Genomic DNA, 57671 nt, shown 5'->3' on the forward strand with positions numbered 1-57671 from the left:
TGAAGGTTACAAAATTATTATTAATAATTTAAAACAAGTAACACGAAGTTACATTAATACAAAAGAGGGTTTATAAAATGATAAAATGATATTTAGTTGATGTAGAAATATTATGCTATATAAAAATTGTTTTCTTTGGTTTAACATTTTTATGATTATTTATAAATTACCTTTTATTATTTTTAAAAAGGATAAATATATCTCAATTAAGTGATTAGTTCCTAATATTATTTTAACATTAATATTAACTGATCTTTTAATCTTTTGATTTATTAGTTTATATATACCTGAAACAATAATTTGTTTTGATATTACTAACCAAAAAGAGATTTTATTCTTTGTTAAAATAACAATTGTTTTCTTAGCATCATCAGTTGTTTATTTAATTTATTTAATGATTTGTTCAAGATTTTTTGGATATTGAATAAAAGATGAAAAGAAAATCCATTTTGCAAAAACAAAAGCAAATAAAGTAAAAAATGAAAGCAAATACTAAAAAAGACCAAATCTAATTGGTCTTTTTTATTGGTTATAAAACGATTAAACTATTTGCTTTTTATATTAGTAACATAAACTAATGTTTCAATTCAGTTTTATAGATTAATTGATAATACTGAAGTAATAATAAATAATGATTTTGAAATTTTACTTTTAGTTACAATTAATCTTGAAACAAATATCATGTTTAATAAGTTAATAATTGCTAGATACGCACAAACAATTAATCCAATCTTAACAAACATCATGTATTTATCTATGTTAAATTATTTAGCTAAGTTATTAACAAAGTTTAAACTTAATGAATCAGGTAAAGTAATTGTTTAATTATTTAAAGCTTGATTAATCATAGTTATTACATCTTCTTTTTTTTAATAGTTCATTAGATAATTCTTTAACTTTATCTAAAGTTAAAATACTTCCATTTGGTAATTTAACATCACCAGAATTAATTGATTAAATAATCTTATTATAAATCTCATCTGCTGACATTGCTTTTAATAGTGTTTGTTTTTGTGCTTGCTCAATTAAATCCTGTAATTTTGTTGTAACTGTACCTTCTAAACTTTCTGCTATTTTTGGAATAATAAATTTTCTACACCAATTATAGCTACTACTAATAAAATTATTAATATTAAGAACAATAGAATTAATGATGATGATCCAACTACATTTAAAATTTATCCTGTTTTACGTTTCTTAGTATTTCTACTAAACTGATTTTCTTCTGAAGTGATTACTGATTGTATTTTTGTCATAGTCTACTACTTTCTATTTTTGAATATTACTGATTATTAAAATAATATAAATATATTGTATACTTAAAAGAATAAATATACCTTTATAGTTGGAATTAAAATGAAAATAAATCTACTAATATTAGTTAAAATAATTTATAAAATTAATCAAAAAGCCATTTCACTAACGAAATGACTAATTTTTATTTTATTTTATTTTATTTAAATGCAGCATAATAAATACCTTCAGTATTACTTCCTTGACTTGTTACATCAATAAGCGCTTTTGATAATTTATTAGATCTTCTAACTTCAACCTTATCAATAGTACCAATATCAGTCACTATATTTTTAAATGCAGCAATAATAGTTTGATTTTTAGTATCTGCGATAATACCTAAATCATAAGTTTTCATATTGTAAGAAATAAAATAAATTATTAACTCATTTGTTATAGTATCAGTAATTTGAATTTGTGTTTTATCTTTTGGACTTAATTGATTTTTATTTGAATTAACATTTATAGTTTTGTCTTCTAATTTTATGTCAGCATTTTCTGCTTTAAAAGCAGCAATAATTTCTTTTTCTGTATAATAATCAAATTGATTTTCTAATGTATATGTTTTATAACTAAATGAAGCATAATAAGTGCTTTTACCATCAACTAAGATATTTGCTTATCCTTTTTCGTTTGAGTCACTATAACTATCAATTTTGACTGTTAAAGTTTTTCTTTACTTTTTTCAGGATACTTTTGCTTAAATTTAGTTAAAACTGAAGTTTCATTTATTTGTTCTAAATTACCTAATTAATAATTAGTAACACTAAATAAAACAAAATAACTTATACCACTAATTTCAATATGTGCTTCTAAAGGTGAAAGTGGGTCTTCATAATCATCTATATACGTAATTTGTATGTTTCCCTTAGCAGACAGATTTTGATATTTTGCTTGAACTTGTATGAAATATTTTTTTTATTTGCATCTTCGTCTTTTATATCTTTAATTTCTTTAATAACTCCTAAATCATAAGTTTTACCTAATTGTTCTGTTTATATTGTCCCTCATATTTAGTAGTATTTTTTGAATAAATACTAAACGTCCTTTCTGAATTAAAGTTTGTTAAAATAATATCTTTATCTTTAAAAATTTCAACTGCTTTTCGAAGTTTTGCTTGTAATTCAATATTATTGTCAACAACTTCAAATTCTATTTCTTTTAACGAATTACAATCTTGATCAAAATATGACTGAGTAACTTTACCTGATTCTATTGTTTCTTTAAAGAAAGCATCTCATTCGGTTTTTTTGGTATCAGTCATTTCGTTCTAAAAATATTTCATGCTTGTATGTCACTAATTGATGTATCATCATAAATTTCAGTTCCTATTTTATCTGCACCTCATGTTAATAATAAAAGTGGATAAAGTGCTTTAACTTTGACATCGCTTTCTTCTTCATCAGAGCTTTTTACTAAAATTTCTAAACTCTAGAAAAATCATTAATATTTACTTTGTCTGTGGTTCCACCACCTGATTCACCGTTTCCTCCAGATTTTCCGTTTCCGTTTCTACTTCCTCCAGATTTTCCGTTTCCACCATCTGTGTCTTTATTATTGCTACATGCAATCACAGTTGATGTTGCATTTCAGTTAGTCCGATTGTTGCCAATATTGTTAAAAGTTTCTTCATTGTAATCTCCTTTTATTTAAAACATTCAACTTCTATTTTTTATGCTGATTAAATTTTTAAACTTTAAAAAAGATATATTTTAGTAAAACATAAGATTGTTAATATTTTAATTTTACATAAAAATCAAACTAAAAGGGTTATTATAATATATAAAGTATAAAATATTTTAATACTAAATTAGTAATATAACAATATTTAAAAAGGATACTAATTAAAATTGGCAACCTTTAATTAATCTTTGTTATGCTTTTATAAAGCACTTCCATATAAGTATAAATTAGTTTAAACCCAATTTTCTCATACATTAGTGTACCATCTTCTGTTCCAAATAATAACACTTCAGACTTATTCATTTGTTTAGCATATGAGATTAAATAAACATAAACATTTTAGCAAGCCCTTTACCTCTTGCTTCTACTAATACTGAAATATCATCAATAATCAAATGTTCAGCATCAAAATAGATGTTACCAGTACCAACATATTGATCATGTTCATCTTTAATTAAGATCATATGGTTAACTTGACTTGCTAAGTTATATTCATGAATTGGATGATATTTATCCAAATCAATTGTTTCTAAATTAAAGGTGTTTTTAATAATGTCAGTAAAAATATCAACTTCAGTTTGAGTTTCAACTACTATTAATTAATGGATTATTTAAACTATCATTAATTGCTCATGTATCAGTGTTTAATAACATTACTTGATAAACATGCAAAAGTTTAAAATCATTATTTATTAATATTTGATGATTTTGATTTCCTAACTTGTTTGAAAAATTAATTCAAGCAATGTTATAATGATTGTTTGTAATGTTATTTACTTGTTTAATATTTAATTTTAATAAATCATTTGAAACAACAATAAACGCATCAGCTTTAACTTTATCAATGATACAAACATAATCAGTGATTTAATTAAAATTAGCTTTAATATATTGATCAAATGGACTAGCATAATATTTTGTAAAGTTATTAATTAAATTACTTCCATATAAATTATGCATTTTAATTACTCCTTAATTACACAGTGATTATAGCATAAGAGAGTAAATCAAAAACAACGTGCTTGTCTTATAATTTTAATAAATCAGTGTATCTAATATACAAAAAGACCTTATCTTTTAAATTATTTTAAGTTTTTTAAAATTGTAATACTAAAAATCAATGAACAACTTTTTATAAAAACTAAAGTTAAAATATAGTTAATATATTTTCAAGCAAATAAACATTATTGTCAAATTCTAGATCTTCAAAAATGCAATGATAATCATTAAATAATGCAAAAAATAATTAAATTAAAATCTACAAATTTATTTTATAAAATCTTTAAAAACTTTTTCTAACTCTAAAACTAATGGATTGTTTACATTATGATTCAGTTTTTCCCTCTATCTTTTCATGCATGATTTTTTTGAATTATGTCGCCTGTTCCTGTATTTGTTGTATTAAAAATTGCTTTTTCAAATTCTTCATGACATTTAATAAGTTCATAGTTTTCTAGCTTTGAAAAATCTAAATAAAATTCTAAACATTTTCTTTTTAAACAATAAACAGTTTTATTTTCTTCTTTTTTGTGTACTGTTCTTCATTTTTATCACCATTCAAAATTTTTAAAACTGGTATATTCGAATTTAAAAGAATTTGATTTTTAATCAAAACATTTTTAAAGTTTTCTGCTCCATTCAACGGAATAAAGAAAACTTTTTTCTTCTTATATTCATCAATATCTGCGCAGTAATTATTTAATATATTTTTAAGCACACTCATATCTTCATTCGATTCTACAAAAATATAATAATCAGGTTTAGATTATGTTATAAAACTGAACAAATCTAATAGCAAACAATTTATTACAAAGTTTTGATTTTTATTATCTTCATTTTCTTCAGTAAATATAAACTCAGTTTCTTCAAATTTTGTCTTTGCTAAAATATTCATTACAATAGGTGAATGAGTAGAAAGTATAATTTGATTGTAATTATTTGATAAGATTTTTGTAAGTATTAACTCAATTTTATTTAAAGATAAATTATTTACAACTTCATCAATTAATAAAGTTGTATTTTGCATTTTAGAATTCATGCACAATAAAGAATATATTAAATTTTTCTTTATACCTGACCCTATTAATTCAATATTTTCATCATCATTTAATTTTGGTTTAATTATTTTATATGATTTTATTAAGTGAGAAGAAGAACTTAAATTAAAATTTTTACGAATAGTTTCTTTATCTTCAAATGCAAAGATATCTTCTTTCATAAAATTATTAGAAATTTCAAAAATACTTTCTTGAAAAGCTTTGTTTAATAAATTATATGCTTCTTTTAATTTGTTGTCATATCTATTCTGTTGTAAAAATAATTATTTACAACATTATTAATAGTGCTTGTATAATCTATATTTTCTGATTCAATAAAAATTAAATTGTTTGCCACAAAACTTGTTTTAATTTCATTATATTCTTTTTCATTATCATAATTTGGTAAGGTTTCATTAATATTAAATTCTAAAACAAATTCTTTTTTATTATCAAACAAAAATTTAAACTTAGTTAAATTTGTTTTATTTTTTGAAAAATAACTAAATAAATCATTTAAAGCTTGTAAAATTGTTATTTTTTCAGAATTATTTTTTCCCATCAACGAATTTATTTTTTTAAAGTGAAATGTTGCTTCTTCTATTTTTTATAATTGTATATTGTTATTTTAGATATCATTTAAATAACCTCTTTTCATATTTATAAATTTTTTAATTTTGTTTTAAATAAAAAATAAAACAATGTTTAATTTAAAACATTGTTTTAAATATTTTATTGTTAACAATTGAAACAGTTGCTGATCCATCATATATTGTTGAATTAGCTACTGGAGTAATTGTTGCTGTATTTCCACTAATACTAATTTTAACATCTTCTGCATTAATACCTTTTTCTGTTAACAATCCTTGAACTGCTGATTTAATTGCTGTTTCATCTGCATCACTTGCAACATTTACAGAAGCGTTAGCACCAACTTTTGTTGCTAAATTAACTTTATCAACTTGTGGATTTGAAACTGTAAATATAACATCGATTGAACCTTGATTGTAAACTTTGCTATTAGCATTAACTGTTACTTTTGCACCAGTTGTTATAATATTTATTTATATTAATGTCTGAAACATTTAAGTTTGAGTTAACTGAGTCAGTTTTTAAAACTGCTAAAACTTGTTTTTTAGAAGGAGTTTTACTTGTTTCTTTTAGATCAATATTTCCTAAATCCTTTGTAGCTAAATCATTTGCTAACTCAACTCTAGTTTCTACACTAAAAGTTACAGGAACTGCACCGCCTTTATAAACAGTACTTTCAGATTTAACAGAAATTGTCGCACCTGTTGTTGTAATTTCTCCAGTTACTTCAATTTCATCTTTATTTAAACCTGAGTTTAAATCAACTGCTCTTTCAATAATTTGCTCAGCTGTTGGTTTTGCATCAAATGTTCCTAAAGCTTTATTTGTTAAAACTGTGTTGATAATTCTTTTTTTGTATCTACTGGTTTATACATATAAATTAACTGTAATTTGAACAATTGTATCTTTTGTAACTAATGTTGATCCATCTTTTCCAGTAACTGTAACTGTTAAAGTTTTGTTAGTTTCATTTACTTTATTTGGAATTGTTATAGTTCCAATTGTATAATCAGTATCTTTTACAACACTATTAAACAGATTTGGAATTACACCTTCAATATATTCTTTTGTATTGTTAGTTTCTGAATCAATAGTTACAGTTTTCGCATTAGCGTCTTTTAAGAAAACTGATAATTCTTTTCTTGTATCAGATGCTTTAATTGCACCAGTAATATCAAAAGTAGTTGAATCTAATTTGTATCCTTCTTTTTCAACTGCTGTAACTGTTACATCAGTTTGTAAACCAGCTTTTAATGATGCTGATAATGAAGAAATATTTTTTAATACACTACCATCAGTTGCACTACTTAATTTTGATTCTAATTCTGTATTAACAGCGACTAAATCAGCTTTATCTTTAATATCACCAACTGCGTCTTTAACTGATTCAATTGTAATTGGAGTATCAGCAACTTTTACAGTACTTTTACAGTAAAAGTAACAATAACACCTTGTCCATTTGTATCTTTATATATTGAATTTTCACCAGCTTTAATTGTAGCTGATGTTGAATCATTTGATAAAGTTCCTTCAACACTTAAATCTGTTGTATTTAAACCTAAATTTTTATCAACTAATGCTTTTAAAATGTCTTGTGCTGACAATGCTGCATCATGAGCTACTTCAATGTCTCCTAATGCAGTTATTTGAATAGCAGTTGATAATTCATTTCTTGTATCAGCTTTTTTAATTGTAAAGCTTCCTGATATTGTTGCTTCACCATTTAATGCAAATCCTGTTTTAGCTGTTAATACAACTGAATAACTTCCTTTTGTTTCATTGCTTTGATCAACACTTACATTAACATTTCCTGTTACTTTATCTTTTCAAGCAGCATCAGTTAAAACACCTTCAATAGCTGTTTTAGCAGCATCTGAATTTTCATATACTTGCCCACTTGCGCTTATTACATTATCAATAGCTGTTTTAACATCAGCTGTTTTAACTTTTTCATCAGCTTTTTTAATTGTAAAGCTTCCTGATATTGTTGCTTCACCATTTAATGCAAATCCTGTTTTAGCTGTTAATACAACTGAATAACTTCCTTTTGTTTCATTGCTTTGATCAACACTTACATTAACATTTCCTGTTACTTTATCTTTTCAAGCAGCATCAGTTAAAACACCTTCAATAGCTGTTTTAGCAGCATCTGAATTTTCATATACTTGCCCACTTGCGCTTATTACATTATCAATAGCTGTTTTAACATCAGCTGTTTTAACTTTTTCATCAGCTTTTTTAATTGTAAAGCTTCCTGATATTGTTGCTTCACCATTTAATGCAAATCCTGTTTTAGCTGTTAATACAACTGAATAACTTCCTTTTGTTTCATTGCTTTGATCAACACTTACATTAACATTTCCTGTTACTTTATCTTTTCAAGCAGCATCAGTTAAAACACCTTCAATAGCTGTTTTAGCAGCATCTGAATTTTCATATACTTGCCCACTTGCGCTTACTACATTATCAATAGCTGTTTTAACATCAGCTGTTTTAACTTTTTCATCAGCTTTTTTAATTGTAAAGCTTCCTGATATTGTTGCTTCACCATTTAATGCAAATCCTGTTTTAGCTGTTAATACAACTGAATAGCTTCCTTTTGCTTCATTGCTTTGATCAACACTTACATTAACATTTCCTGTTACTTTATCTTTTCAAGCAGCATCAGTTAAAACACCTTCAATAGCTGTTTTAGCAGCATCTGAATTTTCATATACTTGCCCACTTGCGCTTACTACATTATCAATAGCTGTTTTAACATCAGCTGTTTTAACTTTTTCATCAGCTTTTTTAATTGTAAAAGTAACTTGAATTGGATTAGTTAAAGCATTATAAACAGTTGAATTTTCTTTAACTCCAATTTTTGCACCTGTATCAGTAATATCTGTAATTACTAATTCAGCTTCAGCAACATTTGAATTTTTTGTTTTAATTTCAGCTAAAATTGTTGCTTCTGATTTATCTTTTAATTCACCCAAAGCATTAACAGTTAAATCTGTTGATAAATCTTTTAATGTTGGCGCAACAGTTACTTTAACACCAATTACAGTTTTACCATCTCAATCACCTAAAGTGTATCCAGCAGCTGCTACAACACTAACTTCTAAGTTTTTATCTTCTGAGCTTCTTCGAGCTTGTTTTTCAACTGCTGTAATTGATTTAATTCCAGTAATTGATTTTGTTTGAACTTTATCAATAGCTGCTTGTAAAGATGCAAACTCTTGATCTTTAACTTCTTTTTCTAATTCTGCTACAACAGTATCTCTAACTACTGCAACATCTGCTTTACCAATTGATAAAGTAACACTTGTTTTACCATCAAATCCATCTAAAACATAACCTGATTTAGCCACTACAGTTACATCAAATGCTTGATCAGCAAAACTTCTAACTGAGTCAGCTGATTTAACTGTTGCATCTTTAACTTCAAAACCTTCGCTTGAAACTGCTTTAATTGCTTTAATTGCATCTTCATTTGATGCATATGTGTTTTTTCTTAAATTTGCTAATTCATCATCAATAACTGATTTAGATAATTTTACATCATCTACACCTGTTTCAGTATTAAATTTAATCCCTTCAACTTTACCTGAATAAACTGTTGAATCAGTTTTTGGTTCAACAATCACAGTATAGTTTTTAACTTCAGCTGCTTTTAATGCAGTAATAGTTAATTTAATTTCATCTGTGTTTAAAGTAGTGTTTTTTGCTTTTAAAGCTGCTTTAACAGTTGCTTCTTTAGCATCAGTTAATTTACCTAAGTCTTTTACGTTTATAACCTTACTTAAGTCAGTTTTTTTATCATCTACATCATTACTACATGACACAGCTAAAATAACCCCATTTGTAGCTAATGTCACTGCAGCAAGAAATCCCAATAATTTTTTCATATATTTGCCCCTTTTAAATTAATCAACCCCATTAAAAAAATCTTAATAAAAAAGGTCTTGCATTTTTATGCAAAAAACCTATTTTATCCTTATAGTCTCAAGATCGGTCTTAAGGCGGATCAGTAACCCATTATGTTACCATGTATAAGTTTTTTCATATTAAAGTTGTTAAGTTTATTGTATATAAAAGTGGACAAAAAATGTTAACTATCTTGTGAATTTACAAAAAAAAAAAAAAATGTCACATTTTTGGTTCTATTTCACCCAAAAATATGACACTTTTTTTCTAAACCGAACACACAATTCTTTTACGTTCTTTAATACGATAAATTAAGTTATTATTATAAACTAATCATAAATGATGTAATGAGAATCAAATAAAAAAAGCAATAATTAAATACAATACATATAAAATAACTGAATTACCAATAAACAGATATTGAAAGTCAACAAATGGATAAGGATATAACCCAATCTTTTTTCCACTAGCTAAATATAACTCTCCTCTAACATATACATAAGCTAAATAACTAGCTGCATATATAAATACTAAATAGATATCTCACTTTTTATAAAAGTTATATGAGTATTGTTCATTACCCATACTAAATTGATAAATAATAAATAACATAATAGGGCAGATCATATGAGTAACTATTGTACAAATGATTTGATTAGTAGAGTAATTAACAATACTGTCTTCTCCTGTTTTAATATAATAAACAACACCCATTCAAAAGATTAAAAACACTAGCATGTTTCAATTCATAATAACCATTCTAAAACGATCAGTTATAATCCCATGTTTTTCTTTTTTATCAAAGTTAATAATATAAACAATTAATCATACAATCGTCATTAAATTAACTTGCACAGAAAAGAAACTAACTAAGATATCATAATTAGTAAATGCATTATCACTATATCAATGCTCAACAAAACTTGATAAATAAAATCCTCAACTTAAAAAGCCAATAAATAATAAACAAGCAACTAAATGATAGTATCAAATTCAGTTTTTATAAAATGGTTTATATTTTTTCATAATTAGATTTTAACATAAATACAAAAAAAGACTCAATGTGTCTTTAATTATAGTTTTTAAATATCTTAACTAATTAGTTAAAGTATTTGTTTGATAGGTTGAATGGAATGCAGTAACTTGAGTTTCGCTTCCTTCACCACTACCACTATTTGAGTTATCGTCAAACTTAGTAATTGTTAAAGTTACTGAACCTTCAGTTTTAGCTGGTTCACTTGTCATTGTAACAACTGCTGTTTTAACTTCAGCAACAATTGTTGGATCAGTTTCTTCAGTTTCACCTTTTAAAACAATATCAAATTTACTAGTATCAGCTCCATCATTTTTTTCATTAACCTAAGTTGTTATTAAAGTTCTAATTGCTTCTAAAGAGTTTTTTGTTGCAATTAATTGAACTTTTAAATCATGTTCAGCAAATTTTGATGATAATTGAACTTTTTCATTAGCAGCTTTAATTGTAAATGTTACGTCATAAATTGTTGTTCCATCAGTTAAAGTAGAGATGTAGTTGTTTTTGCAGAAACAACTGTTGTATCTGAAACAGTATGTTCTAGATTTAATTTATTAAACGCAGCAATAATTGTTGCATCTTGATGATTATCTAATTCACATAAAGCTTTAACAATATTAACTTCATTTGCACCAATTTTAACAGTTAATTCAATTGCTTGAGTATATCCTGTTAAAGAAGTTCCAGCAGTTTTTGGTGCAATAACAACTTCAAAAGTTGTATCATTTGTTGCATCACCACCAGCAGTTTTATCATTAACTGTAGCTGTTACTTCTAATGTGCCAACTAATTCAGTAACTTTTATTTGTAAGGCTGCTTTATCAGCAAAAGTTTGACCAGCTAAGGCATTAATTGCTGAAACCAATGTAGTAACATCAATAGGTGCTGCGGCTTCTTTTTTATTCATTTACATTGATCCAATTAAGTATTCTGAAGTTAATTTAGCTTGAATATTAATATCTCAGTATTTTTCTTCTAATTCAGCTCTAACTGAATCTGTTGCAGGTTTTGATGAAAGAGTAACTGTAATGTTTCATCATTAGCAGTAACTACTGATAAACCTTTTTGTTTTTGAATTAATTATAAAACTTCTGCTTGAATTGAAGCTTCTGTTGATCTATTTTTTGGTTTATATAAAGCGAATGAAGTATTTGCTCCACCTTTATTTCAATCTTGTAAGTTTTTCTTTGTAATTTTTGCAATTGTTAATTTTACTTCACCTTCAATTAATTTTGAAGTTGGTTTTGCTTTAACAACGATTGAACCTTCTGCTTTTGAAGTTGAAGTGTTTTAGTAATGTCTAAGTCAGCTGCAGTAATTTGAACACTTGCTGTTGCTTTTACTGATGCTTCTGGATCTGTTTGACCTTCACCAGCAATAGCTTTGTTAATGATAGCATTGATTTCTTCATTAGTTGTATCATTTGTAACTGTTTGATTAGCTGCTAATAATTTTGTTAAATCTAATTTTGGTAATGTTGGAATTGCTAAGTCAGCTGTTCCAGTTACTAATTTTGATTCTTCTGCTACTGGAAGTGTAGTTTTACTTCCTCAACCAGTTTCACCTTCAAATAAACTTGCAGCTGTATAACCTTTAGCTGTAACAGTTAAAGTACCTACTTCACTAATTTGATGCTTTTGATTATGTAATTGTTAAATCAGTTCGTGCAATTTTTGTTCCTTCAGTTAATACCTTAGAATATTTAGTATTAATGTGATTTAAGATTTGTTCTTCATATCAAGGAATTTTTGTTAATTCTGTATATGTAGTTGTTGGTGTTTGTAAAGTTAAGTCGCTTAAAGCTTCTTTTTAAATTAATTTTTGCTAAAGCATCAGTTTTAATTTCAACACTTCCTGATACTTTTTTATTACTGTCTTTTGCTGTAACAGTAATTGAATTTTGATCTCCAACTTTACCTTCTTTTCTTGTAATTGTTACATCATCTTTAGTAATTATTTTTTAGAATCTGGTTTGCTGTTTTTCAAGCTTGATTAATTGCTGCTGCAATTTCTTCATCAGTTGATTTGTCAGTTAATCCTGTAACTTTGTCTTTTAAACTTTCTAAACTAATTACTGATAAGTCAACAATAATGTTTCCCTTACCTGTAACAATTTTAGCTGAAGTTGTTGCTTAAACTTCACAGTGTAAATTCCTTTAGTTGATTTTATTGTAGATTCACCGTTTCTTGTTCCAGGTTTTTCAGTTAATGAAGATAAATCAAATCAACTTCATTTGCTTCTAAATGTTTTAATCCTTTAATTTGTCTTAAAGCATCAATAACATCTTGATCACTTGGTTTTTTATAAAGTAAACATCTTTTAATGCTGTTGATAAATCAACTGGTTGTGTTTCTCCAATGTTTTATACGATTTCCCCTGAAATCAATGTTGCTTCGTCAGTTGCATGAAACATACACTTCTCTTAGCGTCTGCAGTTGCAACTGTTGTAACAACTGCTATTTATTTTTTATCAAGTTTTTCTAATCCCTTAACTTTTTGTAATTTGCTAATAATCTCCTGCTAATCAGTGTCATTTGTAGCAGTGTATCCATTAAGTGCTTTACTTAAGTCTACAGCTGCTCCAGTTTCATCTTTTGGTCCACAGGCTACTACTAGGCTCGCGCTACTAGCTGCTATACCAGTTGCAGCTAAAATACCTAATAATTTTTTCATTATTTTGTGTTCTCCTAGAATATTCTATTTTTTAATAGTAAATAAGAACTATTTTACTACCATTTTATATAAAGAAAAATATTCCTATAAGGGTCTTTTATGTAAAATTTATTAAATTTTTTAAGCTTTATTTTGTATAATTATCCTATTTTTAAACTAAATTAAAGCAAAAATAAAAGAGATTTAGTTATCTCTTTTAGTTTTTATTCAATTAATCATCTCAATAATATTTTAGTAATGTATTTTCAAAGTACTTATCATCATTTTTATTAACTTTAATTACAGCTTGATATAGATTAGTTGTTTCTAATTTAATTCCTGACACATAAATTCTATTAGTTAATTCAGGATATTTTAAATAAATACTTGCTAATACTCCTTCTTTTGAATTCTCTTTAACTGTAATCATTGTAGGACTTGGAATTAAAGTTCTAATGTTGACTGGAAGCTGAGGTATTTCTTCTTCTTTAAACTGTGTGACATACAAATCAACACTACCTTTATAGTCTATACAAGCTTCTGTTACACTTAATTTTCATTCATTGTCTTGTAGAAGTTCTAAAATCAGATCTTCAATCTTTAAGACAGGATAATTATTAATTATTTTATTTAAGATATTTTCTTTAATTATTTCTTCATTTTCTCGTAATAATATAATGAGGGTTAATAATTAATTTTTTAACTCTTGTTTTATATTTACATTTCAATAATACTTTACTAACGTATTCCCAAAGTATTTGTCATCATTTTTATTAACTTTAAGCAAAGCTTGAAATAGATGTGTTTCTAGTTTATCTACTTTCACAATTCCTACATCATCAATTTTTGAGACATATAATCTTGATTGTAAGTATGGGAATTGATCATATACACTATTTAATATTCCAATTTCTAAATTCTCATTAACTGAATCATTGTAGGACTTGGAATTAAAGTTCTTAAATTAATTAATGTTTCTTGAAAATACTTTATTTCTAAAATTACACTACCTGAATATTGTTGGTTCTGTTAATGCTGGTCTTATTTCCCATTTATTATAAGCTATTAATTCAAGTTCTAATTTGGCATCAACTAATTTAGGGTATAAACTTAAAACTTTAGCTAAAATAACATTTTCTGCGGCTTGTTCATTTTTAGCTAAAATAATTTCTGGGTTTAAAATAATTTCACTTAAATCTTTTTTCCTATTTGGGTTTTCTTCTACAATAACATAAAATATTTATGCCTTTATAATATAAATCGCTTTAATCTACATATAACTCTCAACCAGGTGAAAATCTCACCAATCTTAATTTACTTTTATTTAACTCTGGGTATAAAGTACGAATCAAATTTAAAAGATTTTCTTCATTTAAATCCATTCAATTAGGAACAGTGATGAAGTCTTCTTTAAATACTTCATTAAGTTATTTTTTAACTTTGATTTCTGTTCGATTTTTACTACAACATATCATACTAGCACAACTACCAACAACTATTGTTGCGCTAGCCATCAAATATAATAAATGATTCATATGTATTTCCTTTGCGAGGTATATTTCCTCATTAATATTTTAGAAAAATAAAAAATGGTTTTGTATCATTTTAGTTGGATATTTTTAAATTATTTTGATTCACTTAAAACTTCGCCATTTATGATAACTTCAATATCTTTAATTTCTAAAGTGCCTTTTGTATAATCTGCTCACATTGCATCAGTTTTTCCTTTACTTGGAATTGGTGTTGCTGATATAGTAAATATGCTTTTATTATCTTTTACTATAGCTTCAATTTGATTTGTAATTTTAAATTCAACATCCATTAATTGCAATTTTAAAGCTGAGATAATTGCATCTTCATCTTTAAAGGTTTTATCTTTTAAACCTTCTATTACATTAATTGCGTGTTCTTTAACAACTATTGTTGTTTATTAACAACATTAATTTCAACTACAACTAGTCTCGTGTATTTTTTATTTAAACGTTTAACTTGATATGTGTAGTATGGATTTGTTTGTTCAGGATGATCAGTCAAACTTGTATACACTAATTTAACTTCCATTTCCTTTTACCATACGTTTGATCAAGTAGCAATTGAATACCTTCTTGTGTTTTATCTTCAGCATGCTCTACCATTTTAGTAAATTCAAAAACATATCTATTTACATCAGTTTTTCCTTTGGAAGCTTTATTATTTCCACAACAGTTGAACTTGTTGCAGCTAGTGAAACTGCTCCTAACATACTTAATAACTTTTTCATATAACTCCTTAATTATCCAAACAAACTTATTTAGTTTATTTAATAAAAATAAGTATAGTTTAAATTACTTATTGTCTCAACCAATTATAGTGTTAGTAAAAAGCACACATGTAGTGTGCTTAATTAGTTTAGAAAAATTTATTAATGGAATTAAAGTGTACAACTACCATAATAAAGGATTCCTGCTTCTGAAATGATAAATGTTCAATGAGTTTCATCGATTTGTTCTATGATTAAATTAACTTTACTAAGTTCAAGATATTGTTCTTTAATCATTCATTCTACTTCTATTTCATGTAAGTTTATGTCATTAACTTTAATTATCGTTTCAGTAATTATTTCACTAATATGTTTAATTAATTGAATATTTATAATAATTTCTCCATCATATAACAAATTAGATTTATCAACTGTGATCACTCATTGGTCATCTTTATAATCACATTCAAGTGATATATTTATTAATGTTTGATTATTAGTTTTAAAAGCTGTTAAAATGTTTGTTTTATTTACATCAACTATTTTAAACGTAATATTAGGATCAAATGTGTTTGAATTTGTTTTTTGTGAAATGTCCAACTTAATTTGATTTATATAAATTTCTTCATTTAAACTTACTAGTCAAAAACCTTGGTTATTGATTATTGTTAAATATTCTCATTTTAATTCTAAATTTTGATTGATCATTATTAATTCATTTTTAATAATTTGTTCATTTATATCTACACTACTTGAAAAATTTAAATTAGTTTAAAGATTAAAAGTAGTTAAATCAACTGGTTTACTTGTTTTAGGGGATTAGTTTCATTTTTCTCGTTTTACTTGTCTATTTCTGTTGTGGTGTAACTGTACAAGATATTACTGTGCTTAATGCAATAATATATAAACTTGCACTAGCTAATAATGTAATTAATTTTTTCATTCTTTATTCCTTTCATAAGTTTCAACATATTATTAAGAAATAAAAAATAAAAGTATTACTACTTTTACTAAAAAATATTAAATTATTTATTTGTTACTAGCTCATATTTGTCTTGATAATATTTAACCTGTTCTTTTAGTTCAACAATCTCAGCTTTTAGCACTGCAATCTCAGCTTTTAGCACTGCAATCTCAGCTTTTAGTACTGCATTCTCAGCTCTTAATTCATTTATAACATTGATTGCAAATTCTTTAAATTCATCAAATTCTGCTTTAAGTTTAAAATACTCTGCTTTTCAATTAATTCGATTTTCTTTTGGTTTAACATTTTTAACTCTTGTTGTAGTGACTTTCAAAGGATCTGTTAGTTGTTTTGTAATCATTTTAATTTCTTGACTCATTTGTAACTTCTTCTTATCATTTAACAACTTTATTGTATCACTTATATTTTTAGGATTCATTGCAAATACATTTCTAATTTCTTTATGATCTAAATCAACTTCAATTAGTAAACTTAAATTAATCAAAGCATCACCTTAATATGTAATTAAAATTTTATTAAAAAAATGAAAGCAAAATGCTTTCATCATTATCATTTTCAATCTGCTAGTTTATCAGTATCACAAACTGCAATATATGGTAAGTTTCTTAATTTTTCTTGATAATCTAATCCATATCCAATTAGGAAATTTTTTGGAATAGTAAAACAAGTTCAATCTGGTTTAACAGCTACCTTGCGTTCTGTTGGTTTATCTAACATTGTTAAAATTTTAACTGACTTAGCACATTTATTTAATAAATATTTTTGTACAAATTCTAAAGTATAACCAGATTCAACAATATCTTCAACAATTATAATATTACGATCTTTAACAGACATATTAATATCTAAATTAATTTTTGGTTCTCCATTACTTTTTGTTCCACCTAAATATGAACTAACAACCATGAAATCCATATCAATCAAGAAATCAAAGTTCATGCAGAATGTTTGATAAAATGGAACGCATCCTTTTAATAAACCTATTACTAAAATTGAATTGTCATTTTGATAGTTTTCTTCATAATAGGCTTTAATTTCTTTAGCCACTTCAATAGTTCTTTCTTTAATTTGTTCTTCAGTAAATAAAACTTCTTTTACTAATGGGTGTAATTTCATTTGTACTCCTTTTGTTTAATTTGTAATATAAAAATAATACCTATAATTGAATGCTTAATCAATAGGTGAATTATATTATTTATTAATTTTTTCTAAATATGTTTCTAAAATCAGCTGTGCAGCTAAAGTATCCTTATTCTCTTTTTGTTTTTGGCGTGTCAACCCTGCTTCTATCATAATTGATTTAGCCATTTTAGTTGTTCTTCTTTCATCAATACGAATAATTTGATCTGCTTTTATTTGTGGGTTATATATTAAAAAGCCTTCAATAAAATAATCAACCATTTCAGCGCGTTCACCAATACTACCATCCATGTTTTTTGGATAACCAAAAACAAAAGTATCAAAAGTTCTATCTTTAATAAATTCTGTTAAGCTTTCAACTCCAGCTTCAAAGTTTCATTCTTCAAACTTTAAATTAACTTCTTTTTTTGCAACTGTTCCTGTTGAAGAAGCTAGTCCAATTGTTTTACTTCCAAGATCTAATCCTAAAATATTACTCATGACTACCTCCTAGTTTTTTGTTTACTAGTTTTAAAAAAACAATTTTCAAATAGTAAATATCAACTAACTGCAATAATTGTTGCAAATGTAATATCTGTTAAGAAATGTTTTCCTAAAATCATTCTTGAAGTTCCAACTAAAATTGCAAATATGAAAGAAATTAAAATTATTCCGTAATAATATAATGAATCTTTCTTAAATAATAATGCTAGCCCCAAAATAGTAATCGCACTAGTTGTATGTCCTGATGGGAAAGATTTGTTTTTACCAAACCCATATGTATAAGTAATATTTCATCATTCCCTAAAATCTATTTCACTTTCTGAATTTAAAATGTTTGTAGTAATTGGTCTTGGTCTTGAAAAAATGTTTTTTAAAAGTTCTGTTGTTAATATGATTGCAATAATATAACAAATTACTAATCCCACTTTTCAAGCAAAGTTCTTTTGATCAGTAAAGTTTGCATTTAATTTATAAAAAATTGATGTAGCTATAAAGATTAATCAAAATACAATAGTGTTAAAAATATCAACGCTTAGTTCATGAATATGTAGATTTTGATTTTTTCTCATTAAAGGTGTAAACAAGTAAAATAAAGTTGCTGCATAAATTACTGTAAAATAAACTACTTTAAAAATAAAAGTTTGTACTGAATATTCTTTGTATTTATTTTCTAATCATATGATAATCCCAACAATACAAAAATTGACTGGAATTAAAAATGTTAACTGCCCAAATTTATCAAACGCATAACCAAAACATGATTCTTTTTGATAAATTTCTTTTGCAATTTGTGCATCTAAAAAAGTACCTACCATGAAAATAGTAAATAATGCTATACCAATGCTTATAAATAAATATAAATATGATTTCTTTCAATTTTCTCTATCAATTCGTAGTTTCATACATTTAATTATACTTAAATTATTTTTTTTAAGATATCTAGTGTTAAAATATATTTCCAAAGAGGTAGTTTATAATAAATTATGAAAACTTATTAGATTTCCTAAAAAAAGTGTATGACGAGAGTTTGTTACAGAAAAAGTTACTGCTGGAGCTGTTGCTTGCGTAATTGTAACAAAAGATAACAATATTTATACAGGAGTTTCTGTTGTTATGGATTGTGCACTTGGAACTTGTGCTGAAAGATCTGCTGCTTATCAAATGATCAAAAATAACGAAACAGAAATTCAAACAATTTTAACAATCGGAAGAAGTAGTTATATCTACCCACCTTGTGATGCATGTTTAGGATTAATTAAATTAATTAATCCAAATAACATAAATACTAAATTTTAAATGTCAAAAAATCAAACCTTATCATTAAAAGAATTAATGATTAAAAACTGACAAGATAAAGAAAGTATTAAAAAGTATTAAAATTAATACATTTTAAAAAATGGAAGTACTCTACTCCCATTTTTCTATATTTAAATAGCTATTTATAATTATATTTTGTACTGAAATCAGCAAAATTAATTTTTCCTATTTTTCCATTTTTATATTTAGGTTGAACACCAACATAAATATTTTCATTAGATGATTCATCTAATTCTCTTAGATAATACCTGTTTTGTGAAGTTTGACCAACTCTATATCAGTTATTTTTATCTGTTGAATAATATACTTGATAATAATCAACTGCTTCTTGGTTTTTATCATTTCAATTAAATCTTATATTTATATTATTTTTTGAAGATTTTCTTTTTACAATATATTCATTTTTAATATTAACAATTTCATCTTGAATATCTTCATACGGTTCAGTATTGTTTTTGTCAATCTTAAATCCACCTACATTAAAAATAAACGGTGTCTCAGATCCATTTTCTCCAGGATTAATTTCTATTCCTAATTTTGCTATTCTTTTGTCCTTTGAAATGCCATTTAACTTTGATAAATCAGAAGATATTTTATATCAACCATCTTGATTTTCTTCTACTGTTGATTCTAAAACTATTGGTTGAGCATCATCATTTTCAGAAGTTAACTCAGAAGTTATTACAGTTATTTTGGTATTTTCGGCAATTTTTTTTATCATTTCATTAGATGAAGCTTTATTTGTATCTTCATCTGTTGACTTAACATAAAAACTAACTGTATAATCATTATTTTGTAAATTAGAACCCATTATATTTCAATAGTAAGGATTATTTTCTCAGTTTCCTGGTTTTACTGTTCCTTCTTTATCAAAATCATATCCCATACCTATTGCTAGTGAATTTCCTTTTTGATATGCATCATAATAATCATAGTATCCTGTTAATTGACCCTGATTAGTAATTTTACTTACATTTTTAATTCCATCTGATGTTACAACTTTAGTTGTATTAGGATTTTCTTTACTTGACCAAAAATCCCATTGATAAGTTGGCGAAACATCAGCTAACCTTGAATTTGTTCATGGATATATTTTATCATTTATTCTTAGCCCATTAAAATCTCTATTAACAAATTGAATACCAGAACCAGTAGAAAAATAAGTTTCTAAAGTTGGATCATTTTCAATTTCCTTAACTTCAGTAGAATCTAACTGACTATAGTCATTTGAAATAACGCTGTCTGCAACAACTGTTTTTTCTCAGTAAACATTTCCTATTCCATAACTGTTAATTTTTTTACCTTCATTTTCTTTTCCTATATCGCCCATTGAAAATTCATATGAAATAGTGTTATTTTTTTTATCAAATTTTTCATATTTAAGTCTAGGATCATTTTGATAAATTCCTGCAATTGACTGTTTACCTTGTGAAATTAATTTATCATACCCATCAGCATTGTTTTCTAAGTAACTATTTGATCCAAAGAATTGATATCCTGAATATAAATTTGAAACTTCTTGTTGCATTAAGTAAACTTTATAATCATCATTTTTTTTATTTGAAGTACTTAAATAGTAATTTTTGAAATCCTTTGCATATTCATTTGCTCCACCTGAACCAAAAATTGAAAATGAGTTATTAGCTTTTCCAAAACCATTAATATTTCCATTTTCGTCTTTTGTTTTTTCAAATATCAAATTTCTTACATCATAGTTACCAACACCTGGAATATTTGTACTTTCATTTAGAAGTGAATAAATTGTTTTTCTTTTAGATTCATCTCCATTTCAAATATTATTTAAGTATGTCTCAAAATTTGAAACATCATTAGTAATAGTAAAATCGAGTTGCATTTCACTAGCATATCTTGCAGCATCAATTGTTTTTTTTGAGTATGGTTTATTGTTTACAGGATCATAATCAAGCGTTCCATCATTGGTGTAATATACAATATGCAATCTTTTTCCCAATTCAGACTCTAAATCAATTGCTCTCTTATTGAAATCATGCATTATTTCATTAATTTCAGAATTCTTAATGACGTAGCCATCACCTTGAGATCCATTAGCTTCATTGTTGATCATTCAACCATCAAAATTATACTTTAAACATTGCTCAATTAAAATATCAACTATTTTAAAATCTCCTTTGGAATTTTTTTCTAAAAGATTTTTTAAAGATTCACGCGTTAAATCTTCTCACCCTGACATGTACCATAGACCTAGTACAGGTATACCATTTTTATGCATGTAATCAGTGTAATCTGCAAATGAAGCTGTAATTCATCCTTTATTTGTAATTGCAGGCCATGTGTACATTTCATGAATATATGAAAGATTAGATAGATTTCCACCAAAAGGGTTTTTAGTTCCAACCATAGAGCTAGAAGCATTTGAGGGATCATGAAACATATTAAAAAATGTATCTTTTTGTTGAGATTTAACACTATTTTTGGCTACATAATTTCTTCCTCTTAAATCATAAGAAGCTTGATTATAATAAAGATCTAAATCTGATCCATCGTTTCAATTCAGAATTGAATTTATATACGAATGTTTTCTAGCTTTTGAACTTAAGCCAAAGTCTAATCATTTATTTCCATTAGGTCTATAAGATTTAATAACTGGTGCTCCTGTTGTTGCTTGTTTTTTAACAAAATTAGCACCTTTATAAGATGTTGAATAAATATCATAATTAAAAATATTATCAACAGGCCCCTGGATTCCAGAAATTTGATTAAGTTGTGAATTTTCAAGTTTCATACCATTTTTTACAAAATCATCATACTTTCAGTTATATCCATCACCATCTTGGGTCTGGCCTTTTGATCAATCAAAATCTTCAAATGTTTCCAAATAATCTCTTGTCGAAGAATCTCCAATATTACATGAAACAACATTGAAAACAGTACTTGCAACTATTGTGATTGTTGCTGCTAAAGTTAGTATTTTTTTCATTATCATATACCTTTCTTATTAAAAATTTGAATTAGCATGAAAAAAGCTATAGTTCAAACTGTAGAAAAAAATAGAGTAGTTGGCAAAATCATTCAAATTTTATTTGTTAAGAATGTGTAAGGAACTTCAAGGTTAGGGCTAACTATTGTTTCTAATATATTATAATTTGCAAATGTAGTATTGGTAAATAAGGAAATGAATAATCATTGAAATGATTTTGCAGGTATTAAGTAACCAAAAATATTATAAATCATTTGCGCACGTTTATTTGTAACTAAATTTATATCTAAAGCAACATCTGCTAGACCAAAAAATAATATTATTAAAACAAAGTTTATTGCTTGTATTAAAACAATTGATTTTATTTTTAATGATGTAATATAAGAAATGTTAAAAATTAAAAACAAATATAATGTGAAAAATAATATTAACAATATAATAGCAGATAGAAAAGTTAAATATTCATAAAAATTTCCTTTAATTATATAAAAACCTGCCATGTTTCAAAATGTTACTGTAAAATTTTTAATTTCTAAAAAGTAATCAATTATAAATAGTGAAAATATTGAAAAAATAAGTGAAATTAAAGTTAATAAAGAAATTGAAATAAAAATTGAAAAGTAAAAATTAGTTTTGCTTATTGAAAAAAATTTAGATTGTTTTATTAATATACTTTCTTTTCAGTTAACTAATGTTGAAGAAAAAGCAAATAGTGAAAAAGTAAAAGGTATAATCAAAAGATTATATATTTGTCCAGATTTTTCTGAAAAATCGTCTTGTCCAAAAGAAGTTTTTATTAAATATATTGCTAAAACGATAAAAATAGGCAATATAATTGAAAATAAATAATTTCTAAATGATTTAAAAGTTGAATATAATGTGTAAACTAATACATTTTGAAATGGAATTTTATCTTTCATATTTTTTCCTTTCTTACTTTCATTTAAAAAATTTAACTGATAAATAACACATTACAATTATAAATAATACTGAAATGGCTAAAAGAATTCACAAATTTGAAATAAACAGTGTTGTCTCAGAATGAGACTCATCAAAAATTATTTGTTGTATTCCACCTTTAAAATCAATAAATGTGTATGACGAAACAATTAGCAAACTTCAAACTACGTATTTTGAAATAAATAAATAGCCTAAATAATTAAAAATACCTCATCTTGCAGAAATAAATGAAGGAATAACTGTGTCTGACATTGTTAAAAATAGTAAAAATAAAATTAAAGGCACTGACATTCTAATATTCTTACTTTTAAATAAATCTGATATTGTTGAGGATAAAAGAAATGCAGAACTGACACAAATAAATGATACTCCAAAAAACCAAATTCACATTCATCAGTTTAAATCTAAAATGTAATAAAATTTAACTCTTATGAACAGTAGAGATATTAAGTATGTCGCAAATATAACAATAATTTCAGAAACAAATGTAAAAAAAGCAGCACATAACATAAATGAAAAAACAATAGATCATTTCTTTATACCCAAAAATTTAATTCGTTTTAAAAGCGAAGTATCTTTTCATTCAATTAAAAATATTACAAAATAGGTTGCTGATACAAAAGAAGGAATAATGAAAATAGCTAGCATTTGAGGTGGTAATAATTCATAAGAACTATAAAAAGTTGAATATCCTATAAAACAAATTATTGTTATTATTAGTGAACCTAAAATAATAAAAACTCATGCTCTTTCATTTTTAATTGATGAAATAAAACTAGCTCTAAAGATTTTTGAAAAATTATTGGTGCTAGTTTTAAAACTTTGATTATAATTTACCTTATCCATTTATTTTTCCTTCAAAATAAAGTGTTAAAAAGTTTCTAATTGAACCATATTGCTTTTTTAGTTGATCTACTGTTTTATCAATAAACAGAGTTCCACTATTTAATACTACTACTCTTTTACAAATTTGTTCTATTTCTTCAGGGATATGAGATATAACTATTAAAGTTATTTTTTCTGTTTTTCTCATTTTATCAAAAAAATTAATTAATTTGATTTGCATTTTTAAATCTAAACCAGTAATCAATTCATCTAATATTAGCACATTTGGTTTATTTATAACTGACAGCATCGAGTTGAATCTTTGTTGCTCTCCTCCTGAGCAATCAGATATTCTTTTTTTAATAATTGTTTCAACTTCAAATATATTTATTAGATCCAAAATATAATTATCTTTTTTTCATTTTTTACCAACAAAAAGATTTAGTAAATCAATTCCTCTAGTATTGAATGGTCAACTACCATTTTGAAATTGCATACCAATTTTTTCCTGTACCGAATTGTCCTTTTTATTTTCAGAATTATAAAAATTAATTTCTCCTTCTGAATATTCACTAACTCCAGAGATTATTTCAACTAATGTTGTCTTACCTGCTCCATTTGCTCCTAATATACCAATAGATTCTCCATCTTTAATATTCAAATTAATTCTGTCAAGAACAACATTATTTCCATATTTTTTGGTAAGATTTTTAATTTCTATCATACTAGCTCATTTCCTCCATCGTAAACATTAACAGATTTCATGTTTTTTCAACAAAACCACGCATTGTTTTGTTTAAATCTATTCAAGGGTTGAACGATAATCTTTCTCTATTTTCTTTATTATTATTTGTTTCTTTTAAATGTTTATCTATAATTGGCTCATCTGTACTTTTGTTATATTCAAGTTCATTATTTTGATCATAACTAACATAAACTATTCTCTGATTGTTGTTTTCAACAGTAAACATAAAAATTCTTAAATCATAGTATGAATTATATTTATATGCGTAATATAATAAGGAACCAGGTGTTGCTCCTGAATATTTAAATGGGTCATTTGCGCCTGTTAAAGGACTTCCTTTTTGTTGATAATTTGGTGATTTTGAATCTATGAAATCTATATAACTTAAAGCTATTTCGCAATAAATCTTAATTAAATTGTTAGCTATATAGCAATTTAAATCCAAATCGTTTGAATTGTATTGGTTTCAATCTCACACTTTGTATTGAAGCATTTCATCAGAATCATATGCTCTTATTTGAATTTCTAACTTATTTCTTAAATATCCAGGATCATAAATATCAAGTATTTCGTCACCTTTTTTTGCTTTAAAGTATACTGGTATATCTGAATTTGATTGATTTGAAACATTTTCACTAGTTATAAGTTCTGTAGTTCTAAAGAATATATTATCTGTTCCTTCTTTGTTACTTAATTTAACATAGTCCTTTTGTCCGTCATTATATAAATCACTTTTATCTGTATATAATATTTCAAGCCTTGGATCAGAATTGCTTACATAAATGGTATATCCAGCATTCTCTAAAGCTGTAAAATTTGCTATTTCATATCTACCAATTTCATGTAATTCTGAAGCTGTTGGTTTATTGTGACCCATAACTTGTAAACCTAAATAAATAGCATCAGTTAAACTTGTTTTATTTCTGATTGGTTTTTTATCAAAATTAGCATTCAATGCATTCGTATCTTTTTTTAAAATTGATTTTACTAATCTTTCCATTTTTAATTTATATTGTCAATCATATGCTGCAGAAAATGAACTTGAGTCACTTAATAATTTTTCCCAACTTTTTCTAAATAAAGGTGATAATGGAATATCATTAAAATTTAAAAGATTTTCTAATTGATTACCAGAAAATTTTCCTTCTTTTTTAAAAGAATTTTCTATTAAAGAATATGCTGAGTATACTGGTAGTGAACTTACAATTAAAAAAGCAGCAATAGTAGGCAATATAATTTTATTTTTAAGCATTTCCACATCTCCCATTTATAATACAGTGTATATTTTCAATTATAAATTACTATATCAAAAAAAGCTTATAAATGTTACAAGATATACAAAAAACCAAAAAATGAGACAAAAACTTACTTTAAAGTATTTTATATAAGATAAAAAAAATAAGAACTAAAATAATTATTATTATCATATTATTTTTGAATTAATTATTGCATTTTATTTTGCATAAATATTATTTAAGTTAATAAAAAAACCAAGCATTGCTTGGTTAGAATAATTATTTTTTAAATTAATTATTTATTAATTTTTAAGTTGTAGAATGTTGCATATCCATCGTAGATTGCATCTTCACCTAATTGGTCTTCAATTTGTAATAATCTGTTGTATTTTGCAATTCTATCTGAACGTGACATTGATCCTGTTTTGATTTGTCCTGAATTAAATGCTACAGCTAAGTCAGCGATTGTTGCGTCTTCTGTTTCTCCTGAACGGTGTGAAACAACTGCAGTTCAACCAGCTTTTTGAGTCATAGTAATAGCTTCAACAGTTTCTGATAATGTTCCAATTTGATTTAATTTAATTAAAGTTGAGTTTGCAGCGTCTTTGCTGATTCCTTCTTTAATAAATCTTGGGTTTGTTGTAAATAAGTCATCTCCAACGATTTGAACTCTATTTCCAATTTTACTTGTTAATTTAACGAATCCATCTCAGTCTTTTTCACTTAATCCATCTTCAATTGAAATAATTGGGTAGTTGTTTACTAAATTTTCTAAGTAAGCAATCATTTCATCTGTTGTAAATGATCAATCTTGACCAGTAACTTTTTCAATTTTTTTGAAGTGGTATTTTTTATCTTCAAAGTATAATTCTGATGAAGCACAGTCCATTGCGATCATGATTCCATCTTTACCTAATTTGTAACCAGCTTTTGTAATTGCTTCAACTAATAAGTCTAATGCAATTTCAGCAGGTGTTTTAGATTTAAATGAAGCTAAATCTTGTTTTGCGTATGCTCATGAGAAGTGAGGAGCAAATCCACCTTCATCTCCAACAGCAGTAATATCACCTTTAGCGTTTAATAATGATTTTAATGCTTGAAATGTTTCTGATGATCATCTTAATGCTTCTTTGAAAGTTGGTGCTCCAACTGGCATAATCATAAATTCTTGGAAGTCGATTGCTGAGTCAGCATGTTCTCCACCATTAATAACATTTAACATTGGAACAGGTAAACGTTTTGCTTGAACTCCACCAATGTATCTATATAAAGGAACTTCTAATTCACTTGCTGCTGCGTGAGCTGCTGCTAATGAAACGGATAACATTCCGTTTGCTCCTAATTTTTTCTTAAATTCAGTTCCATCTAATTTGATCATAACTCTGTCAATTCCTAATTGGTCTTGTACATCATGTCCAATTAAAACTGGTGCAATTTTATCATTTACATTTGCAACTGCTTTTAAAACACCTTTACCATTGTAACGTGCTTTGTCTCCATCTCTTAATTCTAAAGCTTCGTTTTCTCCAGTCGATGCTCCTGATGGTGCTTTGGCAATTCCATATCCACCAAATTCAGTTCATAATTCAACTTCAACAGTTGGAGTTCCACGTGAGTCTAATACTTCACGTGCAATAATTTTCTCAATTCTTGACATATAATTTCCTCTCTTTATTTAAAATTGTGTATTTATCTCCTTAATTATATTCTTTTTTTAAAAAAAATTAAATAAAAATTATCCCTTAAAATATGATATTATTTAAAAGTTATATAAAAGGAGAACAAAATGTCAAATCAAAAAATTATTAACATTGCGGTTATTGCCCACGTTGATGCTGGTAAATCAACATTAGTTGATGCACTTTTAAAGCAAGGTGGAGCTTTTAGAGATAACCAAGAAGTTGTAGAACAAATTATGGATTCAAACGATCAAGAAAGAGAACGTGGGATTACTATTTATTCAAAAAACTGTGCTATTGAGTACAAAGGAACAAAAATTAACATCGTCGATACTCCAGGTCACGCTGACTTTTCAAGTGAAGTTGAACGTATTATGAAAACTGTTGATACTGTTATTTTATTAGTGGATTCAAGTGAAGGACCAATGCCTCAAACACGTTTTGTTTTATCTAAAGCATTAGAGTTAGGATTGAACCCAATCTTAATGATTAATAAAATAGATAAAAAAGATCAAAGAGCAGAAGAAGTTGTTGAAGAAGTATTAGAGTTATTTATGGAATTAGACGCTACTGATGAACAATTAAACTTCACTACATTATATGGAATTGCTCGTGAAGGGATTGCTCAATTAAGTTTAGATGAAAAAGGAATTGATCTTTCACCAATGTTTGAAACTATTATTGAACAAATTGGAACATACCCAATTGAATTAGCTGACAAACCATTAAAAATGCAAGTTAGCTCATTAGCTTATGATTCATTTATTGGAAGATTAGGAATTGGGAGAATCTTTGAAGGCAAAATTACTGAAGGACAAACTGTTAGTGTTGTTAAAAATAATAGTGAAGTTAAACAAGCTAAAATTTCTAAATTAACAGTTTATCAAGGTTTAAATAAAGTTAATGTTAAAGAAGCATATGCTGGAGACATTATTACTTTTGCTGGAATCGATCATATTTCAATTGGAGATACTATTAATGAATTAAATAATATTAATCCAATGGAACCAATTACAATTGAAGAACCTACAATGAGTATGAACTTTTTGGTTAACACTTCTCCTTTCGCTGGAAAAGTTGGTAAGTTTGTTACTTCAAGAAATATTAAAGAACGTTTAGAAAAAGAATTAGAAGTAAACGTTGGTTTAAAAGTTAAACCATTAGACAACCCAACTATTGAAGGGTTCAAAGTTTTAGGGCGTGGAGAACTTCATTTATCTGTTTTAATTGAACAAATGAGAAGAGAAGGTTTTGAATTAGCTATTTCTAAACCAGAAGTTATTTTCAAAAAAGGTGAAAATGGAACTTTATTAGAACCAATGGAAAAAGTTATATTAAACATTCCAACAGAATATTCAGGAACTGTTATTAATAAGTTAAACCAACGTAAAGGTTTAATGACAGATATGGATTCAGATGGTGTTAGAGATAAAATCGTTTATAACATTCCTTTAAGAGCATTAATTGGATTCAGAAGTGAATTTACAAATGATACTCATGGTGAAGGAATCATGGTTAGAAGCTCAAACGGATTTGAAGCATACAAAGGTGAAATTGAATCACGTAAAAATGGAGTACTTATTTCAATGGCAGCTGGTAAAACATTGCCTTATGCTTTAAATAACTTAGAAGAACGTGGAATTCTATTTGTTGGACCTCAAGTCGAAGTTTATGATGGAATGATCGTTGGACAACACTCAAGAGACAATGATTTAGAAGTTAATCCAACAACTGGTAAAAAATTAACTAACACTCGTGCGAGTGGTAGTGACGACTCAGTTAAATTAACTCCACCAAAATTAATGACTTTAGAAGAAGCATTAGAATACATTGAATGAGATGAGTTAGTTGAAGTTACACCAGAAGATATTCGTTTAAGAAAAAGATGATTATCAAATACTGAAAGACGTCAACACAGAAACGATAATAAAAAAGTTTTTGAATAAAATAAAATGAACTTATATTGAGTTCATTTTATTTTGCTTTCTTACATTGTTATTAATTAAAATAATTATATATTCTAAAATAATGAAATATAAATCCATGTTAATCAATTTTTGGAGGATTAATGATCTTAGAGCATAAACCATTATACTTTTCATTTTTATTTTCAACTTTAATAGAAAACTTTGAATCGTTGATGAAACCAATATTTAAATTTGTTTCATCATCAGTTAATAATTTTAATAATTTTCCAAAATTACTGATATCTTTTTCACTTTAATTTTCATATTGTATACCATATTTTTCATCGTTTCGTTCATATCAATAATGCTTACCCTTTTGTTTTAAATTATTTAATTCATTATTTTCAGCTGATTTTAATCATGTTTTTAATTCATTTTGATTATTTGGTGTAACTGATTCATTGATTATTTCATTTTCAGCTGACCATATAAAAAATATAGCTTCAATAAGTGGATATTGCATACTCTCTTTTGTATTTAAACTTGAGTCATTATATTCATATATTTATAAGATCTTTTATTAAATTCTGTACTCTTTCATTATTTTGCTAACTAATGAATTGTCATTTTGTCCACATGAAATAACAGTTGTTGTTCCTGTGGCTACCAACCCAAGCGCTCCTAATATTGCTATTAATTTTTTCACAATATTATCTCCTTTTCTTATAAAATAGACATACGTCCCAAAATGATTATTACAAAAAACTCGTTTAATACGTAAAATTTCAAAAGTAATTTAATTTTTTTATAAGATAATAGCAAAAAAATAAAACTACAACACTTCTAATTTTAATTTACATCTAAATGCTTTTACATTGTCTTCTTTAATATATAATTTAAATTTTCTTCAATATAGAAATATACATAAAATTTTGTGATGCTTTAAAATCATAATTATTTTTAAAATCTTTGTATTTTAAAGGTTTCTTAAATTCTTTGTAATCTAAAATTTCCATTACATACCAACCTTCTCTATGTGCTATTCACTCATTCATTACATTATAAGCATTAATAGAATTTTTAACTTAATTTAAATAAAATACTGAAGCATCTTCCTTATTCATTCAAATTTTACTTTTAATTTTTATATATCCATAAATCCTTGCATCTATTTTTTGGAATATAAATGTATATTTTAGTTTATTCATTAACTTGCGGAAATTTAAATCTATATTCGTATTTCTTTTTTCCTTCTTTAATTAGGTCAAAATATTCCTTTTTCATTGATATTAAAATATTCATAATTAATTTCCTTTATAAGAACTATCTGTGTCTTTAAATGTAAACATCATTTCAATAATAGATTCATGTAATGGTATAAACTCATTTGTATTAGTCATTTTTATTATTTCAGCTTTACTAGCTCATTTCACTTCAGCAACTTCTTCTTTTTGTAAAACTAAATCATTTAGATTTAAATCTTTTTTAATTAAATAAATATCATTAAAATCTTCATAGAAATTAATTGTAAATGCTGGTCTAATCTTTGAGAAATCTATATTTATCCCTAATTCTTCTTTTGCTTCTCTTGCTGCTGTTTGTTGACTTGTTTCACCAGTTCAAACTGATCCACTAACTGATGGAGTTCATTTGTTTGTTCAATAAGTTCTTTCTTTTGCAACTTTTTGAATAAGCATTTCATTATTTGAATTAAAGATTCCGATTACTATTTTTCTTTTGTAACAACCTTCAGGAACTTTAGTTCCTCTTATCATTGTTTTGTCTGTTTTTATTCCATTCATATCATATAAATCTAAAACTTCCATAAGCACCTCATTATTTTAAGATAATAACAAAAAATAGCGCTTATGCGTTATTTTTATTTATTATTCTTCATTAATTATTTTAAATGCTTCAAGTTCTTTATATCGATCAATGATATTAACTCGATAAAAGTTTTCAGGTAACCCTTTAGTTTCAACATATTGATATTCAAGATGTTCTTTTAATAAAATTAAACGATCAAAAATGATTTCATATTTAATTAATACAGCAATAAATTTATTTGCACTTTCAATCATGTCATCAAGTAAATCAATTACTAAATCATCAAATCCATCAATTGTATTTGATAGGTATTCTAATAATTGATATGCTATATCTAACTTGTCATCTTTTTCAGTATATTTACTGAATCTCTTAATTAGTTCAATTAGGTCATCTCAACAATATTTAAATTCAGCAGGAACTTCAGTATTTCTAACTAAAGTAATTAGTTCTTCATAATATTTTTCAGTTAGTTCTAAAAATGCTTTATTAATAGAAACATCTATTCCATTTTCATCAATCGCATTATATGAATTTTTGCTGATTTCATTATAAACTTTAACAAAATCACAAGTGACCTGATATAAACCACTCATTCTTAAATGAAATACTCCGCTAATAAAAGATTTAATGTATTCTTTTGTTTTACAAATTTCTTCACTTTCAAGAAAACCGGGTAAATTATCTACTTCAAATGCTGATCTGTTATTTTCAATAAAAGTGTAATAATTTGGATTCTGTGATCAAATTACTTTTAAATCATAAACTTCATCAAAAATAATATTATTTTCTGTTGTATTAATTTGAATATATCAATCATCATTTAAAAATTGCATTAGTCAATCTTCATATTTAAATTTACTCATTATTGTCATTCCTTTCTAATCGTCAAGTTTTAATACTGCAATGAATGCTTCTTGTGGTACTTCAACACTACCAATTTCTTTCATTTTCTTTTTACCTTCTTTTTGTTTATTAAGAAGTTTCTTACGTCTTGATTTATCAGCTGCATGAAGTTTTCATGTAACATCTTTTCGATATGCTTTAATTGTTTCACGAGCTAAAACTTTATTTCTTATTGTTGCTTGTACAGGTACTTCGAAGTTTTGACGTGGAATTAATTCTTTTAACTTTTTAGTTAATGCAGCTCCCCTTTGATAAGCAAAGTGTTTATTTACTATCATAGAAAACGCATCAACCATATCTCCATTTAATAAAATATCCATTTTAACTAATTGAGATTCTTGATATCCAATCATGTCATACTCAAATGATGCATAACCTTTTGAAATAGATTTTAATTTGTTAAAGAAATCAAAAATAATTTCAGCTAATGGCATGTCATATACTAGCATCATACGATTATCATCAACAACTTGTAAATCTTTATATGTTCCTAATTTGTTTTGACATAAACTCATTAAGTTTCCAACTGAATCTTTTGGTGTCATAATTTTTACATTTACAAAAGGTTCTTCAATAAACTTGATTTTTTGAGGGTCTGGTAATTTAGCAGGGTTGTCAATTTCAATCATTGTTTGGTCTGTTAAGTGTACACGATAAATTACTGATGGAGCGGTTGCAATCAAGTTTAGATTATATTCTCTTTCTAATCTTTCTTGCACAACTTCCATATGTAATAAACCTAAAAACCCTACTCTAAATCCAAAACCTAAAGCTTGTGATGTTTCTGATTCATAAACTAATGATGAATCAGATAATTCCATTTTTTCTAAAGCATCTTTAAAATCTTGATATTGATTTGTATCAACTGGATAAATTCCACAATAAACCATTGGTTTAAGTTTTTTGTATCCATCTAATGGGTATAATGCTGAATTTGTTACAGTTGTAATTGTATCTCCAACATTAATATCTTTAATTGTTTTAATTGAAGCTGCTACTCACCCAACTTCTCCAGCTGTTAATTGTTCTCTTTTGATAATCTTAGGATTTTTAACTCCTAGTTCAGTTACTTCGTAACTGCTACCATTTGCCATCAGTTTAATTCGATCACCAACTTTAATTGAACCTTCTCTTACTCTAATAGACATAACTACACCTAAATATTTGTCATAATAGCTATCAAAGATTAATGCTCTTAATGGTTTTGCATCATCAGCATCATAAGGTGGTGGGATTTTATTTACAATTGCTTCTAATACATCTTCAACCTTTAGTCCAGTTTTAGCACTAATTAAAGGTGCATCACTACAATCAATTCCAATTGTATTTTCAATTTCCTCTTTTACACGTTCAGGATCTGCACTGGGTAAATCAACTTTATTAATAACAGGGATAACTTCTAAATTATTGTCAATTGCTAAATATACGTTTGCTAATGTTTGGGCTTCAATTCCTTGAGTTGCATCTACAACTAACATTGCTCCTTCACAAGCAGCTAAACTTCTTGATACTTCATATGTGAAGTCAACATGGCCTGGTGTATCAATTAAATGGAAAGTATATTCTTCTCCATCTTTTGCTTTGTAATTCAATTGAACAGAGTTTAATTTAATTGTGATTCCACGTTCTCTTTCAATATCCATTGAATCTAGTAATTGCTCTTGCATTTCACGTTTAGCAACAGTGTTTGTCATCTCTAAAATACGGTCAGCCAATGTTGACTTACCGTGATCGATATGAGCAATGATACTAAAATTTCTAATTTTTGATTTATCCATGTTATCTCTTTCTATTATTAATAGTTTTCTTTATATTTCTCAATAAATTTTACTAAGTCTTCAATTACAGCTTCATTTACGTCTTCTTCTAATAATTTGTTTTTAAGGTTTTGATACAATTTAAAATCAGTATCTAATCCGATTCTTGTGAATCTGTAAAATAACTTTTGTGAATCTTTTCCTAGTTTTGTATAGTTATCTAAACCACCACTTTGAATTAAGATTGGTAGGTCTTTTGTAATGAATTCATTGTTTGCATTTTTTGAAATAAATTTATTTCCATAAGCAATATCTTTAAATGCTGACAAACTTAATTTTAAATTACATAATGGGTCATTATTGTATTTTTCAACAAATTTTAAATTGCTAGATAATCATTGATTATCAATTTTTAACATTATGTTATGTCCGCGGTTTAATCTTTTTGCTCTGATTTTATTTAAAAATTTAGCTTCTGATTTTGTATTGAAAATAACTTGATTCAAATTCATATATTTTAAAAACAAGTTAGACAATAGATAACTATAGTCACGAGTATTCATCAGAATTAAACCAGATATCTCTTCTGAGTATTTAATTGCAAATGCTCTTGCTAAATTTCCACCTAAACCTTGTCCTAACATGAAGATTGGTAAATCTGGGTGATATCTTTTAATTCAAGTATTAATGTTTTTGATATCTTCAACCATTTTACTTCAACCTTGCCGTTTTTCAAAGAAGATAGTTTCTGGTGTGTCATTTTCATTTCTACTTTCACCAAGACCTCTTAATTCAGTTCCAATTAATAAAATATTATGATCTCGCATTAATTTAGCAAAGCCATCATACATTGTCATGTGTTCATCAAAATTTGGCACAATTTGAATTACAGCAATAGGTTTTTTGGGTGTTTTTCATTCAAAATTAATTAATTCTTTTCCATCAATCATTTGTAGTTGAAATTTTCTCATTTTTAAACCTCCTTAACGTATTCTTCAAATGTTGCTTTAGCTGCCAATTGGTCAGCTAAATCATTATAATAATCATTACTATGTCCCTTGACTCAAATAAACTCGATTTCTACTTTAGCTCTGATTTGATCAACGAATTTAATATATTCATTTCCTTCATCAGATTTTGCTTTTCATTCATGATTAGCTCATTTAGCTATTCCTTCATAATCGTGATATAAATATAATTTTTGAATATTGTTAGCATATGCAAACAACATTACTCTTTTTGCTCCTTGTAATTCTCCGCTTACATTTCACATTGATTTTAATTCATGCTCACGATATCTTTTTGAAAAGTGAAATTCTTTATTCTTTCAAATTACTACAGCTCCATATGAGTAAGTATTATCTTCTTTAATAAAACTTCCATCACTATAAGCTACTGCAGTATTTTCATTTGAAGTTATTTTTTTAGTTTTTGATTTTGGTGTTATACCAATAATATATGCTTTTGCATCTTGTTTATTAGTAAATGATTTGTAAAGCGCACCAGTAAATCCTTCTACTTGTGCTTTGCAATCTTCTCAACTAGTATAAACACCAATGTTTCTACCTTTTTTAACAGCATAATACTTCATAAACTAAATCCTCCTTTGTAATTAACAATTAATAAGCTCTTGCAAAATAAACTTTTAAATTAGTTTCTTTATTACAATTAAAACAATTTTCAGTTTTGTTGTCTTGTTCAAATGGAATACAACGTGAATTTGTTGATGTTTGTTTTTTAACATCTTTTTCACATGCTATTTCCCCACAAAATGGAACTAAAACAAATCCTTGGTTTTCAGCTAATATTGTTTTGTATTCTTCAATTGTTTTTGCTTTTGAAGTTCTATCCTCACGATTTTTTAATGCCTTAGCATATAAGTTTACATCGTATTCTTTAATCATTTGATCAACAACTTTTTCAACTTCATTTACATTAACTTGAACTTTTTCTCTTGTATCTCTTCTTGATATTATTACTTGATTATTTTCTAAATCTCTTGGGCCAACTTCAATTCTTAATGGAATTCCTTTAATTTCGGCTTCACTTATTTTAAACCCGAATGATTTATCTGTTTTATCAATATCTACACGGTATTTTGATTTTAATAAGTTTTTAATATCTTCTGTTACTTTAATTACTTCATCAGTTTCTTTAATTTGAATTAATCTTACTTGAATTGGTGAAATCACTGAAGGCAACACTAAACCATTATCATCTGAATGTGTCATAATAATAGCTCCAATTAATCTTGTTGAAACTCCTCAACTTGTTGAGTAAGCATACTCTAATTTTCCTTCTTTATTTTTAAATTTAATTTCATAAGGTTTTGAGAAGTTATCTGCAAAGTAATGAGATGTTCCACATTGTAATGCTTGCCCATCATGCATCAATGATTCAATTGTATAAGTTGAATCAGCTCCAGCAAATTTTTCTCTTTCAGTTTTCTGACCTGCTATAACTGGTAGTAATAATGCGTTTTCTGCAAATTCAGTATAGATATCTAAAATTTTTAAAGTTAAATTTGATGCTTCTTTTCGTTCTGAGTGAACTGTGTGACCTTCTTGTCATAAAAATTCACTTGTTCTTAAAAATGGTCTTGTTGTTTTTTCTCAACGCATAACATTTGCTCATTGATTAAATATTAATGGTAAATCACGATATGACTTAACTTCATTTTTGAAAAAGTTAGCCATTAACACTTCACTAGTTGGTCTTATAAATAAAGGTTCAGGTAATTGAGTATCTCCAACTCTTGTTACCGTTGCTATTTCAGGTGAAAATCCCTCAATGTGATCTTTTTCTTTTTGGAATAATGATTCTGGAATTAGAAGTGGAAAATAAACATTTTCAACACCTATTTCTTTAAACTTTGTATCTAAGTATTTTTGTATTAACTCTCAAATAGCATAACCATAAGGTCTAAAAATAATAGTTCCTTTAACTGGTCCATAACTTGCTAATTTAGCATTTAATACTGTGTCTGTATATCATTGTGAAAAATCTACATTTCTTGGGGTTATTTTATCTAGTTGTTTCATTTTTTATTCTCCTATTTTTACTAATCCATCATGACTTAAATATAATTCTATTTCTAAGCCTAATTCATAAATTATCTTTTTAGCATAATTATAATATTGTTCATCTCTTATTAAAATTCATTTAATTGTATCAAAGTGAATTGATTCAATAATATTAATCATTCCAAATGATCTGTCAAAAATTCAGTCTTTTGTAGTTGTTTTAGCTAATTTTTGTGGATCTATTGCAATCACACAAAATTTATTTGTTTCAATATTTGTATCGCCTGCTCATTTTCAAAAATGAGCTCTTGATGAAATATCGAAATCCAAATTGTTTGAATCTTGTTTTTGGTGATATCCTCAAACATAATAATTTTCATCTTCATTTAAAATTATTTCTTGGGTTGGTTGAATTCCATTTTTTAAAATGTATCAGATATTACGCACATCTGTGTAAAATAAAAAGCTTTTAATTCCTCTTTTTTTAATTAATTCTAAAACTATTTCTTTTTCTGAACCTGCGTTAACAAATAATGTTTTAAAAAAGCTATCTAATTCATTTTCATTTAAGATATCATCTTTATCTGCTCTTCAAAATAAAAATTTATCTTTCAAACTTTTTTTATCTGATTTCACTATACCACCCCAGACTATATAATATTATATAATTTTTTAACTACTTTTGATATAAAAAAGCTACCCATTAAGGTAGCTTTTTTATTTTTACTGGCGGGTTAAAAGAGACTCGAACTCTTGCGCCGGAAACCGACCTAACACCTTAGCAGGGTGTCCTCTTCACCAACTTGAGTATTAACCCACGAATACACTTAATTATTATAACAATTAAGTGTGATATATTCAAAAATTATTTGTGATATTTTTCATTGTTTATAATTTTAAAAGCACGATAGATTTGTTCTGCTAATATAACCCTAAATAATTGATGTGGTAAGGTAATATTCCCAAAAGAAACCTTCTTATAGTTCAATTCTAAGAACTTATCACTATACCCATCACTTGGTCCAATTATAAATACAATTTTTGCTTGTTTTAAATTTTTATTTGTTTCAATAATTGATGTAAATTCTTCTGTTGAATAATTTTTTGAATTTACATCCATACAAATAATTTCATGATCTGAAAATCATTTTAGTTTTTCAATTAGTAAATCTGAATTAATATTTTTGTTTACTATATCTTCTTTTTGATATTCTTCTTTTAATTGAATAACTTGAAAATTGACATACTTTGAAATTCGATTGGCATATTCATTAAACGATTCAATAAAGAACTTTTTATCTAACTTACCAAAACAAATGATTTTTATATTCATTAACTGATTTGATTAAAAACCAAATCCTCCTTTTCCCATTCCAGGCTTTCCTGGTATACGTCCACTTTTCATCATTTTACCCATTTCAAGTACTTGTTTTTTTCCTTTTTCAAATGAATTTATTAATTCATTTAATTCTTTTTCAGTACGTCCTGATCCGCTAATTATTCGATTTTTTCTAGTTAATGATTTTAAAAGCTTTGGTTCTCTTCTTTCTTTTAATGTCATTGAATCCATTAAAATTGAAAACACTACTAATTTTCTTTGAGCATCAGAAATTTGGTTTTCTGAAATTTTTGCCCCTGGCATCATTTTCATAATTCCACCAATGTTACCCATTTTTGAAACTTGAACTAATTGATTTCTTAAATCTTCTAAATCAAATTGACCCATGAACATACGTTTCATTGTTTTTTGCATTGAACGTTCGTCAATGTTATCAACAACTTTTTCAAAAAGTGTTTCGATATCTCCCATTCCAAGGATTCTATCAGCCATTCTTTTTGGATAGAATGGAGCAAGTGCAGAAACACCTTCTCCTTCCCCAATAAACTTAATAGGTAGTTTAGTCATGTATCTAATTGATAATGTTGCTCCCCCACGAGCATCACCATCTAATTTAGTTAGAATAACACCTGTTAGTTTTAATTGATTATTAAATTCATTTGTTACATTAATAATTTCTTGACCAATCATTCCATCAACAACTAATAATGTTTCGTTTGGAGATGCAATTTTTCTTAATTCATTTAATTCATTCATTAAATCTTTATCAATTTGCAAACGCCCAGCAGTATCTAAAATAACTACATCATGACCATTTTTTACAGCATAGTCTAAAGCTTGTTTTGCTGTTTTTAATGGAGATTGTTTTCCTTGTTCAAATACTGGAATATTATTTTTGTTTCCTAATTCAACTAATTGATCAATCGCCCCTGGTCGATAAATATCTAATCCAACTAGTAAAGGTTTTTTAGCTTCTTTTTTAGCTAAGTAATGTGCTAGTTTAGATGATGATGTAGTTTTCCCTGATCCTTGTAGTCCAACCATCATAATTACAGCAGGTTTTTTAGAAAGGTTTAATGGAGCTTTTTCAGTACCTAAAATGTCAATTAATTCTTCATGAACAATTTTTAGCATTTGTTGGTTAGAAGTTACACCTTCTTGAATATATTCTCCAACTGTTTTTTCTTTAATTTTACTTACTAATTCTTTTACTACTTCAACATTAACGTCAGCTTCTAATAAAGCTAATCGTATTTCACGAAGTGTTTCTTGAATGTTTTCTTCAGTCAATGTAGATTTTTTAATATTTTTCTCCATTGATTTTTTCATTCTTTTTGTTAAAAAATCTCCGAATGCCATATACATACCTCCAGTTTAAATCATTATTTATTATACCAAACATAAGAATTAAAATAAAAATGCCGTAGAGAATTTTTTAATTATTCATGATTAATATAGTAATGTTTTAGGTGTTCTTGGAAATGGAATAACATCTCTAATATTAGCAGCACCAGTAATGTACATAATTAATCTTTCAAATCCTAAACCAAATCCAGCTGATTTGTAGAATCCATATTTTCTTAATCCAATATATCAATCTAATTCTTCAGGATTAATTCTAAAGAACTCACATCTTTCAAGGATATTATCTAGACTTGATTCACGTTCACTTCCACCGCATAATTCACCAATTCCTGGAACTAATAAGTCAGCAGCTGCAACAGTTTTACCATCTTCATTTAGTTTCATATAAAATGATTTAATTTCTTTTGGATAGTTAACTACAAATGTAGGACATTTGTTAATTTGTTCACAAATAAATCTTTCATGCTCTGTTCCTAAGTCTAAACCAAAATGAATGTTGTTTTCTTCAAATTTATGACCGTTATCAATTGCTTTTTGTAGAATATCTAAAACTTCTTCATATGTATTAATTTTAAATTTAGAATTAACTATTCCAGTAATTTTTTCAATTAATCCTGGTTCTAATTGTTCTTGTAAGAATTCCAACTCTGCTTTATTTTGTTGTAATACGTAACTAATAACACTTTTTAACATATCTTGCATTAATTGAATGTTTTGATTTAAATCAGCAAAAGCAACTTCTGGTTCGATCATTCAAAATTCAGAAGCATGTTTTGTTGTATGTGAATTTTCTGCTCTAAAAGTTGGACCAAAAGTATATATCTTTTTAAATGCTTGAGCAAATGCTTCACCATTTAATTGTCCTGATACTGTTAAACTTGCTTTTTTACCAAAATAATCATTAGCATAATCCTTGTTTTCATTAACTGTTACAATAAATTGTTCTCCAGCACCTTCAGCATCATTTGATGTAATGACTGGTGTTGTTACATAAACATAATTATTTTCTTGAAAAAATTTGTGAATTGCATAAGCTGCGGTTGAACGTACTCTAAAAATTGCTTGGAATGTTTTTGTTCTTGCTCTTAAATGAGAAATTTCTCTTAAAAATTCAGGAGAATGTTCTTTTTTTTGTAATGGGTAATCTTGAATTGCTTGATCTAATAATGTAATTGTAGTTGCGTAAATTTCAAAAGGTTGAGCTCTTGATGGGGTTGGAACTAAGATTCCTTCAACTTCAACAATTGAACTAACTCTTGATTTTGTTCCTTCATCAAATCCTTCAGTTTCTTCTTTATAAACTACTTGTAAATCATTCAAAGTAGTTCCATCATTTAAAACCATAAAACTAACAGCTTTTCCTTGACGATTTGAACGCACTCTACCAATAATTGTAATTTTTTGTTCTTTTAAAGTTTCATGTTTATAATATAAATATTTAATATCCATTTTAATTTTCTCCTATTTTTCTAAAACATATTTTTCAATAAATTTACCAACACCACCATTTAAGTTAGTATCAGTTTCATATTTTGCTATTTGTTTAATAGCAGGAACAGAATTTCCCATTGCAACTGAATTAGGTACAACTTCAAACATACTCATATCATTCATGTTATCTCCAAAAACTAATACATCATCAATGCTAATATTTAATAATTCCGCTAATTTTAAAACTCCATTACCTTTACTTGCTTTTAAATTAATAAATTCATAAATTGGTATTGTTTCAACATTACTTCTCATTTTATTTAAGAATTTAGCTTTATGTGTATTTTCAAATCATTCAAGCATTGCTGCTTCTTCTTTTTGTTCAACAAATATCATTAATTGAATTACATCTTGATAGTTTGTAAATGTTTTAATGTCTACATTCTCAACATTATATTTATTAACTCATTGTCTGTCTACTAAAGATTTAACTTTAATTTCTAAACCATTTGAATAACAATGAGCTGGAATTTTTGTATATGCTAATGTAGGAATATTTAATTCATACATTTTAAGCATAAATTCCTTAACTAAATCACTATCAATAGTTTTACAGTATCCTGGTTCAAAACTTGAAACTTTTGAGATCACTGATCCATTTGAAAAAATTGAAACATCAGCGTGTTTGTCTACATCAAACATTTTAGCTCTAACTGATCCACTTGATCATCCTTGCCCAGTAACTACAGCAATTTGTATACCTTGTGCTGCAGCTTTTTTAAGCATTACTAAGTCGAATTCGTTAGCTATTTCACCATGCTCTAAAACTGTTCCATCTAAGTCTGTTGCAATTAATTTGATATTTGTTAATTTCATTTATTTAATTTCCTTTTTTCTTATGATTTGTTGAATTTACATATAGTGTGTTAACTTCATATTTTTCTAAAAAATTATTGTCAATAATTTCTTTACTGATACCAAGATTTCTTAAAGCTCTCTCTGTTGCTTCATCATCTTTCATAATTTTGTTTTCAAATTGTAATCATCGATAAACTGTTTGATAGTAATGATGTTTTAATGATAAACAGTGTGTTGAATAATCATAAATTAATATTTCATCATCTTTTGAGAAAATTGATCTTTTTACAAATAATTTCATTGAATCATCAAATGGTGTTACATTATCGTTTCGACAATGTAAGAAAAACATTGGGAATATTAATTTTAAATTTGAATCCAATTCATAATATTGAAAAACATTTAAGTCTTCTCAATCTAAGCCAGTATCTTGAATTTGATTTTTTATAATTTTATTAATTGATTTAAGTACTTTTTTATGGCTTACAAAATGTTTTAATCACATATTTCTTGTATGTACTAGAAGTGTTTTAATACTTCCATAGTATGAGTCAGAAATTGCTCACTTAATATTATATTTTACAAACTCTTCGTTGTATTTTACAACACCATATTGCATTGTAAATCCACCCATACTCATTCCCATTAATCCTACTGTTTCAGGCTTATGGTTTTCATATAGTCATTTCATAGCTGCTCTAAAATCTTTAACTTCACTTGCTCCCATAGTAACAAATTTAGTATTTTGAGATTCACCATGATTTCTAAAATCAAAAACTAAGATATTATATCCTAGTTCAATAAAAGGTCTAGCTTCATATAAAGATCAATATTTATGTCCAGCAAATCAGTGTAATGATACAACTCACTTTTTAGAATTTGGATCAGTGATATATTTTAATGCAGAAATCACAACACCATCTTCTGTTTCAAAGTTAAAAGGAATCAAGTTATCAGTTGCTTTTAATTGCAGCTGAGGACTTTTATAAAATTTACGCATAATTTTATTCATACGCCTTATCTCAGGATAATAATATTTAGTCTTATTTGAATTACCCATTAAAGCTTCTAAAGTTTTATATAAGAATTTAAAACGTAAATTAACCCTTTTAAATATTCTTGTTCCTAACTTTGACCTTGATTGTTTATTTATTGTATTTTTTTTACTTTTGGACATATATTTAATCTCCTTATTTTTATTTTTTTTCGCTGTTTAAGTAATGGTAAATTAATAAATCATTAAAATAATGGAATGGTAATGATTTTGAAATTAAAACGCTTTTATCATTAATTTCAACTCCATCAACAATTAATGTATGAATTAAGCTCGCATTTAATTCAACATCTTTTGAAGGAACTTTTCCTGAAATAAAAATTGATTTACCTTTTTCTTTTTTAATTGCTTGAATAACTTTTGCTAAATGAGTTGAAGTCCCATATTTTGTAAAGAATATATATAAATCATTTGTTTGAGTATTTTTAATTCTATTATTGATTGAATCTCAATCAGAATCTAATAAAGTTACATTTAAACCATGATTATAGAAGAAGTTTGATAGATCCATAGCTGGTCCACGTAATACAGCTTCTCAATAACATATAACAATTCTTGGTGATGATTCAATTAGATTAATTGTTTTAACTAAATTTGATTTTTTAATTAAAGTGTAATTTTGTTTAATTAAATTAATGTAACCATTTGCTACATTTTCATCATTTTTTGCGATATTTAATTCAGCATGTTCTACGTCGTTTGCTAAACAAATCATAAAATCTCTATATCCGTCAATATTAATTTTTTTCAGTAAATTATAAATTGCACTAAACCCTGTTTTTGCACGTTTTGCTAATTCATCAATTTTAATATTTTCTTCAACAATTTGTTTTGAATTATTTTTAATATAGTCAACAATGATTAATTCACGTGATGTTAAATTATCTTCTTCAATTGTTGAAAGTTTTGCTAGAAAAGATCTCATATTTCCTCCATCTTTTTACGCTTAATTCATAAATATTTATAATATTTTATCATTTTTTGGAAATTATTTACTGATTTTAAGTTTTTCATATGCTAATTTAGCTATCATTGCTGCGTTATCAGTACAATATTCCATTTTTGGAACAAAAGTATTTGAAATACCGTATTTTTGACCTAACTCAATAATGATTTTTCTGATTTCACTATTAGCACTAACTCCACCAGCAACTGTTAAAGTTTTTGGTTTAAATTCTTCAATTGCTTTTGCTAATTTTGTTTCAACAATTTTAGTTGCAGCATATTGAAAACTAGCAGCTATATCTGCTACTGGGATTTCTTCATTCTTTTGATTTAAATTATGGATTAAATTGATTACAGCTGTTTTTAATCCTGAATATGAAAAGTCATAACTTTCATCATTTTTTGAAATAGGAAACTTAAAAGCTGTTTGATTACCTTCTTTAGCTAGTTTATCAAGCTTAGGTCCACCAGGATATTCTAATCCAATTACTCTTGCAACTTTGTCATAACATTCTCCAATTGCATCATCTAACGTAGTTCCAACCACTTTAAAATCATTAGGTGAATTAACAATTTCAATTTGTGTATGACCACCACTAACAACCATGGCTAAAACAGGATATATAAATTCATTTTCAATAGATGCTCCATAAATATGACCTTCAATATGGTGTAAAGGCATTAATGGTTTGTTAATGTAGCTGGCAATTGTTTCAGCAACTAGTCTTCCAATAATTAAAGACCCAATTAAACCTGGTTTTTCAGTATATGCAACATAATCTATTGTTTCAACTTTTGTATTTGTTGTATCTAATGCTGCTTTAATAACTCAAGAAATATTTTCTAGATGTAATCTTGCAGCTAATTCAGGAACAACACCACCAAAATTAACGTGTTGTTCTATTTGTGATGAAATAATATTTGTTAATATTTTTCCATCATCAATTATTGAAATTGAAAACTCATCACAACTTGATTCAATCGCTAATATTTTCATGTGTCCTCCTTTTATTTAGTACATTATTATAATTCTATAATATACAAATTAAAAATAAAAAAACTTAAAAATTAATTTAAGTTTTTATTAGTTTAATTATAGATCAAAAGCATAAGTGTATTCAGTTGTATATTTTGACTTATTATCAGAATAAATTTTAATAGTTTCTTTATTTGCTTCACTCTTACTTTCATAAATTAAAATAACTTCATCATCAAGTAATGCATTTAAAGCATTTTTTAAATTTTTCTTAATTGCTTTATTATAGTTTAGTATTTTAATTGTTGATTTTTCACCATCGGACTCATACAATACTTTCCATCATTAATTCAGTCTTTTACATATAATTTTCAGTTACTTTTATTATTATTAATTAGGTTTTGCATTTGTCTTCAACCATTAACATCACTTATTTTTCTTGTACTATTTAATGTGTTTGCTTCTTCAAATTTTGGTCATAAACTTAATACATAGTATAGTATAGTAACTCCAACTGGAGAGAAAGATTCTTCAATTTCTACTTTTTCATTTGTGAAAGTTACCTTCATATCGCCTTCTACTGATTTAAATAATTCATTTAAATCAGATGTTTTAATTGTTTTACCTGCTCCATCAGAATCTGCGTTTTTTCACATGAAACAACTGCTGAAGATCCTGTTGCTATTAATCCAACAGCACCTAAAATTGCTATTAATTTTTTCATTTCTGTAAATCCTTTTTTTCTAAAATGGCGTAACACCATAAAGTTAATATTGCAAAAAAACACTATAGTTGGAAATGTTTATATCGTATTATTGATTATAATCTTTTAATAAACTCTTCATACATTTTTGAAATGTTATACCCAAATTTTTGAGCAACTTCAGTATGTAAATAATCAATTTTAAAAATGTTACCGTTTTTAAACAACATTCTTAAATCAGCAGTGTCACCCATTACCCCTAATTTAACATCTTCAATTTGTTCTAAACCAAATTGCTTAATTTGACTTGCTGTTTGAATAAATTTACTAATGGTAAATAATCTTTTATTTGTTAATAAAATCATGTGGGCAAAAGCATTAATTTCCCCAACAATAATGTCAACAACAAATTCATTAGATACAAAATATTTTTCAACTTCTTGAAATTCTTTTTTGTCTAACAATTCATATTTATTAAAATTGTAAATTTCTAATTTACTTAAGTATTCTTTATTTATCATATATTGATTATACCAAATAAAAAAACACATTAATGTGGCTTATTCATCATTGAGCAAGTTGTTTATTTGGTTAGCATCTTCAACAACTTGCATTACTTGATCTAAATTATCAATGATAGCACCAGAAGCCAATTTGTGACCTCCACCGCCTCATTTAACTGCTAAATCATTGATTGCTAAATTATTTGAACGGAATTCAACTCTTCATTTACCATCTTCTCTAATAGAGAATGTAATTCAAATATCAATTCCTTCAATATCTTTTAGTAAGTTTGAAAATTTCCCATTTTCATCATAACTTAAATTATATTTTTTCATTAACTCATCAGTTAAAATAACATAACCAACTTTATGATCTGTTACTTTTGCTGAAGCAATTAATTCTGATTGTAAAGCTATTACAGGGAATGAACGCTTGTACATAGTTTTATACATTTCTGAAACATCAAATCCAGTTCCAATTAATTTAGCTGCTACTTCAAATGTTCTTGGTGATAATCCACCGAATAAGAATCTTCCACTATCTGTGCATATTCCATGATAAATGACTCTAGCAGCAACTGGAGTGATTTCTCAATTGTTTTGAATTGCTAAATCACCAACCATTTCACTTGCACTTGTATAAGTTACATCAACTCAAGATAAATCTCCATATGGTGTTGCATCTGGGTGATGATCAATTTTTAGTAAATAAGCACCTTTGTCATAATTTTGGTTATCAATTCTTTCAACATTACCACAATCAGTTACAATAACTAATGCTTCATTAAAAATTGATTCATCTGTAAATTCATCAGGTTTACCTGCATGTTTTAAGTATTCAATTTCTTCTCCAAATGCATAAACTTCTTTATTTGGGTAATTTGTTTTAATTAATTCTTTTAAACCTAATTGTGATCCATAAGAATCACCATCAGGAATAATATGCCTTAAAATAATTATCTTGTTGTATTTTTCAATAACGTCTTTAATCTGTTTGTAAATTGTCATAGTTCTCCTTGTTTTATTAAGTATATTTTATCAACTAATTAATAAAACATTTAAATTTGCAATAAAAAAGTAACTCTTTACAGAATTACTATTTTAATTAAAATCTAAAAAACTAATTATTTAGATGCTTTAGCTGATCTTTTTACTTTTGCATTTTTTAATTCATCTGCTTCAACTGCTTTACGTAATTCTCTAGCCATGTTTGGTGAGATTAAGTTGTTGATTAAGAAACTTGAAATTGATAAGTAAATTCAAAATCCAACTAATGTAGAATCGTTAATTGCTGCGAAAATTTCTACCATGTTGTGATCTGATGGACCATATAATGACATAAAGTTTGAAACAGTAGCGATTGTCCATGCGATCATTGGTAAAATGATACCATCAATTAATAATTTTTTAGATAAAGTTTTGTGTTGTTTGAAACTATCTACTAATGTAGCAATTACATAGAAAATTAAACTTGTTGATAATACTAAGTAAGCTACTGCTGAGAATCATACTCAAATTTGAGCTGATGATCCTGGAGCAACAATATTAACTTTTGAAACACCAACAACTCCTGCTGAAATTGTAATGAAAGTTAATACATATAATGAGTAGAAGATTACAGCTGGTCTAACTAAAATATTTTTAATATTTTTGTATTGTTCATTTCTAAAAATCATTAATGCATGAGCAATAATTGTTAAAATTACTCAAGAAATGAAAAATGTTGCTGCTACAGCTAAAGTTCTAACATCACCTGCTAAATCATTAACTAATCCATTAATTAATCCTCCAACAAATGCTGAAATAATAATTGCTGGTATAAACATTGTGATTAAGAAGAAATTGAATTTAAAGATTTCTAAACTATAAATTTTTCATCCTAAATTGTTATTTGCTTTATCTTGTAATGCTTTATGGTAAGCTATTGAATATTTTGAACCTGTTGCACAGTATTCGTATCCACGTTTTAAGTCAAAGAATAATTCATCTCCACGACCGTTAATTGAACGTCTTCTTTCTTTTTCATACATTTCTTTGATTGATTCTGTAACAACTTTTGCTGAATCAGCAAAAACTGTTAAGTCTCCTTCTCTGATAAGTACTGAACAAATTTCATCCATCATAATGTTTAAGAATTCTGGTCTAAATGCTAATCCTGAGTAAGCTGCATAATCAGCTTTAACTGCTTCGAAGTTTCCTTCTGCTAATTTAGCTTGTAATCCTTCTGTAAATGAAATTGTTTTTTGGTAGTTGTATAAAACGTTTGATTGACGGTTTTTCATGTAATCTTTCATTCCAATAACTGTTCCAAATAATAATTGTTTTGTTAAAGGTATGAACATTGCGAATACCCCCCCAACTAAAATCATTTTGAATGGATCCAATAATGTTTTTAGTAATGAGTTGGCTGCCATAAATCCGTTTAATACATAATTTCCACCTTCAGGAGAATTATTTGCAGCATTAATAAGAATTTTAATAAATTCTACATTTGTAGCTCCTCCAAGTGTAAATGCATCTGAAGTTAAGAAACCTGTTGTTGCTGCTCCTCCTGATGGAACTGCAGATAAAAGATCAAGAGCTGTTAATTTTGATCCAGCTGCTAGTAATATAGCATCAAGTCCTGCTGAATCTTTAATTCCTGCAACAACTAATAATTCATCTAATGTTTTATTTCAGTTTGTTCCTGATCCCAATTGAACTCCACCGATGTTGTAAATTGCAACTGAATCAATTCAAGCTGAGTAACCAAAATAAATAACTGCAACAACTAGTAATAAAATAACTAATCTAACTGTTTTTCTCATTTTTTTATTCCTTTCTTGTAACTTAAATATTATAACAAAAAAATCGAGCAGTTTCTCGATTTTAGATTTTTTGTGCACTTGTGCCCTTATTTAATTACTATATTAACAATCTTGTCAATAACAGCAATTTCTTTAATAATCTCTTTGTCTTTAATGTAACTAATGATATTCTCATGTTTTTTAGCTAATTCAATTAGTTTATCTTTAATAGTCCCTTTTTCAACTTCAATAGTTGCTCTTAATTTACCATTAATTTGTAATGCAATAACTACTATATTTGATACTAATTTTGAAGAATCAAATTCTGGTCATGTTGCTTTTGTAATTGAAGGTTTATGTCCAAGTTTTTCTCATAATTCTTCCCCAATAAATGGAGCATAGATACTTAACATTTTTACAAACCCTTCAATGTAAGGACGATATACTGGTCCTTGATGTTTATAAACCGCATTAACAAATACCATTAATTGAGAAATAGCAGTATTGAATTTTAATGATTGAATCATTTCTCCCACTTTTTTAACAACATCGTTATATACAAAATCAAGTTTTGTATCATTAACATCAGTTAACTCAGCAGATACTACCATTCGATAAGCACGGTGAATTCATTTTAATGCTGAATCTAATCCTTCTTCACTTCATGGTAATGAAGCATCCAACGGCCCCATGAACATTTCATATAATCTTAAACTATCAGCACCATGAGTTAAAACAATATCATCAGGACTAATTACATTTCCTCATGACTTAGACATTTTTCTTCCATCTGATCCTAAAATCATTCCTTGGTTAAATAATTGTTTAAATGGTTCTTTTACTGAAGTAATACCTAGATCATATAAAACATAGTTTCAAAATCTTGCATATAATAAATGACCAACAGCATGTTCTTGTCCACCAACATATAAATCAACTGGCATTCATTTTGCGAAACGTTTTTTAGCTTCTTCACTATTAATATTAATAAACTCATTTGGTCCATCAGCTAAAATGTAAGCTAAGTAATATCAACTTGAACCAGCAGATTGAGGCATTGTATTTGTTTCTCTTTTGTATTTAACACCATCAATTTCAACATTAACTCATTCTTCTACGTTTGCTAATGGTGATTCTCCAGTTCCACTCGGTTTGATATTTTTAATTCTTGGTAATTCAACTGGTAAATCTTCAATTAGAGTAATTTCTTGATTTGGACCATATAATACTGGGAAAGGTTCTCCATAAAATCTTTGACGTGAAAATAATCAGTCTCTTAATTTATAATTTGTTTGTTCTCTTCCATAACCTTTTTCAACAGCAATTTTTGTCATAACTTCAATTGCTTCTTTTTTATTCATCCCATTTAAGAATTCAGAATTAATAATAATTCCTTCACCAATAAAAGCTTTTGCATCTGTTTTGTTTTCAATAACATTTTTTTTCTCTAAGTTATATTTAGTTGCAAACTCTCAATCTCTTTTATCATGAGCAGGCACAGCCATTACAGCACCAGTTCCATAATTAGCTAATACATAATCACTAATTCATACTTGAATTTTTTCACCTGTATGTGGATTAATTGCATAACTACCTGTAAATACTCCAGTTTTTGTTTTAGAGTCATCCTTACGATCAATTTCTGATTTATTTTTAGCAAGTTCAATATATTCTTTAACTTCATCTAAATGATCTGGGGTTGTGATTTTTAATACATCTTCATGTTCTGGAGCTAAGACAATATAACTTACTCCATACATAGTATCAATTCTGGTTGTGAATACTGGGATTTTAAGATCATTAACTTTAAAGTCTAATTCAACTCCTGTTGATTTACCAATTCAGTTTCTTTGTAAATCTTTAATTGAACTATTTCATTTTAGTTCGTCTAATCCTTCTAATAAGCGATCAGCATAATGTGTTATTTTTAAAACTCATTGACGCATTTTACGTTTAGTTACTGGATGCTCTCCACGTTCACTAACCATCATTCCATCTTTTTCAATAATTTCATCATTAGCTAGCACAGTTCCTAATTCTTGACATCAGTTAACTTCAACATCACGATTTTCTGCTAGACCTTTTTTATATAGTTGATTAAATATTCATTGTGTTATTTTGTAATAGTTTGGATTAGCTGTTGAAACTTCTTTATCAAAGTCATAACTAAATCCCATCATTTTTAATTGACGTTTAAAATTCTTAATATTTTCTAAAGTAAAATCAATTGGATCATTTCCTGTTTTTAAAGCGTATTGTTCTGCTGGTAGTCCAAAAGCATCTCAACCCATAGGGTGTAAAACATCATATCCATTCATTTTTTTATAACGTGAAAAAACATCAGTTGCTGTATAACCTTTAACATGCCCAACATGAATCCCAGCTCCACTTGGATATGGAAACATATCTAGTACATAAGACTTTTTATCTGATGTATTAGTTGTTTTATATATGTTATTTTCTTCTCAATATTTTTTTCATTTTTTTTCGATCGCTTTATGTGAAAATTCCATTTTAAACTCCTTGTAAATATAAACTATTATTAATTTTACTATTTTTATAAATAAAAAAAAGTAATAATCAAATGATTATTACTTATGATATCTAATGGTCGGAATAATTGGACTTGAACCAACGACCTCTCCGTTATCAGCGGAGTGCTCTAACCAGCTGAGCTATATTCCGAAAACAAAAATATTGTATTATTTTTACAATATTAAGTCAATACAAATAGGAAAGAAAAGTAAAAAAGATGGCTCAAGCCATCTTTTCATATATATTGCTAAAATATATAAATTAACGTTTTGAGTATTGAGGTGCTCTACGTGCTCCACGTAATCCGTATTTTTTACGTTCTTTGATACGTGCATCACGAGTTAATAACCCAACAGCTCTTAACCCTTTTCTGTAATCTTCACTAGCTACTAATAATGCTCTAGCAATCCCTAAACGAGTTGCTCCAGCTTGACCAGTAAATCCTCCACCTTTAACTCTAACAGTTATATCAAAATCTTTTTCTGTTCCAGTTGCTACAAGTGGTTGTTCTAAGTCTTGAACTAATGTTGTATATGGGAAGAATTCTAATGCAGGAACACCATTAACAATGATGTTTCCTTTTCCAGGAGTTAAGATAACTTGAGCTACAGAAGTTTTTCTTCTTCCTGTTCCTCTATAAATAACTTTTTCTGCCATTATTTGTTATCTCCTTTTTTTACAAATGTTAAAACTTCTGGTTTTTGAGCTGCGTAAGGGTGGTTTTCACCAACAAATACGTGTAATGCTCTAAATTGATTTCTTCCTTGTACATTTTTTGGTAACATCAAACGAATTGAACGTTCTAAAATTTTAGTTGCGTCTAATTCTCTTTGAACTGCTACTGTTCTTCTTCTTAGTCCACCTGGGTGCATTGAGTGGTGGTAGTATGTTTTATCTGATTCTTTTTTACCAGTAAATAATACTTTCTCAGCGTTAATGATGATAACGTGATCACCATTATTCATGTGAGGTGTAAAGTCAACTTTGTGTTTTCCTCTTAAGATTCTAGCTACTTCTGTAGATAATCTCCCCACATTTTGCCCTGCTGCATCAACGATATATCAATTCTTTTTGATATCCTTTGCAGCAATTAATGTTGTTTGTTTCATGTGCTTATTTCTCCTCTTACATTGACTTGTCCGGGGTCTTATAAGTGTAGTAAGCATATTTATTATAATACATTTGGTTTTAAAATTAAACTTATTAAATAAAACTTTTTACATAAATAGGGCTTATGTCACTTATATTTTCAATTTTTTCAAAATCTGCTAATGCATTTAAAACATAAACTTTAAAATCTACATGATCATAGTCTTTAATTATGATGTAATCTGGATATTCTGCTTGTAATTCTTTTAGCGTATCTTCATCAATCAAAAATGGTTCTTTAATAACCTTTTTATTATCATATACACTACAAAATCATTTATTTGATCTAGCATCTAATAAACTAATACATTTTTGATTACCTGCTTGAATTTTTAATGAATCAATTAAGAAAACATTGATCTGATCATTTAAAGTTTTTAAGGTCTTCACAATTGTTAAACCAACCCTAACTCCAGAGTAACTACCGGGACCTTTAGTCACATAAAAATCACTAATTTGATTTAGTTTTAAATTATGTTTATTAAGTAGATTAATTATATTAGTCATAGTGATATCACTAACTTTTTTTGTATCTCTTTGAATAAATTCTTCAACAATATGATTTTCTTCATCAATTAAGATTAAGCATAATTGTCAATTGGTTGTATCAATAAACAGTTTCACTTTAATTACTTTCTATAATGAATTCTCTTGCAGATTCATTAACCTTTTTGATTTCAATTTTAACAATCTTTTTATTTGTTAAAGCTAAATTTATATTTGTTCATCATTCAATAATGTTAATTGCATTATCAAACTCTTCAATAAACATTTCTAAATCACTTTGTTTATCTAGACGATAAGCATCCATATGATTAATTACATTGGTTTTACTTTGATATTGATTCAAAATTGTAAACGTTGGTGAAGATACATTTTCTTTAACACCAAATTGTTTAATCAATGCTTTTGTAAATGTTGTTTTTCCAGCGCCAAGATCACCAGTTAGTAGAACAAAAACTTCACCACTTAATGTGTTAGCTATTTCTTGGGCAATTTTATTTGTGTCTTGGACAGAATTTGAAATAATTGTTTTAATCATAAATAAATTATAATATTTTCAAAAAAAACTTGTTAGTAAATAACAAGTCATTTTATATTTTATAATCATTCTTTGAATCTTCTGATATATAGTTTTTTGACTAACTGTGCTAATACAATATAACAAGTTACAAATCCTAAAGCTACAAATATGAATGATCAGTGTGGTGCTGACATTTGTACTAATTCACTAATTGGTGTGAATGGTATCAACACAGCAAATGAACAAATAACGATTGTTGCAATCAACATTGATAATGAACATTTTGATTGAATGAATGGAGTTTTTTCAGTTCTATAAACTTGCATAACAGCAGTTTGAGTCATTAACCCAACTACAAATCATGAAGCGTGAAATTTCATTGCATTATCTGTTCCATCTGGTGCTTCTCCTTGGAAAGGAACTAGTTTGTATCCAAAAATTAATACCAAGAATGTTAAAATATCAAATATTGAGCTAACTGGTCCATTAATTACAGCAAACCAGATAATATTCTTGGTTGTGAATGGTCTTGGTTTTTCTAAGAATTCTTCATCAACATTATCAAATACTAATGCAAACATTACAAAGTCATATAGTAAGTTTTGTAATAATAAGTGCAATGCTAACATTGGTTCTTCTTTTGTTAAGAATAATGCAACAATAACAGATATTACGTTACCAAAGTTTGAAGCTACAGTTACTTTAATATATTTCAACATGTTAGCTAAACTTTTACGCCCTTCAACAACGGCATTTTCAATTGCCATTAGTGATTCACCTGTTAAAATCATATCTGCTGCATCTTGAGCAATATTTGATGCTTCGCTAAATGAAATAGCAACATCTGATTCTCTTAAAACAGGGGCGTCATTAATTCCATCACCCATAAATCCAACAACATGTCTTTGAACTTGTAAAGCTGCAATAATTGTTGATTTATGAATTGGTGACAATTTAACAAATACATTACCTTGTTCAACAGCTTTATATAGTTGTCTTTCATCCATTGCTTCAATGTCAGCACCTGAATATAATTTAGTAATTTCAAAATCAACATTTTTACAAATTGCTCTTGTGATGATTTCATTATCACCAGTTAAAACTTTTGTTGATATTCCTTTTGAAGCTAAATTTTTAATTAATTTTTTAGAAGTTTTTTTAGGTTTATCAAAGAAAGTTCCAAATCCATAGAAGATTAGTTCTTCTTCAACGTCTTCATCTTGTAAAACATTATGTGCAATTCCAATCACACGATAACCATCTAAGTTTAATTCATGTGTTTTTTGAAAAATTGCTTTTTTATGTTTTGCATCTAATTTTTCAATTTTCCCGTTAATAGAAATTCTGTTACATACTTTTAGAACCTCTTCAACAGCACCTTTAGTAAAAATTTCTTTATCTTTTTTTGATGTTAAAATAACAGATAAAATCTTTCTTTCAAAATCAAATGGAATTTCTCATTCTTTTGTATAGTCTTCAACATCAGGTTTTTTAATTTTTGATGATAAAACTGCACTATCAATTGGGTTTTGGAATCCTGACTGGAAGTAACTATTTAAATATAGAACATGTTCAATAAATTCAGATTTCTCTCCGCGAACACCAGTTACTTTATCTAAACTAATTTCTCCACTTGTGATAGTTCCTGTTTTGTCAGTACATAAAATATCAATTGCTCCAATGTTTTGTACTGAGTTTAAATTTTTAACAATAATTTCTTCGTTTTCAATTTTTTTATAACCTCTTGTTAAGTTAGAAGTCACAATAATTGGCAACATTTCAGGTGTTATTCCTACTGCTATTGCAATAGTAAATAATAAACCTTTTAGTCAATCATGTTGTTGTAGTCCTGCTATTAAAAGCACAATAGGAACAACTGCAATCATGAAAGCAATTAGGTATAAAGTAATTCTTTTGATTCCTTTTTCAAAAGATGAACTTTTTCTTTTTTCTTTAACTTTTTTATCAATTAATGAAAAGTAAGTGTTTTGACCAGTAGCAACAACAATTGCTAATCCACTACCAGACATTACTTCTGTTCCCATATAACCGATATTTTCATAACTTAAGTGTGATTCAAATTCTTTCTCATTTGAATCTCTTTTTTGTACAGGGAAACTTTCTCCTGTTAATGATGATTGGTTAACATATAAGTTGTTTGATCATAAAATTCTTACATCAGCTGGAATAATATCACCATTTACTAGGTATATTATGTCTCCTGGAACTAATTCATCATTTTCAATTACTTCTGCTTCTTTAATCATTCTAATTGAATTAGCATTATCTAAAGCTTTATAGTTATATGAGATATTTCTAATAACTTTAGAAGTTTTTTTATTTTCTTTAATCATTTTTTTAATAACAATATGAGATCTAACTTCTTGAACAAATGCCATTGTTCCACTAGCTAGTATCATAATTAGCACAATAATGGCAGCTACTAATGAAAATGTGTCAGGGTCAGTTGCATATTCGTAAAAGTTAAAAGCATCAATCGCCATTAATATGATATTGAATGGTGAGAAGAATGTTTTAATGATTATTAGAAAAACATTGAATCTTGTTGGTTTTAATTCTTTACCTCCAAATTTTTCTCTGTTTGTTTCTACTTGTTGGTCATCTAAACCAAATTTATTTATTTCAAATTGTTTTAATAGTTTATTATTATCTGAGTCTACGTAATTGATTAATTCAAATTTTGTATTATTATTTAATTTCTTTAGTTTTTTCATAAATTTCCTATCTACGAATGCCTAAATATGAAAAATTTTTAACGTATAAAAAATAGTGACATATAAGCACTCTTTATAATATATAATCTCTTCAATGAACTCTCGGATGGAATACTCATAATATCACCTCTTTCTTCGTCTTTGAAATTATAGCATAAATATTTAATAAACAATAATAAGAAAATTTTTAATTAAATCTTTGTACAAAACCTTAAAAACTGTTTAAAAAATCTACATCATTTTGATGCAGATTTTTTTATTTATAGCATTATTAATTATGAAACTTTTACATTTATTCTTACTTATTCAGTTCAATCATTATTTGTTCACTTAAATTTTATTGTCACATTAGTAGATGGATTAAATATTTCATGAGTATCTTTTCCACTAATTGTTCAAATAAATTTATTTTTTTGTTTGTCTTTTACTGATGTAGATACCCCAACTTTATTACCGTTATCTGTGCGGTTGAATAATTATCTAAACCTTCTTTGTAGTTTTTAATAATGAACCCTAATTCTAATAACGATTCATTTTTTAATTTTGTTTGAGTGTTATCTTCTGGCCATTTACCAACTTTTTCTAAGTATGGTAAAGCTCAAATATTTGTATTAATTGTATTTTTTTGATCTTCATCATATCTTTGATAAACTGTTATTACACTTGTGACATTAGTTTTAACATCTGATGAAACTTTAACTGTTAAATACTCTTTATCTCCTTCAACTCCAACACCAGCTTCAACTTCTGCTTTAACATTATCATTATCTGTTTTAACACTAAATGATTTTTTAGTTAGATTTTTACCATAAACTTAGAATGTATTTGTATCGGGTGTTCCCATATCATAGGTAAGTTTCAAACTTTGGTTCTAGATATAACGTACCTGCATTTGAATATAAATTATTACGTATATAACCTACTTTATAAGTTATAGATACCTTGTATTCTAGGCTAGCTTCATTTGTTCACTCAAAACTGATTTTTTCAATTCCATTAATCGAGTTAAGATCAGTCGCAACTTTTTGTTCAATTTAAATGATTCTATTACTTTTCAACTATATTCATTTTTAATATTTTCAA

The 57671-nt window shown here is 26.6% G+C and carries 65 protein-coding genes, 2 tRNA genes and 1 riboswitch (1 of these 68 only partly in view); of the genes, 9 read left to right on the forward strand and 58 right to left on the reverse strand.

Annotated features, from left to right (window positions below; translation table 4 throughout):
• The 3 genes from EMELA_RS03020 to EMELA_RS04525 form a co-directional block, all read left to right on the forward strand.
• Positions 1–76, forward strand: the 3' portion of a protein-coding gene (locus EMELA_RS03020) for a hypothetical protein (RefSeq protein WP_028124531.1). Its footprint begins 302 nt before the window's first position; the window shows 76 of its 378 coding nt (coding positions 303–378); its start codon lies beyond the left edge, outside the window; it ends in the stop codon at positions 74–76.
• A gap of 75 nt (positions 77–151) precedes the next feature.
• Positions 152–496 (forward strand): hypothetical protein, encoded by a 345-nt coding sequence (locus EMELA_RS03025; protein ID WP_028124532.1) that lies wholly within the window; start codon positions 152–154, stop codon positions 494–496.
• Positions 497–681: 185 nt separating this feature from the next.
• Positions 682–825, forward strand: coding sequence for a hypothetical protein (locus tag EMELA_RS04525; protein ID WP_156932136.1), 144 nt, complete (start codon positions 682–684; stop codon positions 823–825).
• A 628-nt stretch (positions 826–1453) separates the two neighbouring features.
• On the opposite strand, the gene EMELA_RS03030 is transcribed toward EMELA_RS04525, so the two are convergent.
• The 7 genes from EMELA_RS03030 to EMELA_RS03055 all read right to left on the reverse strand — a co-directional run bounded on the left by EMELA_RS03030 (position 1454) and on the right by EMELA_RS03055 (position 5574).
• Positions 1454–1651 (reverse strand): hypothetical protein, encoded by a 198-nt coding sequence (locus tag EMELA_RS03030; RefSeq protein ID WP_028124533.1) that lies wholly within the window; start codon positions 1649–1651, stop codon positions 1454–1456.
• 624 nt (positions 1652–2275) lie between these two features.
• Positions 2276–2557 (reverse strand): hypothetical protein, encoded by a 282-nt coding sequence (locus EMELA_RS03035; RefSeq protein ID WP_028124534.1) that lies wholly within the window; start codon positions 2555–2557, stop codon positions 2276–2278.
• A gap of 160 nt (positions 2558–2717) precedes the next feature.
• On the reverse strand, positions 2718–2867 hold the full coding sequence (locus EMELA_RS04530) for a hypothetical protein (protein ID WP_156932137.1): 150 nt from the start codon (positions 2865–2867) through the stop codon (positions 2718–2720).
• A gap of 429 nt (positions 2868–3296) precedes the next feature.
• Positions 3297–3494, reverse strand: a complete 198-nt coding sequence (locus tag EMELA_RS03040; RefSeq protein WP_028124536.1) for a GNAT family N-acetyltransferase — start codon at positions 3492–3494, stop codon at positions 3297–3299.
• A gap of 977 nt (positions 3495–4471) precedes the next feature.
• Complete coding sequence (locus tag EMELA_RS03045) at positions 4472–4693, reverse strand: hypothetical protein (RefSeq protein ID WP_156932138.1); 222 nt, start codon at positions 4691–4693, stop codon at positions 4472–4474.
• Between the two features lie 48 nt (positions 4694–4741).
• Positions 4742–5194, reverse strand: a complete 453-nt coding sequence (locus tag EMELA_RS03050) for an AAA family ATPase (RefSeq protein ID WP_028124538.1) — start codon at positions 5192–5194, stop codon at positions 4742–4744.
• A gap of 65 nt (positions 5195–5259) precedes the next feature.
• The gene (locus EMELA_RS03055; RefSeq protein ID WP_028124539.1) at positions 5260–5574 is read right to left on the reverse strand and encodes a hypothetical protein; all 315 of its coding nucleotides are present in this window, start codon (positions 5572–5574) and stop codon (positions 5260–5262) included.
• Positions 5575–5747: 173 nt separating this feature from the next.
• Here EMELA_RS03055 and EMELA_RS03060 point away from each other — a divergent pair, with 173 nt between their 5' ends.
• Positions 5748–6023 carry a hypothetical protein gene (locus tag EMELA_RS03060; protein ID WP_028124540.1) on the forward strand — a complete coding sequence of 92 codons (276 nt, stop codon included), beginning with the start codon at positions 5748–5750 and terminating at the stop codon, positions 6021–6023.
• Between the two features lie 652 nt (positions 6024–6675).
• Positions 6676–7038, forward strand: coding sequence for a hypothetical protein (locus EMELA_RS03070; protein WP_028124542.1), 363 nt, complete (start codon positions 6676–6678; stop codon positions 7036–7038).
• Here EMELA_RS03070 and EMELA_RS03075 read toward each other — a convergent pair.
• The 4 genes from EMELA_RS03075 to EMELA_RS03085 all read right to left on the reverse strand — a co-directional run bounded on the left by EMELA_RS03075 (position 7019) and on the right by EMELA_RS03085 (position 11452).
• Positions 7019–9493 (reverse strand): lipoprotein, encoded by a 2475-nt coding sequence (locus tag EMELA_RS03075; RefSeq protein ID WP_100608976.1) that lies wholly within the window; start codon positions 9491–9493, stop codon positions 7019–7021. The genes EMELA_RS03070 and EMELA_RS03075 overlap by 20 nt on opposite strands.
• A gap of 87 nt (positions 9494–9580) precedes the next feature.
• Positions 9581–9643: riboswitch (nucleoside riboswitch) on the reverse strand.
• Positions 9644–9779: 136 nt separating this feature from the next.
• Complete coding sequence (locus tag EMELA_RS03080; protein WP_051584609.1) at positions 9780–10538, reverse strand: hypothetical protein; 759 nt, start codon at positions 10536–10538, stop codon at positions 9780–9782.
• Positions 10539–10607: 69 nt separating this feature from the next.
• Positions 10608–10757 (reverse strand): hypothetical protein, encoded by a 150-nt coding sequence (locus EMELA_RS04535; RefSeq protein WP_156932113.1) that lies wholly within the window; start codon positions 10755–10757, stop codon positions 10608–10610.
• A gap of 269 nt (positions 10758–11026) precedes the next feature.
• Entirely contained in the window at positions 11027–11452 is a 426-nt protein-coding gene (locus EMELA_RS03085; RefSeq protein WP_028124241.1) for a hypothetical protein, read from the reverse strand.
• Positions 11453–11841: 389 nt separating this feature from the next.
• On the opposite strand from EMELA_RS03085, the gene EMELA_RS03090 reads away from it, so the two are divergent.
• Positions 11842–12135 carry a hypothetical protein gene (locus tag EMELA_RS03090; protein ID WP_028124242.1) on the forward strand — a complete coding sequence of 98 codons (294 nt, stop codon included), beginning with the start codon at positions 11842–11844 and terminating at the stop codon, positions 12133–12135.
• Between the two features lie 931 nt (positions 12136–13066).
• Here the strand turns inward: EMELA_RS03090 and EMELA_RS04540 are convergent.
• The 10 genes from EMELA_RS04540 to EMELA_RS03130 form a co-directional block, all read right to left on the reverse strand.
• Positions 13067–13219, reverse strand: coding sequence for a lipoprotein (locus tag EMELA_RS04540; protein WP_156932114.1), 153 nt, complete (start codon positions 13217–13219; stop codon positions 13067–13069).
• 211 nt (positions 13220–13430) lie between these two features.
• A complete protein-coding gene (locus EMELA_RS03100; RefSeq protein ID WP_028124244.1) occupies positions 13431–13706 on the reverse strand; it encodes a hypothetical protein in 276 nt (91 codons plus the stop codon).
• 1116 nt (positions 13707–14822) lie between these two features.
• On the reverse strand, positions 14823–15020 hold the full coding sequence (locus EMELA_RS03105; protein ID WP_028124245.1) for a hypothetical protein: 198 nt from the start codon (positions 15018–15020) through the stop codon (positions 14823–14825).
• Positions 15021–15115: 95 nt separating this feature from the next.
• Positions 15116–15259 (reverse strand): hypothetical protein, encoded by a 144-nt coding sequence (locus EMELA_RS04545; protein ID WP_156932115.1) that lies wholly within the window; start codon positions 15257–15259, stop codon positions 15116–15118.
• Positions 15260–15359: 100 nt separating this feature from the next.
• Positions 15360–15458: a lipoprotein gene (locus EMELA_RS04975; RefSeq protein WP_169733545.1), complete on the reverse strand. Its 99-nt coding sequence runs from the start codon at positions 15456–15458 to the stop codon at positions 15360–15362.
• A 150-nt stretch (positions 15459–15608) separates the two neighbouring features.
• Positions 15609–16145, reverse strand: a complete 537-nt coding sequence (locus EMELA_RS03110) for a hypothetical protein (protein ID WP_028124246.1) — start codon at positions 16143–16145, stop codon at positions 15609–15611.
• A 317-nt stretch (positions 16146–16462) separates the two neighbouring features.
• On the reverse strand, positions 16463–16906 hold the full coding sequence (locus EMELA_RS03115) for a hypothetical protein (RefSeq protein ID WP_028124247.1): 444 nt from the start codon (positions 16904–16906) through the stop codon (positions 16463–16465).
• A 62-nt stretch (positions 16907–16968) separates the two neighbouring features.
• Positions 16969–17538 (reverse strand): hypoxanthine phosphoribosyltransferase, encoded by a 570-nt coding sequence (gene hpt / locus EMELA_RS03120; RefSeq protein WP_034971194.1) that lies wholly within the window; start codon positions 17536–17538, stop codon positions 16969–16971.
• Between the two features lie 75 nt (positions 17539–17613).
• Positions 17614–18042 (reverse strand): Holliday junction resolvase RuvX, encoded by a 429-nt coding sequence (ruvX, locus tag EMELA_RS03125; RefSeq protein ID WP_028124249.1) that lies wholly within the window; start codon positions 18040–18042, stop codon positions 17614–17616.
• A gap of 2 nt (positions 18043–18044) precedes the next feature.
• Positions 18045–18947 carry a phosphatase PAP2 family protein gene (locus EMELA_RS03130; RefSeq protein WP_084485305.1) on the reverse strand — a complete coding sequence of 301 codons (903 nt, stop codon included), beginning with the start codon at positions 18945–18947 and terminating at the stop codon, positions 18045–18047.
• 40 nt (positions 18948–18987) lie between these two features.
• Here EMELA_RS03130 and EMELA_RS03135 point away from each other — a divergent pair, with 40 nt between their 5' ends.
• Positions 18988–19341, forward strand: coding sequence for a hypothetical protein (locus tag EMELA_RS03135; RefSeq protein ID WP_169733546.1), 354 nt, complete (start codon positions 18988–18990; stop codon positions 19339–19341).
• Between the two features lie 139 nt (positions 19342–19480).
• On the opposite strand, the gene EMELA_RS03140 is transcribed toward EMELA_RS03135, so the two are convergent.
• The 6 genes from EMELA_RS03140 to eno all read right to left on the reverse strand — a co-directional run bounded on the left by EMELA_RS03140 (position 19481) and on the right by eno (position 27743).
• Positions 19481–22321: an endo-beta-N-acetylglucosaminidase gene (locus tag EMELA_RS03140; RefSeq protein ID WP_156932116.1), complete on the reverse strand. Its 2841-nt coding sequence runs from the start codon at positions 22319–22321 to the stop codon at positions 19481–19483.
• Complete coding sequence (locus EMELA_RS03145) at positions 22321–23241, reverse strand: hypothetical protein (RefSeq protein ID WP_028124253.1); 921 nt, start codon at positions 23239–23241, stop codon at positions 22321–22323. Before EMELA_RS03145 ends, EMELA_RS03140 begins: the two co-directional genes overlap by 1 nt.
• Before the next feature lie 13 nt (positions 23242–23254).
• The gene (locus tag EMELA_RS03150; protein WP_028124254.1) at positions 23255–24127 is read right to left on the reverse strand and encodes an ABC transporter permease; all 873 of its coding nucleotides are present in this window, start codon (positions 24125–24127) and stop codon (positions 23255–23257) included.
• Positions 24120–24830 carry an ATP-binding cassette domain-containing protein gene (locus EMELA_RS03155; protein ID WP_028124255.1) on the reverse strand — a complete coding sequence of 237 codons (711 nt, stop codon included), beginning with the start codon at positions 24828–24830 and terminating at the stop codon, positions 24120–24122. The genes EMELA_RS03150 and EMELA_RS03155 overlap by 8 nt, the downstream gene beginning before the upstream one ends.
• A 1-nt stretch (position 24831) precedes the next feature.
• The gene (locus tag EMELA_RS03160) at positions 24832–26103 is read right to left on the reverse strand and encodes a hypothetical protein (RefSeq protein WP_028124256.1); all 1272 of its coding nucleotides are present in this window, start codon (positions 26101–26103) and stop codon (positions 24832–24834) included.
• 278 nt (positions 26104–26381) lie between these two features.
• Complete coding sequence (gene eno / locus EMELA_RS03165) at positions 26382–27743, reverse strand: phosphopyruvate hydratase (RefSeq protein ID WP_028124257.1); 1362 nt, start codon at positions 27741–27743, stop codon at positions 26382–26384.
• Between the two features lie 129 nt (positions 27744–27872).
• Between eno and typA the strand changes: the two genes are divergently transcribed.
• Entirely contained in the window at positions 27873–29711 is a 1839-nt protein-coding gene (gene typA, locus EMELA_RS03170) for a translational GTPase TypA (protein WP_028124258.1), read from the forward strand.
• 274 nt (positions 29712–29985) lie between these two features.
• Here the strand turns inward: typA and EMELA_RS03175 are convergent, their stop codons facing one another.
• From EMELA_RS03175 to mgtA, 31 genes are all read right to left on the reverse strand, one after another.
• A complete protein-coding gene (locus EMELA_RS03175; RefSeq protein WP_028124259.1) occupies positions 29986–30195 on the reverse strand; it encodes a hypothetical protein in 210 nt (69 codons plus the stop codon).
• A 57-nt stretch (positions 30196–30252) separates the two neighbouring features.
• A complete protein-coding gene (locus tag EMELA_RS04980) occupies positions 30253–30378 on the reverse strand; it encodes a lipoprotein (RefSeq protein WP_169733547.1) in 126 nt (41 codons plus the stop codon).
• A gap of 494 nt (positions 30379–30872) precedes the next feature.
• Positions 30873–30974, reverse strand: a complete 102-nt coding sequence (locus EMELA_RS04985; protein ID WP_169733548.1) for an ASCH domain-containing protein — start codon at positions 30972–30974, stop codon at positions 30873–30875.
• A 2-nt stretch (positions 30975–30976) separates the two neighbouring features.
• Positions 30977–31498 (reverse strand): NUDIX hydrolase, encoded by a 522-nt coding sequence (locus EMELA_RS03185; RefSeq protein ID WP_028124260.1) that lies wholly within the window; start codon positions 31496–31498, stop codon positions 30977–30979.
• A gap of 60 nt (positions 31499–31558) precedes the next feature.
• The gene (locus tag EMELA_RS03190) at positions 31559–32365 is read right to left on the reverse strand and encodes a hypothetical protein (RefSeq protein WP_028124261.1); all 807 of its coding nucleotides are present in this window, start codon (positions 32363–32365) and stop codon (positions 31559–31561) included.
• Between the two features lie 15 nt (positions 32366–32380).
• Positions 32381–34183 (reverse strand): translation elongation factor 4, encoded by a 1803-nt coding sequence (gene lepA, locus EMELA_RS03195; RefSeq protein WP_028124262.1) that lies wholly within the window; start codon positions 34181–34183, stop codon positions 32381–32383.
• 17 nt (positions 34184–34200) lie between these two features.
• Positions 34201–35133: an alpha/beta fold hydrolase gene (locus EMELA_RS03200; RefSeq protein ID WP_028124263.1), complete on the reverse strand. Its 933-nt coding sequence runs from the start codon at positions 35131–35133 to the stop codon at positions 34201–34203.
• Between the two features lie 2 nt (positions 35134–35135).
• On the reverse strand, positions 35136–35753 hold the full coding sequence (locus EMELA_RS03205; protein WP_028124264.1) for a ribonuclease H1 domain-containing protein: 618 nt from the start codon (positions 35751–35753) through the stop codon (positions 35136–35138).
• A gap of 28 nt (positions 35754–35781) precedes the next feature.
• Positions 35782–37203: a proline--tRNA ligase gene (gene proS, locus EMELA_RS03210; protein WP_028124265.1), complete on the reverse strand. Its 1422-nt coding sequence runs from the start codon at positions 37201–37203 to the stop codon at positions 35782–35784.
• A 3-nt stretch (positions 37204–37206) separates the two neighbouring features.
• Positions 37207–37821, reverse strand: coding sequence for a hypothetical protein (locus tag EMELA_RS03215; RefSeq protein ID WP_051584610.1), 615 nt, complete (start codon positions 37819–37821; stop codon positions 37207–37209).
• A 91-nt stretch (positions 37822–37912) separates the two neighbouring features.
• A tRNA-Ser gene (locus tag EMELA_RS03220) sits at positions 37913–38002 on the reverse strand.
• A 48-nt stretch (positions 38003–38050) separates the two neighbouring features.
• Positions 38051–38518: a 23S rRNA (pseudouridine(1915)-N(3))-methyltransferase RlmH gene (locus EMELA_RS03225; RefSeq protein WP_028124267.1), complete on the reverse strand. Its 468-nt coding sequence runs from the start codon at positions 38516–38518 to the stop codon at positions 38051–38053.
• Between the two features lie 12 nt (positions 38519–38530).
• Positions 38531–39883: a signal recognition particle protein gene (gene ffh, locus EMELA_RS03230; RefSeq protein ID WP_028124268.1), complete on the reverse strand. Its 1353-nt coding sequence runs from the start codon at positions 39881–39883 to the stop codon at positions 38531–38533.
• Positions 39884–39973: 90 nt separating this feature from the next.
• Positions 39974–41338 (reverse strand): asparagine--tRNA ligase, encoded by a 1365-nt coding sequence (gene asnS, locus EMELA_RS03235; protein ID WP_028124269.1) that lies wholly within the window; start codon positions 41336–41338, stop codon positions 39974–39976.
• Between the two features lie 12 nt (positions 41339–41350).
• Positions 41351–42196, reverse strand: coding sequence for an HAD-IIB family hydrolase (locus EMELA_RS03240; RefSeq protein WP_028124270.1), 846 nt, complete (start codon positions 42194–42196; stop codon positions 41351–41353).
• 4 nt (positions 42197–42200) lie between these two features.
• The gene (locus EMELA_RS03245) at positions 42201–43355 is read right to left on the reverse strand and encodes an alpha/beta hydrolase family protein (protein ID WP_028124271.1); all 1155 of its coding nucleotides are present in this window, start codon (positions 43353–43355) and stop codon (positions 42201–42203) included.
• 19 nt (positions 43356–43374) lie between these two features.
• Complete coding sequence (locus EMELA_RS03250; RefSeq protein WP_028124272.1) at positions 43375–44157, reverse strand: MurR/RpiR family transcriptional regulator; 783 nt, start codon at positions 44155–44157, stop codon at positions 43375–43377.
• 63 nt (positions 44158–44220) lie between these two features.
• Positions 44221–45174: a tRNA (adenosine(37)-N6)-threonylcarbamoyltransferase complex transferase subunit TsaD gene (tsaD, locus tag EMELA_RS03255; RefSeq protein WP_028124273.1), complete on the reverse strand. Its 954-nt coding sequence runs from the start codon at positions 45172–45174 to the stop codon at positions 44221–44223.
• 96 nt (positions 45175–45270) lie between these two features.
• Complete coding sequence (locus EMELA_RS03260) at positions 45271–45486, reverse strand: hypothetical protein (RefSeq protein WP_028124274.1); 216 nt, start codon at positions 45484–45486, stop codon at positions 45271–45273.
• Positions 45444–45809 carry a hypothetical protein gene (locus EMELA_RS03265; protein WP_028124275.1) on the reverse strand — a complete coding sequence of 122 codons (366 nt, stop codon included), beginning with the start codon at positions 45807–45809 and terminating at the stop codon, positions 45444–45446. Before EMELA_RS03265 ends, EMELA_RS03260 begins: the two co-directional genes overlap by 43 nt.
• Positions 45752–45916 carry a lipoprotein gene (locus EMELA_RS05395; RefSeq protein ID WP_408630940.1) on the reverse strand — a complete coding sequence of 55 codons (165 nt, stop codon included), beginning with the start codon at positions 45914–45916 and terminating at the stop codon, positions 45752–45754. Before EMELA_RS05395 ends, EMELA_RS03265 begins: the two co-directional genes overlap by 58 nt.
• Positions 45917–45972: 56 nt before the next feature.
• Positions 45973–46377 carry a PH domain-containing protein gene (locus EMELA_RS03270; protein ID WP_028124276.1) on the reverse strand — a complete coding sequence of 135 codons (405 nt, stop codon included), beginning with the start codon at positions 46375–46377 and terminating at the stop codon, positions 45973–45975.
• Between the two features lie 39 nt (positions 46378–46416).
• A complete protein-coding gene (locus tag EMELA_RS03275; protein ID WP_028124277.1) occupies positions 46417–47367 on the reverse strand; it encodes a DHH family phosphoesterase in 951 nt (316 codons plus the stop codon).
• Positions 47368–47483: 116 nt separating this feature from the next.
• The gene (locus EMELA_RS03280) at positions 47484–49166 is read right to left on the reverse strand and encodes a hypothetical protein (RefSeq protein ID WP_028124278.1); all 1683 of its coding nucleotides are present in this window, start codon (positions 49164–49166) and stop codon (positions 47484–47486) included.
• An 86-nt stretch (positions 49167–49252) separates the two neighbouring features.
• Positions 49253–51658 (reverse strand): leucine--tRNA ligase, encoded by a 2406-nt coding sequence (leuS, locus tag EMELA_RS03285; protein WP_028124279.1) that lies wholly within the window; start codon positions 51656–51658, stop codon positions 49253–49255.
• Between the two features lie 95 nt (positions 51659–51753).
• Positions 51754–51830: transfer RNA gene (locus EMELA_RS03290), tRNA-Ile, on the reverse strand.
• Between the two features lie 111 nt (positions 51831–51941).
• Positions 51942–52337, reverse strand: coding sequence for a 30S ribosomal protein S9 (gene rpsI / locus EMELA_RS03295; RefSeq protein WP_028124280.1), 396 nt, complete (start codon positions 52335–52337; stop codon positions 51942–51944).
• A complete protein-coding gene (rplM, locus tag EMELA_RS03300) occupies positions 52337–52789 on the reverse strand; it encodes a 50S ribosomal protein L13 (protein ID WP_011183391.1) in 453 nt (150 codons plus the stop codon). The genes rpsI and rplM overlap by 1 nt, the downstream gene beginning before the upstream one ends.
• 94 nt (positions 52790–52883) lie before the next feature.
• Entirely contained in the window at positions 52884–53453 is a 570-nt protein-coding gene (tsaB, locus tag EMELA_RS03305; RefSeq protein ID WP_028124281.1) for a tRNA (adenosine(37)-N6)-threonylcarbamoyltransferase complex dimerization subunit type 1 TsaB, read from the reverse strand.
• A 1-nt stretch (position 53454) separates the two neighbouring features.
• A complete protein-coding gene (gene tsaE / locus EMELA_RS03310; RefSeq protein WP_232501299.1) occupies positions 53455–53940 on the reverse strand; it encodes a tRNA (adenosine(37)-N6)-threonylcarbamoyltransferase complex ATPase subunit type 1 TsaE in 486 nt (161 codons plus the stop codon).
• Positions 53931–56588, reverse strand: a complete 2658-nt coding sequence (mgtA, locus tag EMELA_RS03315; protein ID WP_028124283.1) for a magnesium-translocating P-type ATPase — start codon at positions 56586–56588, stop codon at positions 53931–53933. Before mgtA ends, tsaE begins: the two co-directional genes overlap by 10 nt.
• Positions 56589–57253: 665 nt before the next feature.
• Here mgtA and EMELA_RS04550 point away from each other — a divergent pair.
• Positions 57254–57400 carry a hypothetical protein gene (locus tag EMELA_RS04550; protein ID WP_156932118.1) on the forward strand — a complete coding sequence of 49 codons (147 nt, stop codon included), beginning with the start codon at positions 57254–57256 and terminating at the stop codon, positions 57398–57400.
• The last annotated feature ends 271 nt before the right edge of the window (positions 57401–57671 follow it).

Origin of the sequence: Mesoplasma melaleucae (genome assembly GCF_002804105.1) — a bacterium.
GTDB classification, from domain to species: domain Bacteria; phylum Bacillota_I; class Bacilli_A; order Mycoplasmatales; family Mycoplasmataceae; genus Mesoplasma; species Mesoplasma melaleucae.